50 protein-coding genes (2 of these 50 running past the window's edge) are annotated in these 56,716 nt (G+C 70.7%); 27 read left to right on the forward strand and 23 right to left on the reverse strand.

Annotated features, from left to right (window positions below; translation table 11 throughout):
- A protein-coding gene (locus OG453_RS16735; protein WP_266868664.1) for a glycosyltransferase family 39 protein crosses the window boundary here: on the reverse strand, positions 1 to 84 show its 5' portion. 1,077 nt of this gene lie to the left of the window's left edge; the window shows 84 of its 1,161 coding nt (coding positions 1–84); it begins with the start codon at positions 82 to 84; its stop codon lies beyond the left edge, outside the window.
- Positions 85 to 313: 229 nt separating this feature from the next.
- Between OG453_RS16735 and OG453_RS16740 the strand changes: the two genes are divergently transcribed.
- Both OG453_RS16740 and OG453_RS16745 read left to right on the forward strand, forming a co-directional pair.
- Positions 314 to 1,963 (forward strand): MFS transporter, encoded by a 1,650-nt coding sequence (locus OG453_RS16740; protein ID WP_266868666.1) that lies wholly within the window; start codon positions 314 to 316, stop codon positions 1,961 to 1,963.
- Positions 1,964 to 2,053: 90 nt separating this feature from the next.
- Entirely contained in the window at positions 2,054 to 3,247 is a 1,194-nt protein-coding gene (locus OG453_RS16745) for an acyl-CoA dehydrogenase family protein (RefSeq protein WP_266868668.1), read from the forward strand.
- Between the two features lie 13 nt (positions 3,248 to 3,260).
- On the opposite strand, the gene OG453_RS16750 is transcribed toward OG453_RS16745, so the two are convergent.
- Entirely contained in the window at positions 3,261 to 3,701 is a 441-nt protein-coding gene (locus OG453_RS16750) for a cell division protein SepF (protein WP_135331402.1), read from the reverse strand.
- 291 nt (positions 3,702 to 3,992) lie between these two features.
- On the opposite strand from OG453_RS16750, the gene OG453_RS16755 reads away from it, so the two are divergent.
- Positions 3,993 to 5,249, forward strand: coding sequence for a DUF5685 family protein (locus OG453_RS16755; protein WP_266868671.1), 1,257 nt, complete (start codon positions 3,993 to 3,995; stop codon positions 5,247 to 5,249).
- A gap of 74 nt (positions 5,250 to 5,323) precedes the next feature.
- Here OG453_RS16755 and OG453_RS16760 read toward each other — a convergent pair whose 3' ends face one another.
- Complete coding sequence (locus OG453_RS16760) at positions 5,324 to 6,298, reverse strand: ABC transporter substrate-binding protein (protein ID WP_266868672.1); 975 nt, start codon at positions 6,296 to 6,298, stop codon at positions 5,324 to 5,326.
- A 447-nt stretch (positions 6,299 to 6,745) separates the two neighbouring features.
- Here OG453_RS16760 and OG453_RS16765 point away from each other — a divergent pair, with 447 nt between their 5' ends.
- The 10 genes from OG453_RS16765 (at position 6,746) to OG453_RS16810 (ending at position 17,061) form a co-directional block, all read left to right on the forward strand.
- Positions 6,746 to 7,603: an amino acid ABC transporter permease gene (locus tag OG453_RS16765; protein WP_266868674.1), complete on the forward strand. Its 858-nt coding sequence runs from the start codon at positions 6,746 to 6,748 to the stop codon at positions 7,601 to 7,603.
- Positions 7,600 to 8,478 carry an amino acid ABC transporter permease gene (locus tag OG453_RS16770; RefSeq protein ID WP_266868676.1) on the forward strand — a complete coding sequence of 293 codons (879 nt, stop codon included), beginning with the start codon at positions 7,600 to 7,602 and terminating at the stop codon, positions 8,476 to 8,478. Before OG453_RS16765 ends, OG453_RS16770 begins: the two co-directional genes overlap by 4 nt.
- On the forward strand, positions 8,475 to 9,236 hold the full coding sequence (locus OG453_RS16775) for an amino acid ABC transporter ATP-binding protein (protein ID WP_323178637.1): 762 nt from the start codon (positions 8,475 to 8,477) through the stop codon (positions 9,234 to 9,236). Before OG453_RS16770 ends, OG453_RS16775 begins: the two co-directional genes overlap by 4 nt.
- Before the next feature lie 28 nt (positions 9,237 to 9,264).
- A complete protein-coding gene (locus OG453_RS16780; protein WP_266868677.1) occupies positions 9,265 to 10,236 on the forward strand; it encodes an ABC transporter substrate-binding protein in 972 nt (323 codons plus the stop codon).
- Positions 10,237 to 10,323: 87 nt separating this feature from the next.
- A complete protein-coding gene (locus tag OG453_RS16785) occupies positions 10,324 to 11,319 on the forward strand; it encodes an LLM class flavin-dependent oxidoreductase (RefSeq protein WP_266868679.1) in 996 nt (331 codons plus the stop codon).
- Positions 11,312 to 12,628 (forward strand): NtaA/DmoA family FMN-dependent monooxygenase, encoded by a 1,317-nt coding sequence (locus OG453_RS16790; protein ID WP_266868681.1) that lies wholly within the window; start codon positions 11,312 to 11,314, stop codon positions 12,626 to 12,628. The genes OG453_RS16785 and OG453_RS16790 overlap by 8 nt, the downstream gene beginning before the upstream one ends.
- Before the next feature lie 5 nt (positions 12,629 to 12,633).
- Positions 12,634 to 13,479, forward strand: a complete 846-nt coding sequence (locus OG453_RS16795) for a DUF1684 domain-containing protein (protein ID WP_266868682.1) — start codon at positions 12,634 to 12,636, stop codon at positions 13,477 to 13,479.
- 259 nt (positions 13,480 to 13,738) lie between these two features.
- On the forward strand, positions 13,739 to 14,635 hold the full coding sequence (locus tag OG453_RS16800) for a S1 family peptidase (RefSeq protein ID WP_266868684.1): 897 nt from the start codon (positions 13,739 to 13,741) through the stop codon (positions 14,633 to 14,635).
- A gap of 171 nt (positions 14,636 to 14,806) precedes the next feature.
- The gene (locus OG453_RS16805; protein WP_266868685.1) at positions 14,807 to 15,700 is read left to right on the forward strand and encodes a slipin family protein; all 894 of its coding nucleotides are present in this window, start codon (positions 14,807 to 14,809) and stop codon (positions 15,698 to 15,700) included.
- 275 nt (positions 15,701 to 15,975) lie between these two features.
- Positions 15,976 to 17,061, forward strand: coding sequence for a S1 family peptidase (locus tag OG453_RS16810; protein ID WP_266868686.1), 1,086 nt, complete (start codon positions 15,976 to 15,978; stop codon positions 17,059 to 17,061).
- Positions 17,062 to 17,229: 168 nt separating this feature from the next.
- On the opposite strand, the gene OG453_RS16815 is transcribed toward OG453_RS16810, so the two are convergent.
- Entirely contained in the window at positions 17,230 to 18,261 is a 1,032-nt protein-coding gene (locus OG453_RS16815; RefSeq protein WP_266868687.1) for a DUF3533 domain-containing protein, read from the reverse strand.
- Positions 18,262 to 18,424: 163 nt separating this feature from the next.
- Here OG453_RS16815 and OG453_RS16820 point away from each other — a divergent pair, with 163 nt between their 5' ends.
- A complete protein-coding gene (locus OG453_RS16820; RefSeq protein ID WP_266868688.1) occupies positions 18,425 to 21,877 on the forward strand; it encodes a DNA polymerase III subunit alpha in 3,453 nt (1,150 codons plus the stop codon).
- A complete protein-coding gene (locus tag OG453_RS16825) occupies positions 21,874 to 22,857 on the forward strand; it encodes a hypothetical protein (protein WP_266868690.1) in 984 nt (327 codons plus the stop codon). The genes OG453_RS16820 and OG453_RS16825 overlap by 4 nt, the downstream gene beginning before the upstream one ends.
- Positions 22,858 to 22,872: 15 nt before the next feature.
- Here the strand turns inward: OG453_RS16825 and OG453_RS16830 are convergent, their stop codons facing one another.
- Both OG453_RS16830 and OG453_RS16835 read right to left on the reverse strand, forming a co-directional pair.
- Positions 22,873 to 23,694, reverse strand: a complete 822-nt coding sequence (locus tag OG453_RS16830) for an ABC transporter permease (protein WP_266868691.1) — start codon at positions 23,692 to 23,694, stop codon at positions 22,873 to 22,875.
- Positions 23,691 to 24,599: an ABC transporter ATP-binding protein gene (locus tag OG453_RS16835; protein ID WP_266868692.1), complete on the reverse strand. Its 909-nt coding sequence runs from the start codon at positions 24,597 to 24,599 to the stop codon at positions 23,691 to 23,693. Before OG453_RS16835 ends, OG453_RS16830 begins: the two co-directional genes overlap by 4 nt.
- 133 nt (positions 24,600 to 24,732) lie before the next feature.
- On the opposite strand from OG453_RS16835, the gene OG453_RS16840 reads away from it, so the two are divergent.
- The 3 genes from OG453_RS16840 (at position 24,733) to OG453_RS16850 (ending at position 27,727) form a co-directional block, all read left to right on the forward strand.
- Positions 24,733 to 26,022: a sensor histidine kinase gene (locus tag OG453_RS16840; RefSeq protein ID WP_266868693.1), complete on the forward strand. Its 1,290-nt coding sequence runs from the start codon at positions 24,733 to 24,735 to the stop codon at positions 26,020 to 26,022.
- Positions 26,019 to 26,690, forward strand: coding sequence for a response regulator transcription factor (locus OG453_RS16845; RefSeq protein WP_266868695.1), 672 nt, complete (start codon positions 26,019 to 26,021; stop codon positions 26,688 to 26,690). Before OG453_RS16840 ends, OG453_RS16845 begins: the two co-directional genes overlap by 4 nt.
- Positions 26,691 to 26,866: 176 nt before the next feature.
- Positions 26,867 to 27,727: a triacylglycerol lipase gene (locus OG453_RS16850; protein WP_266868696.1), complete on the forward strand. Its 861-nt coding sequence runs from the start codon at positions 26,867 to 26,869 to the stop codon at positions 27,725 to 27,727.
- 64 nt (positions 27,728 to 27,791) lie between these two features.
- On the opposite strand, the gene OG453_RS16855 is transcribed toward OG453_RS16850, so the two are convergent.
- Together OG453_RS16855 and OG453_RS16860 are read right to left on the reverse strand one after the other, a co-directional pair.
- Entirely contained in the window at positions 27,792 to 28,769 is a 978-nt protein-coding gene (locus OG453_RS16855) for a lytic polysaccharide monooxygenase (protein ID WP_266868697.1), read from the reverse strand.
- A 299-nt stretch (positions 28,770 to 29,068) separates the two neighbouring features.
- Positions 29,069 to 29,755, reverse strand: coding sequence for a response regulator (locus OG453_RS16860; protein ID WP_266868698.1), 687 nt, complete (start codon positions 29,753 to 29,755; stop codon positions 29,069 to 29,071).
- Between the two features lie 197 nt (positions 29,756 to 29,952).
- Here OG453_RS16860 and OG453_RS16865 point away from each other — a divergent pair, with 197 nt between their 5' ends.
- The 4 genes from OG453_RS16865 to OG453_RS16880 are packed head-to-tail and all read left to right on the forward strand — an operon-like array spanning position 29,953 to position 33,440.
- Positions 29,953 to 30,936 carry a tripartite tricarboxylate transporter substrate binding protein gene (locus OG453_RS16865; protein ID WP_266869900.1) on the forward strand — a complete coding sequence of 328 codons (984 nt, stop codon included), beginning with the start codon at positions 29,953 to 29,955 and terminating at the stop codon, positions 30,934 to 30,936.
- A complete protein-coding gene (locus OG453_RS16870; RefSeq protein WP_266868700.1) occupies positions 30,933 to 31,484 on the forward strand; it encodes a tripartite tricarboxylate transporter TctB family protein in 552 nt (183 codons plus the stop codon). The genes OG453_RS16865 and OG453_RS16870 overlap by 4 nt, the downstream gene beginning before the upstream one ends.
- Position 31,485: 1 nt before the next feature.
- Entirely contained in the window at positions 31,486 to 32,994 is a 1,509-nt protein-coding gene (locus OG453_RS16875) for a tripartite tricarboxylate transporter permease (RefSeq protein ID WP_266868701.1), read from the forward strand.
- Entirely contained in the window at positions 32,991 to 33,440 is a 450-nt protein-coding gene (locus tag OG453_RS16880) for a GNAT family N-acetyltransferase (RefSeq protein ID WP_266868702.1), read from the forward strand. The genes OG453_RS16875 and OG453_RS16880 overlap by 4 nt, the downstream gene beginning before the upstream one ends.
- 34 nt (positions 33,441 to 33,474) lie before the next feature.
- Here OG453_RS16880 and OG453_RS16885 read toward each other — a convergent pair whose 3' ends face one another.
- On the reverse strand, positions 33,475 to 33,615 hold the full coding sequence (locus OG453_RS16885; RefSeq protein ID WP_266868703.1) for a hypothetical protein: 141 nt from the start codon (positions 33,613 to 33,615) through the stop codon (positions 33,475 to 33,477).
- 109 nt (positions 33,616 to 33,724) lie between these two features.
- On the opposite strand from OG453_RS16885, the gene OG453_RS16890 reads away from it, so the two are divergent.
- The gene (locus OG453_RS16890) at positions 33,725 to 34,840 is read left to right on the forward strand and encodes a methyltransferase domain-containing protein (RefSeq protein WP_266868704.1); all 1,116 of its coding nucleotides are present in this window, start codon (positions 33,725 to 33,727) and stop codon (positions 34,838 to 34,840) included.
- Here OG453_RS16890 and OG453_RS16895 read toward each other — a convergent pair.
- Complete coding sequence (locus tag OG453_RS16895) at positions 34,822 to 35,565, reverse strand: metallophosphoesterase (RefSeq protein WP_266868705.1); 744 nt, start codon at positions 35,563 to 35,565, stop codon at positions 34,822 to 34,824. The genes OG453_RS16890 and OG453_RS16895 overlap by 19 nt on opposite strands.
- Before the next feature lie 100 nt (positions 35,566 to 35,665).
- On the opposite strand from OG453_RS16895, the gene OG453_RS16900 reads away from it, so the two are divergent.
- On the forward strand, positions 35,666 to 36,274 hold the full coding sequence (locus OG453_RS16900) for an ABATE domain-containing protein (protein ID WP_266868706.1): 609 nt from the start codon (positions 35,666 to 35,668) through the stop codon (positions 36,272 to 36,274).
- On the opposite strand, the gene OG453_RS16905 is transcribed toward OG453_RS16900, so the two are convergent.
- Positions 36,244 to 36,762 (reverse strand): DUF402 domain-containing protein, encoded by a 519-nt coding sequence (locus OG453_RS16905; RefSeq protein ID WP_266868707.1) that lies wholly within the window; start codon positions 36,760 to 36,762, stop codon positions 36,244 to 36,246. The genes OG453_RS16900 and OG453_RS16905 overlap by 31 nt on opposite strands.
- Entirely contained in the window at positions 36,743 to 37,669 is a 927-nt protein-coding gene (locus tag OG453_RS16910; RefSeq protein WP_266868708.1) for a GNAT family N-acetyltransferase, read from the reverse strand. The genes OG453_RS16905 and OG453_RS16910 overlap by 20 nt, the downstream gene beginning before the upstream one ends.
- Positions 37,670 to 37,739: 70 nt before the next feature.
- Here OG453_RS16910 and OG453_RS16915 point away from each other — a divergent pair, with 70 nt between their 5' ends.
- Positions 37,740 to 38,135, forward strand: a complete 396-nt coding sequence (locus tag OG453_RS16915; protein ID WP_266868709.1) for a GntR family transcriptional regulator — start codon at positions 37,740 to 37,742, stop codon at positions 38,133 to 38,135.
- A gap of 182 nt (positions 38,136 to 38,317) precedes the next feature.
- On the opposite strand, the gene OG453_RS16920 is transcribed toward OG453_RS16915, so the two are convergent.
- Positions 38,318 to 39,412, reverse strand: coding sequence for a DUF5925 domain-containing protein (locus OG453_RS16920; RefSeq protein WP_266868710.1), 1,095 nt, complete (start codon positions 39,410 to 39,412; stop codon positions 38,318 to 38,320).
- Positions 39,413 to 39,554: 142 nt separating this feature from the next.
- On the opposite strand from OG453_RS16920, the gene OG453_RS16925 reads away from it, so the two are divergent.
- Entirely contained in the window at positions 39,555 to 40,979 is a 1,425-nt protein-coding gene (locus OG453_RS16925; protein ID WP_266868711.1) for a xylan 1,4-beta-xylosidase, read from the forward strand.
- A 45-nt stretch (positions 40,980 to 41,024) separates the two neighbouring features.
- Here the strand turns inward: OG453_RS16925 and OG453_RS16930 are convergent, their stop codons facing one another.
- From OG453_RS16930 to OG453_RS16955, 6 genes are all read right to left on the reverse strand, one after another.
- Positions 41,025 to 44,867, reverse strand: a complete 3,843-nt coding sequence (locus OG453_RS16930) for a lipopolysaccharide biosynthesis protein (protein WP_266869901.1) — start codon at positions 44,865 to 44,867, stop codon at positions 41,025 to 41,027.
- Between the two features lie 85 nt (positions 44,868 to 44,952).
- Positions 44,953 to 45,753: a polysaccharide deacetylase family protein gene (locus tag OG453_RS16935; protein WP_266868712.1), complete on the reverse strand. Its 801-nt coding sequence runs from the start codon at positions 45,751 to 45,753 to the stop codon at positions 44,953 to 44,955.
- Complete coding sequence (locus OG453_RS16940; RefSeq protein ID WP_266868713.1) at positions 45,750 to 46,787, reverse strand: glycosyltransferase family 2 protein; 1,038 nt, start codon at positions 46,785 to 46,787, stop codon at positions 45,750 to 45,752. Before OG453_RS16940 ends, OG453_RS16935 begins: the two co-directional genes overlap by 4 nt.
- Complete coding sequence (locus OG453_RS16945) at positions 46,784 to 47,617, reverse strand: glycosyltransferase family 2 protein (RefSeq protein ID WP_266868714.1); 834 nt, start codon at positions 47,615 to 47,617, stop codon at positions 46,784 to 46,786. The genes OG453_RS16940 and OG453_RS16945 overlap by 4 nt, the downstream gene beginning before the upstream one ends.
- Positions 47,618 to 47,996: 379 nt before the next feature.
- A complete protein-coding gene (locus OG453_RS16950) occupies positions 47,997 to 49,097 on the reverse strand; it encodes a GNAT family N-acetyltransferase (protein ID WP_266868715.1) in 1,101 nt (366 codons plus the stop codon).
- Position 49,098: 1 nt separating this feature from the next.
- Positions 49,099 to 49,431, reverse strand: coding sequence for a hypothetical protein (locus OG453_RS16955; protein WP_323178638.1), 333 nt, complete (start codon positions 49,429 to 49,431; stop codon positions 49,099 to 49,101).
- Positions 49,432 to 49,763: 332 nt separating this feature from the next.
- Between OG453_RS16955 and OG453_RS16960 the strand changes: the two genes are divergently transcribed.
- Positions 49,764 to 50,591 carry an SGNH/GDSL hydrolase family protein gene (locus OG453_RS16960; protein WP_266868717.1) on the forward strand — a complete coding sequence of 276 codons (828 nt, stop codon included), beginning with the start codon at positions 49,764 to 49,766 and terminating at the stop codon, positions 50,589 to 50,591.
- Between the two features lie 41 nt (positions 50,592 to 50,632).
- On the opposite strand, the gene OG453_RS16965 is transcribed toward OG453_RS16960, so the two are convergent.
- The 4 genes from OG453_RS16965 to OG453_RS16980 form a co-directional block, all read right to left on the reverse strand.
- Complete coding sequence (locus tag OG453_RS16965; RefSeq protein WP_266869902.1) at positions 50,633 to 52,255, reverse strand: serine/threonine-protein kinase; 1,623 nt, start codon at positions 52,253 to 52,255, stop codon at positions 50,633 to 50,635.
- Between the two features lie 110 nt (positions 52,256 to 52,365).
- Positions 52,366 to 53,754: a sulfite exporter TauE/SafE family protein gene (locus OG453_RS16970; RefSeq protein WP_266869903.1), complete on the reverse strand. Its 1,389-nt coding sequence runs from the start codon at positions 53,752 to 53,754 to the stop codon at positions 52,366 to 52,368.
- 41 nt (positions 53,755 to 53,795) lie between these two features.
- Positions 53,796 to 55,127 (reverse strand): lipopolysaccharide assembly protein LapB, encoded by a 1,332-nt coding sequence (locus OG453_RS16975; RefSeq protein ID WP_266868718.1) that lies wholly within the window; start codon positions 55,125 to 55,127, stop codon positions 53,796 to 53,798.
- A 202-nt stretch (positions 55,128 to 55,329) separates the two neighbouring features.
- A protein-coding gene (locus OG453_RS16980; protein WP_266868719.1) for a DUF4331 domain-containing protein crosses the window boundary here: on the reverse strand, positions 55,330 to 56,716 show its 3' portion. 173 nt of this gene lie beyond the right edge of the window; only the last 1,387 of its 1,560 coding nucleotides appear in the window; the start codon falls outside the window, past its right edge — the gene reads right to left on this strand; it ends in the stop codon at positions 55,330 to 55,332.

Below are 56,716 nucleotides of genomic sequence, written 5' to 3' on the forward strand. Positions count from 1 at the left end.
GATCGCGGGCGCGGCACGGCGCAGCGCGGTCCCCGCGCGGGGACCGTACGAGGGCCGCGGCAGGCATTGATCGAGGTCGGTCACGGGCTCGATTATCGGCGTACGCAGGAACCGCGCGGCGGCCCGGGTGCGTGGTCCATGGGTGGGCGGCGTGGCGTACGCCACACGGTCTGCGCACAACCATGAGAGGTCCGCCACGCGCCACAGCCGTGAACTCGCGTACTCTGACGGCTCACTCGCCTTTCGCCGCCGCCAGCTGGGAGATCGCGTCCCGCGGGCCGCCGATGCGAGGGATCACTGGGAGGTATCGCACATGTCGGGGACAACCACGGCCACTGCTCCCTCCGGCCGTCGGGTGCCCAGGTCGCAGGAGGGCGCCAACCGCTGGCTGGTGCTCGTCGTCCTCTGCGTCAGCCTGCTGCTCGTCGCCGTCGACGCCACGGTGCTGCATGTCGCGGTGCCCGCCGTCACGGAGGACCTGAAGCCCGGCGGCATCGAGCTGCTGTGGATCGTCGACGTCTATCCACTGGTGTGCGCCTCGCTGCTCATCCTCTTCGGCACCCTCGGTGACCGGGTGGGCCGGCGGCGTGTGCTGCTGCTCGGATACGCACTCTTCGGCGTGGCCTCGGCCGTCGCGGCCACGGCGGACAACGCCCAGGTCCTGATCGCGGCCCGCGCCCTGCTCGGCGTCGGCGGCGCGATGATCATGCCCGCGACCCTCTCGATCCTCCGGCAGGTCTTCCCCGACCGGCGCGAGCGCGCCGTCGCCATCGGCGTGTGGAGCGCGGTGGCCGGCATCGGCGCCGCGGGCGGGCCGCTGCTCGGCGGCTTCCTGCTCGAGCACTTCTGGTGGGGCTCGGTCTTCCTCATAAATATCCCGCTGATGCTGGTCAGCCTGCCCATCGGGCGCTGGCTGCTCCCCGAGTCGACGGGCGACCGCAACGGACCGTGGGACGTCGTCGGCGCGCTGATGGCGGCGGGCGGCCTCTTTGGTCTGGTCTTCGCGGTGAAGCGCGCGGGCGGCGGCGAGTCGCCGTTCGGCATGACGACCCTCCTCGCGTTCACCGTCGGCACGGCCCTCCTGATCGGCTTCGTGCGCAGGCAGCGACGGCGCAAGCACCCGCTCATCGACCTGTCGATGTTCGCGCGGCCCGCGTTCTCCACCTCGCTCGGCTGCATCGTGCTCGCGATGCTCGCCCTGGTGGGCCTGGAACTGGTCGCAGCGCAGTATCTGCAGCTGGTGCTCGGCCTCTCCCCGCTGGAGACCGGCATGCGGCTCGTGCCGCTCACCGTCGCCGCGATGGCCGCCGGCCTTGCCGGATCGAAGCTGCTGCACCGCTTCGGCCCGCGCACGATGGTCGCCTCCGGCTTCACCCTCACCGCGGTGGCCGTGCTGGTGCTCACCGGCATGGGCGACAAGCTCAACGACCCGCTGCTCCTGATCAGCTTCGTGCTGCTCGGCCTCGGCCTGCAGACCACCCTGTTCGGCTCGTACGAGTCGATGCTCAGCGAGGCGCCCCCGTCGCAGGCGGGCGGCGCGGCCGCCATCGGCGAGACCTCGTACCAGCTGGGCGCGGGCATCGGCATCGCGCTGCTCGGCAGCGTCATGAACGCGGCGTACGCGCCGGGTCTCTCCTCCGTGCCCGGCGTCCCCGCCAAGGACAGCGGCGCCGCGGGGCACTCGCTCGGCGAGGCGTACGAGGTCGCGTCGCGGCTCGGCGGCAACGCGGGGGCCGCGCTGCGCAATGCCGCGCGCGAGTCCTTCGTGCACGGGCTGCATGTGACGCTGCTGGTCAGTGCGGGGCTGCTGCTGCTCGGCGCGCTGATGGCGCTGCGCCTGCCGCGGACCATGGAGTGCGGCGCGGCGGAGCCCGAGCCCGAGACTCAGCCCGAGCCTCAGCCCGAGCCGGGGATACCGGCGCCCCGTGACGCGACGGCGGTCGCCGCGGAGTCGGTCCGCTGACCCGGTGGACGCGCGGGACACGGCGTCGTAGCGTCAGCGCGAGTCGTCAGTAGCTAACACTGCTAGTTTTTGCGCCGCCGGAGGCCCGTCATGTCCGCAAGCAGCCGCACCCTGCCGCCCTTCGACCCCACCGACCCGCTCGGCATCGACGACCTCCTCGACCCGGAGGACCTCGCGATCCGGGAGACCGTCCGCACCTGGGCGGCCGACCGCGTCCTGCCGCACATCGCCGAGTGGTACGAGAAGGGCGAGCTGCCCGGCATCCGCGATCTTGCCCGCGAGCTCGGCTCGATCGGCGCGCTCGGCATGTCCCTTCAGGGCTACGGCTGCGCCGGCGCGAGCGCCGTCCAGTACGGCCTCGCCTGCCTTGAGCTGGAGGCCGCCGACTCCGGCATCCGCTCGCTCGTCTCCGTGCAGGGCTCCCTCGCCATGTACGCCATCCACCGCTTCGGCTCCGAGGAGCAGAAGCAGTGCTGGCTGCCGGGGATGGCCGCGGGGGAGATCATCGGGTGCTTCGGGCTCACCGAGCCCGACCACGGCTCCGACCCGGCGTCCATGCGCACGTTCGCGAAGAAGGACGGCACCGACTGGGTGCTCACCGGCCGCAAGATGTGGATCACCAACGGATCCGTCGCGGGCGTCGCCGTCGTCTGGGCGCACACCGACGACGGGATCAGGGGATTCGTCGTGCCGACCGACGCCCCCGGCTTCTCGGCGCCCGAGATCAAGCACAAGTGGTCGCTGCGCGCGAGCGTCACCAGCGAGCTGGTGATGGACGAGGTGCGGCTGCCCGCCGACGCGGTGCTTCCCGAGGTCACCGGCCTCAAGGGCCCGCTGAGCTGCCTCTCCCACGCGCGCTACGGCATCGTCTGGGGAGCCATGGGCGCCGCCCGCTCCTCTTTCGAGGCAGCCGTCGCCTACTCCAAGACCCGCGAGCAGTTCGGCCGGCCCATCGGCGGCTTCCAGCTCACCCAGGCCAAGCTCGCCGACATGGCGGTCGAGCTGCACAAGGGCATCCTGCTCGCGCACCACCTCGGCCGGCGCATGGACGCGGGCCGGCTCCGCCCCGAGCAGGTCAGCTTCGGCAAGCTCAACAACGTACGAGAAGCGATCGAGATCTGCCGTACGTCACGGACGATCCTCGGCGCCAACGGGATCTCTCTCGAATACCCCGTGATGCGGCACGCGACGAACCTCGAGTCGGTCCTCACCTACGAGGGCACCGTCGAGATGCACCAGCTCGTCCTGGGCAAGGCGCTCACCGGCATCGACGCCTTCCGGTGAGCGGCCTCGCCCGCTAGCTCTGGTTGAAGAAACCGTCGACGGGGCGGCTCGCGGCCTCCCCGTTGACGATCTGTGTGTCGGCGGGCGTGAGCAGGAAGACCCGCGTGGCCACGCGCTCGATGGAGCCGCGCAGACCGAAGGTCAGGCCGGCCGCGAAGTCCACGACGCGCTTGGCGTCGCCGGGCTCCATCGAGGTGAGGTTCACGATGACCGGGACGCCGTCCCGGAACATCTCGCCGATGCCGCGCGCGTCCCGGAAGCTGTCCGGGGTCACGGTCCCGATCCGGCGGCCCTGCTCCTCGGCCGTCTCGCTCGCCACCCGCACCCGCGGGTCGGTGACCCAGGCATCGCCGGGTCCCTCGGCACCGTCATCGTCGTAGCCGTCGTAGTAACGCTCGTCATTGTTGTCGTCGACGAGGCCAAGCCAGGCACTCGCCTTGCGCACCGATCCCATGGACGCCTCCTCTCACAGCGGGCTTTCTGCTTTCCGCATCCCCATGTTCGTCCATGATGCGGATGGTGCGCCAAGTGGATAGTCGCCGCGCGGGGTTTTCGTGACGGTACTGGTGCAGAGTCAACGGCCCGAAGCACGTTATTCCTCAAGGGTCTTGCCGTATACGGTTGCTGACTGTGAGTGAAATATGATTTTCACGGCGTTTGGGTGACGGCCGGTGCGTCCGGGTGAACGGACCCCTGGATACGATGCCGGAGTTGATCGTTCGCCGGGCTTCTCGGGGGAGTCGTCTTGTTCGGAATCGTCAGGCCATGCAGCCACCGCCTCGGTGAGGGGCTGAAGACACAGTGGATGGCGCATCTGTGCGGGCTCTGCCTCGCGCTGCGCGGTGACCACGGGCAGTTCGCCCGCGTCGTGACCAACTACGACGGCCTGATCATCTCAGTTCTGACGGAGGCTCAGGCCGAGAAGTCGACCGGCTGGCGGCGCACCGCGGGGCCCTGTCCGCTGCGCGGCATGCGGACCGCCTCCGTCGCGCAGGGCGAGGGCGCGCGGCTCGCCGCCGCCGTCTCCCTGGTGCTCGCGTCCGCCAAGGTGCGCGACCACGTCGTCGACGGCGACGGGCTCTTGGCGCGCAGGCCGGTGGCCGCCGCCGCGCGGAAGGTCGCGCGGAGCTGGGACCGGGCGGGCGCGCGGACCGGCGCCGATGTGGGCTTCGACACGGCGGTCCTGGTCGACGCCGTCGAACGACAGGTCGGCATCGAGGGCTTGGCGGGCCCCGGCACCTCGCTTCTGACGGTCACCGAACCCACCGAGACGGCGACGGCGGCCGCCTTCGCGCACACCGCCGTCATAGCGGGCAGGCCCGGCAACGCCGAGCCGCTCGCCGAGGCCGGACGGCTCTTCGGCCGGCTCGCGCATCTCCTGGACGCCGTGGAGGACAAGGAAGCTGACGCCGCGTCGGGTGCGTGGAACCCCTTGACGGCCACGGGTACGGGCCTTGCCGATGCGCGGCGGCTTGCCGACGACGCCGTGCACGGCATCCGGCTCGCGCTGCGGGATGCCGAGTTCACGGACGGCAAGCTGGCGCACATGCTGCTGGCGCACGAGCTGAGCCGGTCGGTGGACCGGGCCTTCGGGACCGAGTCGTGCGGGCACAGCCATGAGGTGACGGCCCATCAGGGTGGTTCCTTCGGGCCGCCGCAGGGTGGCAATCCCTATGGGCAGCAGCCTCCGTACGGGGGTGGCAATCCGTACGGGGGCGGGGCGCCCGGGGCTCCGGGCGGTCACGGTGGTCCCGGCGGGCCCGGTGGCTTCGGAGGCGGCCCCGGATTCGAGCCGGTCCCGCCCCCGAAGCCGGGGAAGCGGGGCTTCTGGGCGGGGTGCGCGGTGGCCATCGGGCTCTGCTGCACCTGCAAGCTGTGCTGCGCGGACTCCTATGAGGGGCCGTGGTCCCGCAAGAAGCGGGAGGGCTGCTGCAACAACTGTGGTGACAGTGGGTGCTGCTCCTGCTGCGAGTGCTGCTCTTGTTGTGACTGCGGGTTGTAAGTACTCCGGGTGGCGCTGTTCGTCTGCGGGTTCGTTGTGGCTGGGCGCGCAGTTCCCCGCGCCCCTTCGGGGCGCTAGTCCTTGATCTCCGGTGGGGAGATCTGGGACTTTTCGATCGCTGAGTCCTGTGTGTCCCACTTCTTCAGGATGCGGGCATACGTGCCATCGGCGATCAGCTGATTTACCGCCGCCCGGAACGCGGGCGCGAGCCTCGTGCCCTTCTTGAAGGCGAAGCCGACGTCGAGGCGGTGGTACTCGCCCAGGAACTTCAGGCCCTCCTGGTGGGCGACCGCATAGCGCAGGCCGTTGATCGTGGACATCACCACATCGCTGCGGCCCTGCTGGAGCGAGCCCCAGATCGCGCTCTGCTCGGCGTACGTCTTCACGCTGTACGGCTTCTTGCCGGCGTCGTCGCAGACGTGCTTGTTGTCCTCCAGGGTGACCTCGAACGTGGTGCCCGCGCCGGTCGCCACGTTCAGGCCGCACAGCTGCTTGAAGTCGGTGACCTTCTTCAGCTTGCTGTCGTCACGGACGGCGAAGCCCTGGCCGTCATTGATGTACGTGACGAAGTCGATGGTCTTGCGCCGCTCCTCCGTCACGCCGAAGTTGCCGGTGCCCAGGTCGTACTTGCCGCTGTCCAGGGCGGGCAGGATCGCCTCGAAGCTCGCGGGCTCCCGCTTCAGCTTCAGGCCGAGTGTCCTGGCGACCGCCTCCGCGAAGTCGGCGTCCTGGCCGACGATCGTCTTGCCGTCCTCCAGGTAGGTGTTGCCCGGTGGGCTGCCGCCGACGGCGGTCGCGAGATTGAGGGTGCCCCGTTCGCGTACGTCCGAGGGGAGCAGCTCCGCCGCCGCCTCGTTCTTCTTGACCGAGGAGACCACGTCCGTGGTGGGGATCTTGTCGCTGCTGCCCGCGGGTGCCGCGCCGCCCGTGGTGTCGGCGGAGCCGCCCGAACCGCAGGCGGTGAGCGTGAGCGTGGCGGCGGTGATCAGGGCGAAGGCCGCAGGGATGCGGCGGGAGTGCTGGATGCGCGGATGCGCGGACTTGCTCATGGCGTGACGGTCTCCATCAGGCGGCAGGGCAGGGCGAAGCGGACGTGCGAGGGGAGGGGGTGCCGCTGCTCATGGCGGTGCAGCAGTGGCGTACGCGTGTGAAGGCGGGGTCAACGGCGCGCGGGCGCACGGGAGATGCAAGGCGGGAGAGACCCGGGAACAGCGAAGGGCTCAGCGCGCAGGGGGTCGGCTCAGAGAGTCGTCGAACACGACGCGGACCACACTCGACCGAAGTCGATGTGGGAGCGCGTGACCAGCCACTGCTGCGAATGCATGGGGCAAGTGGAGCAGGCATCCGTTTCCGCGTCAACTGCCGTGAGACGTAACGCTCATATCCTGGACAGCCTTGACAGCGGGCCGAACGGTCCCCGTACTCTCAAGGCGGATCGTGCTGAGGGGCTCGGTCCGTGTGAAGGCATCACCTCCCGTATCCACGGAGCCTTCGCCATGTCTTCCGACACGCTCGCCAAAGCCGCGACCGCCCCTCCGCAAGATCCCCCGCCCGATCTCCCGCGCATCGTGCCGCAGCGCCGAGCGGGGCAGTGGGTGGCAGCCGCCGTGGTCCTGGTGCTGCTCGGGCTCGCCGTCAACTCCGTCGTACGCAATGACGCGTTCCAGTGGGACGTGGTCGGCGACCACTTCACCTCCGCGTCCGTGCTGCGCGGCCTGTGGCTGACGCTCTGGCTGACCGCCGTCGTCATGGTGCTCGGCTTCGCGCTCGGCACACTGCTCGCGGCGGGGCGCCTGTCGGCCAACCCCGTGCTGCGGGGCGTCAGTTGGGGCTATGTCTGGCTCTTCAGGTCGATGCCGATCCTGGTGCAGCTGCTGTTCTGGTTCAACATCGGGGCGCTGTACCCGTACCTCTTCGGCGTGAAGACGGTGAACCTCCTCGGGCCGATCAGCATCGCCGTCATCGGGCTGACCCTGCACGAGGCCGCGTACGCCGCCGAGGTGGTGCGCGGCGGCATCCTCTCCGTCGACCGGGGGCAGATCGAGGCCGCGCAGGCGCTCGGGCTCGGCCGGTGGCGCAGATGGCGGCGGATCGTCCTGCCGCAGGCCATGCGCTCGATCGTGCCGCCGGCCGGGAACATGCTGATCGGCACGCTCAAGGGCACCTCGATCGTCAGCGTGATCGCGGTACAGGACCTGCTGTACTCCGTGCAGCTGGTCTACCACCGCACCTACCAGGTGATCCCGCTGCTCCTGGTCGCCACCATCTGGTACGTCGTGGTCACCTCGCTGCTGAGCGTCGGCCAGTACTACGTGGAGCGGCACTACGCGCGCGGTTCGGAGCGGACCCGATGAGCGTGACGGAGCGCCGTCCCACCGGCGACCTCGTGAAGGGCGACGACTACGGCGCGCTGAAAGTCGTTCCCGTGCGCCATCCCTGGCGTTGGGTGGCCGTCGCCGTGACGGCCGTCCTCGTGGCCCAGTTCGTGCACGGGCTCGCCACCAACTCCGGGTGGGAATGGGAGGTGTTCGCCGAGTTCTTCACCGCCGACGTGATCCTGGAGGCGGTCTGGGTCACCCTCCAGCTCACGTTCTACGGCACGGCGCTCGGCTTCGCGCTCGGCATTGTGATCGCCTTCATGCGGCTCTCCGCGAGCCCCTTCCTGAAGTCGGTGGCCTTCGCCTACATCTGGGCGTTCCGGTCGATCCCGCTCATCGTGCAGCTGCTCTTCTGGTTCAACCTGGCCTATCTCTACAAGGAGTTGCAGTTCGGCATCCCGTTCGGGCCCGGCTTCTTCTCCTTCGACACGATGGGGCTCGTCGGCGCGATGAGCGCGGCCGTCCTCGGGCTTGCACTGCACCAGGCCGCGTACGCCGCCGAGATCGTGCGGGCCGGCGTACTGGCCGTCGACAGCGGCCAGTTGGAGGCGGCGGCCGCGCTCGGCATCCCCAGGCTGCGGCAGATCCGCCGCATCGTGCTCCCGCAGGCGATGCGCTCGATCCTGCCCAACGCCGCCAACGAGATCATCTCCCTCTTCAAGGGCACCTCGATCGTCTCCGTGATGGCGATCGGCGAGCTCTTCTACCAAGTGCAGGTCATCTACGGCCGCAACGGCCGCGTCGTGCCGCTCCTGATGGTCGCCACCGCCTGGTACGTGCTGCTCACCACCGCCCTCTCCGTCCTCCAGCACTACGTCGAACGTCACTTCTCCAAGGGGGAATCGCGATGAGCGCGATGGTCGAACTCCGGTCCGTGCACAAGTCCTTCGGATCGCTTGACGTGCTGCGAGGCATCGATCTGGAGGTGCGGGCCGGCGAGGTCACCGTCGTCCTCGGCCCCTCCGGATCCGGCAAGTCCACGCTCCTGCGCGCCATCAACCACCTGGAGAAGGTGGACAAGGGCTGGATCAGCGTCGACGGCGCGCTCGTCGGCTACCGGCGCTCCGGCGACAAGCTGTACGAGCTGCGCGAGCGCGAGGTGCTCAAGCAGCGGACCCAGATCGGCTTCGTCTTCCAGAACTTCAACCTCTTCCCGCATCTGACCGTCCTGGAGAACATCGTCGAGGCGCCGGTCTCGGCGCTGAAGCGGCCCCGCAAGGAGGCCGTCGCGGACGCCGAGGCGCTGCTCGCCCGGGTCGGGCTCGCCGACAAGGCGGACGCCTACCCCAAGCAGCTCTCCGGCGGACAGCAGCAGCGCGTCGCCATCGCCCGCGCGCTCGCCGTCGAGCCGAAACTGCTGCTGTTCGACGAGCCGACGTCCGCGCTCGACCCCGAGCTGGTGGGCGAAGTTCTCGACGTCATCAAGGACTTGGCGAGCCAGGGCACCACGATGATCGTCGTCACCCATGAGATCGGCTTCGCGCGCGAGGTCGCCGACACGGTCGTCTTCATGGACGACGGACTCATCGTCGAGCAGGGCGCCCCCGGTGACGTACTCGACCGGCCGCGGCATGAACGTACCCGCGCGTTTCTTTCCAAGGTTCTCTAGCCCAGGTTCTTTCTCTAGGAGCTTCCGTATGTTTTCCCGACGCACCCTCTCCGCCTCCGTCGCCGCACTGGCCATCGCGCCGCTGCTCGGCGCCTGCGGCGGGGACAGCGACGCCGCGACCGGCGGCGGCAAACCCGGCACCAAGAAGGTCGGCGACATCAACATCGGGCCCGACCAGAACCGCGTACGCGGCAAGAAGGTCGACGCGATCGCCGAGCTCGTACCCGAAGAGGTGCGCGGGCGCGGCACATTGCGGCTCGGCGGCGGCGCCGACTCGACCGCACCGCTCGGGTTCTACGCCACCGACGACAAGACCCGCATCGGCTCCGAGGTCGACATCGCGATCCTGGTCGCCGACACGCTCGGACTGAAGCCGAAGTTCGAGCAGGTGTCCTGGGAGAACCTCTTCGTCGGCCTGGACAGCGGGAAGTTCGACGGGGTCTTCGGCAATGTCACGGTGACCGAGGAGCGCAAGCAGAAGTACGACTTCGCGACGTACCGCCTCGACAATATTGCCTTCGAGGCGCGTGAGGACGCCGACTGGACGGTGAAGAAGCCGGCGGACGTGGCGGGGAAGACCATCGCCGTCTCTTCTGGCACCAACCAGGAGAAGATCCTTGTCGACTGGAGCAAGGAGAACGAGAAGGCCGGGCGTGAGCCGGTGGACATCAAGTACTTCCAGAAGGACTCCGACTATTACCTGGCCCTCCAGTCGGGGCGCATCGACGCGTATCTCGGGCCCAATCCTTCGGCTGCTTATCACGTGGCTTCTGCTGGTCAGACGAAGATCGTCGGCACGGTTTCTGGCGGGGGCGCCTTGGTTCAGGGGGAGATTGCCGCCACTACCAAGCGGGGGAGTGGGCTTGTTGATGCCTATGCCGCGGCGCTCAATTACGTGATCAAGGACGGGAGTTATGGGGAGGTTTTGAAGCGGTGGGGGCTTTCGAGTGAGGCCGTGCGGAAGTCGCGGATCAATCCGCCGGGGTTGCCCAAGCCGTAGCCGTTTTCGGCTGCGGGTGCGTCGTGGTTGCTCGCGCAGTTCCCCGCGCCCCTTTCAGGGGCGTCATCCCACCGGAAAGGTTTATCAATGACCCTTCACCTCGCCGTCTCCATCGATCAACCGGGGGCCTACGAAGCCGCCCCCTATGCCGAGTCGGCTCTGCTCGCCGAGCGTGGGCTGCTCGACTTTGTGACGCTCGGGGACTCCTTCGGGCGGCCGGGGGCCGATGCGCTTGCCGTGCTTGCGCGGGTCGCGCCCGGCACCGCGCGGATCGGGCTCGTCCCCACGGTGACGACCACGCACACCGAGCCGTTCCATGTGCAGGCGGCCTTGGCGACCCTGGACTGGGTCAGCCACGGGCGGGCCGGCTGGGCGATCGACGTGTCGGAGAGCGAGGCGGAGGCCCGGCTCTTCGGGCGGCGGCATGCCGCGCCGGCCGGCGAGCTGTGGCGGGAAGCCGGTGAAGTCGCCGATGTGGCCCGGCGGTTGTGGGACAGCTGGGAGGACGACGCCGAGATACGGGACGTGGCCACCGGCCGCTTCATCGACCGGGACAAGCTGCACTACGTCGACTTCGAGGGGAGCGCCTTCTCCGTCCGGGGTCCCTCCATCGTGCCCCGGCCGCCGCAGGGCCACCCGGTGACCGTCGTCGACGCCACCGCCCCGCACGCCCGCGACACCGCGGCGCGGTACGCGGATGTCGCCCTTGTCCGTGTCGCCGGACTCCCCGGAGCGGAGGCCGCGCGTGCCGAACTGCGGGCGGCCGCCGCCGGGTTCGGACGCGACCCGGACGCGCTCAAGGTCCTCGCCGACCTCACCGTGGACCTCGGCGACGGCGAGGCCGTCGTCGACCTCGCCGAACTCATCGCCTCCTGGCACGCGTCCGGCGCCGTCGACGGATTCCACCTGCGGCCCGCCGAGCCGCGCCGCGACCTGGAGCGGCTGGTCAACGGCACCGTGGCGCTGCTGCAGCACCGCGGGTTGTTCCGCACGTTCTATCCGGGCAGCACCCTCCGGGAACACCTGGACCTCGCCCGGCCCGCCAACCGTTACGCCGCGCTCGCGGGGGACCGTCATGAGTGAACGTACGCATGCGTCGAAGAAGCGGCGGTTGCACCTCGCCGCGCATTTCCCCGGCGTCAACAACACCACCGTCTGGGCCGATCCGCGGTCCCGCTCGCAGATCGACTTCGCGTCGTTCGAGCATCTGGCCCGCACCGCCGAGCGCGGTCTCTTCGACTTCTTCTTCCTCGCGGAAGGACTTCGGCTGCGCGAGCACAAGGGGCGCATCCACGACCTGGACGTCGTCGGGCGGCCCGAGTCGCTCACCGTCCTGACCGCGCTCGCCGCCGTCACCGAACGCCTGGGCCTGGCCGGCACGGTCAACGCGACCTTCAACGAGCCCTACGAACTGGCCCGCAGGCTCAGCTCGTTGGACCACCTCAGCGCGGGCCGCGCCGCCTGGAACGTCGTCACCTCCTCCGATGCCTTCACCGGCGAGAACTTCCGGCGCGGCGGCTATCTCGACCGGGCGGACCGGTACACCCGCGCCGCCGAGTTCGTCAGGACCGCGCGCGAGCTGTGGGACTCCTGGACGCCGCAGGGCGAGCCGCGGCCCTTCGCGCACCAGGGGCAACACTTCGACATCGAAGGGGAGTTCACCCTGCCGCGCTCGCCGCAGGGGCATCCCGTCGTCATCCAGGCGGGGGACTCGCCCGAAGGGCGGGAGTTCGCCGCGTCCGCTGCCGACGTCGTCTTCACCCGGCACGGCACGCTGGAGGCGGGCCGTGACTTCTACGCCGATGTGAAGGGCCGTCTCGCCAAGTACGGCCGAGAGCCGGATGACCTGAAGATCATGCCCGGCGTCACCTTTGTCCTGGGCGACACCGCCGCCGACGCCCAGGAGCGGGCCGCCGAGATCCGCCGCCAGCAGGTCTCCCCGCAGAACGCGATTCTCGCCCTGGAGCAGGTCTGGGGCGTGGATCTCTCCTCGTACGATCCGGACGGGCCGTTGCCCGACATCGACCCGGACCCGGAATCGACGCTCGTCCAGGGCCGGGTGAAGATCACCAACGCCCTTGAGATCGCTGCGAAGTGGCGTGCGCTCTCCCGGGCCAAGGGGCTCTCCATCCGGCAGACCGTCATCGAGACGACGACCCGGCAGTCGTTCGTCGGCACACCGGAGGCCGTCGCCGCCGAACTGGAGGAATTCGTGGCGACCGGCGCCGCCGACGGATTCATCCTCGTCCCGCACCTCACCCCCGGCGGGCTCGACGACTTCGTCGACCGGGTGGTGCCGCTGCTCCAGGAGCGGGGCGTGTACCGCACGGAATACCGGGGCACGACGCTGCGCTCACACCTCGGGCTGCGCGAGCCCATATGGAAGGGTTGATCACCATGAGCACCGAAACGAGCGCCGAGAACAACGACAGCGCCGAGGACAACGACGCTGTACAGGACTGGAAGCACTGGCACGAGCAGCGGACGGAAACCGTCTCCGCGCCCTACGGCCCGCTCTCCCTCACCGGCACACACTGGCTCGCGGACTATCCGGAGGGTCAACTTCCGGACATCCCCGGGCGCTGGACCGACGCGGGCGACGAGCTCGTCCTGACCGCGGGTCCCGGCGACGGCCTCACCCTCGACGGGCAGCCCTTCAGCGGCGAGGCCCGCCTTGCCGCCGACCCCGGCCCTGTCGGCGCGGCCCGTGTCGCGCACGGCGAGCGGCGCTTCGTCGTGCTCCGGCGCGAAGGGCTCTGGGCGGTCCGGGACTTCGACCCGGAGTCCGCCACGCGCCGCGCCTTCCAGGGCATCGAGGCCACCGCGTACGACGAGCGCTGGGCGGTGCCGGGGCGCTTCACTCCGTACGACGCCGAAAGCACCGTCGACGGTGTACGCACCGTTCGCGTGGGCAACGCCGACGGGGTGGAGCGCGGGCTCGGTCTCGGCGGTGAGCTGGCCTTCAGCCTGGCCGGAAACCGGCACACGCTCCAGGTGTCGGTGGAGGGCGACGGCTCGTTGTGGGCGGTGTTCGCGGACACGAGCAGCGGGGTCTCCAGCTACCGTTTCCGCTTCCTGCGGCCCGCCGCGCCGGACGCGGAAGGGCGCACGACGGTCGACTTCAACCGGGCGCTTCTGCCGCCCTGCGCCTTCGCCGACCACTTCATCTGCCCCTTCCCGCCGCCCGGCAACACCCTCGCCGCCGAGATCGCCGCCGGAGAACGGAACCTTCTCGACCGGTGACACGTCTGACTGGGAGCCGATGACCCAGAGCCCCGGTGGCGTACGACAGGTACGACAGCCACCGGGGCCGGTCGACGTGTATCCGGCTGACGGCCGAAAGGCGCCCTTGTGCGGGCACGCCTCGGCCCGAATACTCCCGAGCAGCGCTTGTCAGGGGCACGGCGTATCCGGAATCCGGTCCGCCCTTTGTTTCTTGGCTGCGCCTCACGGGCTCCCAACCCACGCGGGCCCACTGACTTCCCCTCGGGAGGAACAACAAGTGAGGATCAAGCGCACCACCCCCCGCAGTGGCATAGCGAGACGCACTCGTCTGCTCGCGATCGCCACCGGACTCGTGGCCGCCGGCGCGCTCGCCGTACCCGCCGCGAACGCCAACGACGTCACCACCTTCAGCTCGGCGCAGCTCACCAAGGCGGGCGACGCGGTGCTCGACGCCGATGTCGCGGGCACCGCGTGGAGCGTCGACAAGGCGACCAACCGCCTTGTCGTCACCGCCGACAGCACCGTCTCCAAGGCCGAGATCGCCGAGATCAAGAAGGCGGCGGGCGGCAACGCGGGCGCCCTCAAGATCGAGCGCACCCCCGGCAAGTTCAACAAGCTGATCTCCGGCGGCGACGCCATCTACGCGTCCAGCTGGCGCTGTTCGCTCGGCTTCAACGTCCGCAGCGGCACCACCTACTACTTCCTGACCGCCGGGCACTGCACCGACGGTGCGGGCACCTGGTGGTCCAACTCCGGGCACACCACGACGATCGGGTCCACGACGGGCTCCAGCTTCCCGACCAACGACTACGGCATCGTCAAGTACTCCGGCTCGATCAGCCACCCCGGCACGGTCGGCAGCCAGGACATCACCAGCGCGGGCAACCCGACCGTGGGCCAGGCCGTCAAGCGGCGCGGCTCCACGACCGGCACCCACGGCGGCTCGGTCACCGGTCTCAACGCGACCGTCAACTACGGCGGCGGCGACATCGTCTACGGCATGATCAAGACCAATGTCTGCGCCGAGCCCGGCGACAGCGGCGGTCCGCTGTACGCGGGCACGAAGGCGCTCGGTCTCACATCGGGCGGCAGCGGGAACTGCTCCTCGGGCGGCACGACCTTCTTCCAGCCGGTCACCGAGGCGCTGAGCCGGTACGGCGTGAGCGTCTACTGATCGCGTACGCCTGATCCACGTACGAGCAAGACCGCAGCCAGCAGCAGGTGAACCCCCGCCCGGACGTCGGGCGGGGGTTCACCCTTGTCTCCCGTCTCCCTTTGTGCGCCGTGCGGGGTTACCTTCGAAGTACACGCCCAACACGCCCAATTCGGACCCTGGGGGGCCGGCATGGTCGAGGAGCTGGTGACGGCGGGAGTGGCCGTCGGGTCTGTCGGAGTGGTCTATCTCATGGCGGCGGCGCGTGTCGTCAAGCAGTACGAGCGGGGTGTGGTGCTCCGGCTCGGGCGGCTGCAGCGTTCGGTGCGCGGGCCGGGGTTCACGTTGATCGTCCCCGCGGTGGACCGGCTCCGTAAGGTGAACATGCAGATCGTGACGATGCCGGTGCCCGCGCAGGACGGGATCACGCGGGACAACGTGACGGTGCGCGTTGACGCCGTCATCTACTTCAAGGTGGTCGACGCGGCCGAGGCGGTCGTGCAGGTCGAGGACTACCGGTTCGCGGTCTCGCAGATGGCCCAGACGTCCCTGCGCTCGATCATCGGCAAGAGCGACCTGGACGATCTGCTCTCCAATCGGGAGAAGCTCAACCAGGGTCTTGAGCTGATGATCGATTCGCCCGCCATCGGGTGGGGTGTGCAGATCGACCGGGTCGAGATCAAGGACGTATCCCTTCCCGAGACGATGAAGCGGTCGATGGCGCGGCAGGCGGAGGCGGACCGTGAGCGTCGGGCCCGCGTGATCAACGCGGATGCCGAGCTGCAGGCGTCCAAGAAGCTCGCCGAGGCCGCCCACGAGATGTCGGAGGAGCCCGCGGCCCTCCAACTGCGGCTGCTGCAGACCGTCGTCGCGGTCGCCGCCGAGAAGAACTCCACCCTCGTCCTGCCCTTCCCCGTCGAGCTTCTGCGCTTCCTCGAACGGGCCCAGCCGGCCCAACCGCCGACTCCGCAGACACAGCAGGCGCCGTCCCCCGGGCCCGCCCCCGCACTCTCGGAATCCGGTGCGCAGGATTCGGAAGCCGGAGAGCCGGCGGCGCGCGGAGAGTCGAAAACAGGACTGGACTAGTCCTCACCCGCTGCCGAAGGGCCGATCGCACGCGGTGTTTGCAACGGGAACCGACGTGGCGAGACCGGGTTCGGTGAAGGGGCAGGGGGCGCACGGTGTTTGTCGCGTGCGCGTCCTGAAGTAGACCTTGTGTGCTACCGGACGGTCTCGGAATAGTGGGCCGCACCCTTTGGCATGGACGCGGCTTTCCCAGCGTGTGCGACTCCGTGCCGGTACGCCTTCAGGCCCCCAGGTCCCCACACCGAACGGGCCGACCCCCCACAGGAGGACGTGAGTTGAAGCACCGACGCATTCCCAAGGGACGCGCGGCCGCCGCAGGTGCGGGCGTTGTCGCGCTGATCGCCGCCGGAGTCACCTTCCAGACTGCGAACGCGAGTGAGAGTGCCCCGACCCCCACGCCGGACACCCTCACGGTCGCAAAGGCCGGAACGCTCGCCACGTCCATCGCCAAGGACCTCGGCGTGGACGCCGCGGGCACGTACTACGACGCCAAGGGCAAGAACCTCGTCGTGAACGTCCTCGACGAGACGGCGGCGGAGACGGCCGAGGCGGCCGGGGCCAAGGCGAGAATCGTCGAGCACTCCCTGGCCGAGCTGAAGAGCACCCGCTCGACGCTGAGCGACAAGGCGTCCATCCCCGGCACCTCGTGGGCGGTCGACCCGGCCACCAACAAGGTCGTCGTGACGGCGGACCGCACGGTCAAGGGCGCCGAGATGGACAAGCTCAGCGCCGTGGTGAAGAAGCTCGGATCGAAGGCCGAACTCCAGCACAGCAAGGGGGAGTTCAAGCCCTTCATCGCAAGTGGCGACGCCATCTGGGGCGACGGCGGGCGCTGCTCGCTCGGCTTCAACGTGGTCAAGGACGGCGCGCCGCACTTCCTGACCGCGGGCCACTGCACAGAGTCGATCAAGAGCTGGTCCGAGAAGCAGGGCGGCCCGGTCATCGGCGAGAACACCGACTCCAGCTTCCCCGACAACGACTACGGCCTGGTCAAGTACACGGGCGACACCCCCCACCCGAGCGAGGTGAACCTCTACAACGGCTCCACCCAGGCCATCGCCAAGGCGGGCGACGCGACCGTCGGTCAGAAGGTGCAGCGCAGTGGCTCGACCACGCAGCTGCACGACGGCACGGTCACCGGCCTGGACGCCACCGTGAACTACGGCAACGGCGACATCGTCAACGGACTCATCCAGACCGACGTCTGTGCCGAGCCCGGTGACAGCGGCGGCGCGCTCTTCGCGGGCGACACCGCGCTGGGCCTGACCTCGGGCGGCAGCGGTGACTGCTCCTCCGGAGGTGAGACCTTCTTCCAGCCGGTGCCGGAGGCGCTGAGCGCCCTCGGTGCGGAAATCGGCTGAGGCTGGTCGCTGATCCGCCGGTCGCTCCGCGGGGTTTGCGGAGTTTCTGGTCCCACCCCCGCTGTTATCAGTGGGGGTGGGGCCTTTTCGGTTCAAGTCTGCGGGTCGTATGTGGCTTGTCGCGCAGTTCCCCGCGCCCCTTATGGGGCGCGGCTCGCGGGGTGCGGCTTACGCGAAGGGCTTGCCTGCGAGGTCGAGCGAGCTGGTGTCCGCCCTGTGTCGGGCTGACATCGCCAGGGTGACGATGACTCCCACGGCCGCCCAGGCGGCGAGCACCAGCAGTGGTTCGGTGATCGCGTTGCCATCGAAGTACGCGATGGAGCGCGCCACCCAGGTGCCGGCGCCCGGTGGCAGCCAGGGGCCGATCGCCTCCCAGAAGGGCGGCAGCATCGGCAGCGGGAAGGCGCCGCCCGCGCTCGGGTTGCCCGCGATGACGACGATCAGGACGGCCAGGCCGATGCCCACGATGCCGGTGAGCGCCTGCAGGGCGAGCGTGATCATGCCGACCCCGAAGACAACCAGGGCGCCAAGGCCCCACAGGGCCAGGACGCTGCCGGGCAGGGCGCCCAGGATCGGCCCGATGATGATCGCGCCGCCCAGTCCGCCCGCGATCGAGTAGAGCGCCATGACGCCGGTCCTGATCAGCGCGCGCGAGAGGTTGGCGGCCCGGGACCCCGCGCTGATCGCCAGGATCGAGGCGCAGAGATAGCCGCCGACGCACCAGCCGACGACCAGATAGAAGGACGAGAGCCCGTCGAAGTCCTCGGGGGAGGCGGGCGCCACGTCCACGGTCCTGACCGTCCGGTTCTCCGCCGCTTCGAGCTGGGTGACGATCTTCTCCAGCGTGGTGGCGAGGACGGTGCCGCCGCCGGAGGCGACGAGGAGCGTGTCGGTGGTGGCCCGGGGGTTGATGATCAGGGCGCCGTCGATGTCACGGTTCATGATCTGCTTCCGGGCCGTGGCCTGGTCCTCGACCACGCGGGGGTCGAGCGGCTCATCGGGGAGTTTCCCGAGCCGGGCCGACGCCTGCTCGGCGGCGGGCCCCGGAGCGACCACGCCGAAGGGCACGTCCCTCGGCTTCGGATCGTGCAGCGCCCCCACGTAGGAGGCGATGAACAGCAGCTGCAGGGCGAGTACGCCGATGACCAGCAGGGCTGCTCGCGGGGTGACGGCGCTCTTCAACTCATCGGTGAAACTCATGCCCCCACGCTCGGGGGCCCCTGCCGTTCCCGCAGGTGGGCGGGGCCGAATGAGCGACGGCGATGGGCGCGTCGCACGCGGATCGCACGTACGTTCGAAACTTGGTCTATGGTGGAGGCGGGGGCTGTGAGGTCGGATCGGTTCAGGTTTTCGGGAGGTGCGTGTGCCAGGGTTCACGCATCTGCACACCGTCTCCGGGTTCTCCCTGCGGTACGGGGCCTCGCACCCGGAGCGGCTGGCCGAGCGCGCCGCCGAGCGGGGCATGGATGCCCTCGCGCTCACCGACCGGGACACCCTTGCGGGGGCGGTCCGGTTCGCCAAGGCCTGCGCGAAGGCGGGGGTGCGGCCGCTGTTCGGCACCGAGCTCGCGGTGGCCGAGCCCGCCCCGGTGCGGGGCGAGCGGCGGCGGACCCCGGTGCGCGGCGGTGCCTTCATCGACGAGTCGACCCCGCGGGTGACCTTCCTCGCCCGGGACGGCGCCACCGGCTGGGCCACGCTCTGCCGCCTGGTCACCGCCGCGCACCGGACCGGTGAGGGGCAGCCTGTCCTTCCGTGGGAGGAGAACCACGGCGACGGTCTGACCGTGCTGCTCGGCCCCGCGTCCGACGTGGGGCGCGCGCTCGCCGCGGGGCGCCCGGACCGGGCCGCCCGCCTGCTCGCCCCCTGGCGTGAGCGGTACGGTGACGCGCTGCGCCTGGAGTCCGTCTGGCACGGCCGCGAGGGCACCGGCCCCGGCTCGCTGCGGCTGGCCGCCCGCACCGTCGGCTTCGCCGCCGAGCAGGGCATCCGCCCCGTCCTGAGCAACGCCGTGCGCTACGCCGACGCGGGGCTCGGCCCGGTCGCCGATGTGCTCGACGCGGCCCGCCGTCTCGTCCCCGTCGACCCGACCAAGGAACTCGACGGCGGTGAGCGGTGGTTGAAGGGTGCGGGCGACATGCTGCACATCGCCGAGCGCGTCGTCGAGGCCGCCGGCTTCCGCCGCGACACCGCCCACCGTCTCGTCGAGCAGACCCAGACGGCCGCCGCCGAGTGTCTCGTCGACCCCGATGACGACATCGGCATCGGCTCCGTACGCTTCCCCGAACCGCACCTCGTCGGCGCGGGGCGCCGCACCGCGCAGCGCGTCCTGGCGTCGCGGGCGGCGGCGGGCATGGTGCTGCGCGGCTATGACGCGCGGCGCGTGTACTGGGAGCGGATGCACCACGAGCTGGACATCATCGCCTACCACGGCTTCGCCTCCTACTTCCTCACCGTGGCCCAAGTGGTCGACGACGTACGCGACTTGGGGATCCGGGTCGCGGCGCGCGGCTCCGGCGCCGGATCCCTGGTCAACCACCTCATCGGCATCGCGCACGCCGACCCCGTCGAGCACGGGCTGCTCATGGAGCGGTTCCTGTCCACGCGGCGGTTCGTCCTGCCGGACATCGACATCGACGTGGAGTCGGCCCGCCGCCTGGAGGTCTACCGCGCGATCATCGGCCGCTTCGGCACCGAGCGGGTCGCGACCGTCGCCATGCCCGAGACCTACCGGGTGCGGCACGCCGTACGCGATGTGGGCGCCGCCCTGTCCATGGACCCGGCCGAGATCGACAGGATCGCCAAGTCCTTCCCGCACATCCGCGCCCGCGACGCCCGCTCGGCGATGGCGGAGCTGCCCGAACTGCGGGAGGTGGCGAGGGAGCTTCAGCGGGGAGGGGCGCGGCACGGCAGGATGTGGGAGCTTGTCGAGGCGCTCGACGCGCTGCCCCGCGGCATCGCCATGCACCCGTGCGGGGTGCTGCTCTCCGACGCCTCGCTGCTCGCGCGTACGCCGGTCATGCCGACCAGCGGCGAGGGCTTCCCCATGTCCCAGTTCGACAAGGAGGACGTGGAGGACCTCGGGTTGCTCAAGCTGGACGTGCTCGGCGTGCGGATGCAGTCGGCGATGGCGCACGCCGTGGGGGAGATCGAGCGGGCCACGGGCTCCCGTGTCGACGTGGACGCGGTGCCGCCGGGGGACCCGGCGACGTATCAACTCATCAAGTCCGCCGAGACGTTGGGCTGCTTCCAGATCGAGTCGCCGGGCCAGCGTGACCTGGTCGGGCGCCTTCAGCCCGCGACCTTCCACGACCTGGTCGTCGACATCTCGCTGTTCCGTCCGGGACCCGTCGCCGCCGACATGGTGCGGCCCTTCATCGAGGCCCGGCACGGCCGCGCGCCCGTCCGCTATCCGCACCCGGATCTCAAGGGGCCGCTGAAGGAGACGTACGGAGTCGTCGTCTTCCACGAGCAGATCATCGAGATCGTCGACATCATGACCGGCTGCGGGCGCGACGAGGCGGACCGGGTGCGGCGCGGGCTCTCCGACCCCGAGTCGCAGGGGCGGATCCGGTTCTGGTTCGCGCAGCAGGCCGCGGCGAAGGGGTACGACGCCGAGACGATCGGCCGGACGTGGGAGATCATCGAGGCCTTCGGGTCGTACGGCTTCTGCAAGGCGCACGCGGTGGCCTTCGCCGTGCCGACGTATCAGTCGGCATGGCTGAAGGCCCATCACCCGGCCGCGTTCTACGCGGGGTTGCTCACGCACGACCCCGGGATGTACCCGAAGCGGCTGCTGCTCGCGGATGCGCGGCGGCGCGGGGTGCCGATCCTTCCGCTGGACGTGAACCGGTCCGCGGTCGCTCACCGTATCGAACTGGTGTCTGATAACCCGGGGGGCTCCCGGTGGGGGCTGCGGCTCGCGCTCTGTGACGTGCACGGCATCAGCGAGGCCGAGGCCGCCCGGATCGCCGACGCGCAGCCCTACGCCTCGCTCGTGGACTTCTGGGAGCGGGCCAGGCCGTCGAAACCGGTCGCGCAGCGGCTCGCCCAGGTCGGCGCGCTCGACGCGTTCGGCGCCAACCGCCGCGATCTGCAGCTGCACCTGGCCGAGCTGCGGCGCGGCGCGCGCGGCTCGTCAGGAGCCTTCGGGGCCCAACTCCCCTTGTCCGGCGGGCGGAAGACGGCGCCCGCCGGGCTTCCCGACCTGGACGACGCGGAACGCCTCAGCGCCGAACTCGGCGTCCTCGGCATGGACTCCTCGCGCCATCTCATGGGTGATCACGCGGAGTTCCTCAAGGAGCTCGGCGTGCTGACGGCCCGTCGGCTCCGGGAGGCAGAACACGGCGCGACCGTGCTGGTCGCGGGCGCCAAGGCGGCCACCCAGACCCCGCCGATCCGCTCCGGCAAGCGCGTCATCTTCACGACCCTGGACGACGGCACCGGCCTGGTCGACCTGGCCTTCTTCGACGATGCCCACGAACGGTGCGCGCACACCGTCTTCCACTCCTGGCTGCTGCTCGTCCGCGGTGTCGTGCAGCGCCGCGGGCCGCGCAGCCTCAGCGTGGTCGGCGCGGCCGCCTGGAACCTGGCCGAACTGGTGGAGCTGCGCCAGGAAGGAGGCCTCGACGCGGTGGCCGAGCGGCTGACCGAGCAGCCGCCGGAGCCGGAGCCCGCAGCGGCCCCGGCGGACGGCGGCCGGCGCATCCGGATGTCCACGGGGTACGAGATGCACCCCTGGGCCGACCTGCAGCCGCCCGGTGAACGGGCGGCCACGGGGCGGAAGTTGTGGCACCAGAGCCCGGGGAGCGCGGGATGAGCACTCTCTGTATACGTTTCCTGCTGCCGCCCATGTACGAGGCGGCCCTGCCCCGGCTGATCGCACTGGTCGGCGAGTTCAGCCCGGTCGTGGAGGCCCTGCCGCCCGACGGTGTGCTCGTCGACGTACGGGGAGCCATGCGCTACTTCGGGCGGGACGCCGTCGAGCTCGCCGCGGTGATCCGGGTGCGGGCGCTCGCCCTGTACGGGGTGGACTGCGTGATCGGCGCCGGGCCCGGGCCGATGCTGGCGCGGATGGCCGTGCGCGCCGCCGTGCCGGGAGTGACCCGCGTCGTGGGCCGGGAACCGGAAGCCGTCGCGGAGTTCCTCGGCCCGAAGCCGGTCGCCGAGCTGCCCGGGGTCGGCCGCGCCACCGCCCGCACCCTGTGCGAGTACGGGCTCGACTCCGTCGGCAAGGTGGCCGCCGCGCCGCTGTCCACGCTGCAGCGGCTCATCGGCGCCCGCGCCGGCCGCGAGCTGCACGAGAAGGCGCACGGCGTCGACCGCGCACGGGTCGTGCCGAACGCGGCCGCCCGTTCGCTCGCCGCCGAACGGCCCTTCCCCCGCGACGAGTTGGACCCCACCCGGCACCGGCGCGCACTGCTCTCGATCACCGAGGAGCTCGGCGTCAGAATGCGCGGCGATGACCAGGTGTGCCGCTCCCTGACGCTCACCGTGCGGTACGCGGACCGCACCGGTTATTCGACGACCACCCGCACCCGCGCTCTGCCCGAGCCGACCGCCCACTCCTCCGCGCTGACCGCGACCGCGTACCGGATGTACGAGGCGCTCGGCCTGCAACGCGCCCGGGTGCGCGGCATCTCCCTGCGCGCCGAAGGGCTCGGCCCCGCCGAACAGGCCGCCCACCAGCTGATGTTCGACCCGGCGGACGACAGGGCGCGCCGCATCGAGGAGGTCGCCGACCGGGCACGGGCGAAGTTCGGCCCCGGCGCGATCGTGCCGGGGACGCTGGCGGCGTAGGCCCCAGACGTGGGCTCAGACGTCGCGGCGGTGCACGGCCACCACCGTGACGGCCACCGCGAGCAGCGGCCACGCCCCGAACACGAGCCACGCCTCGGCGACCGACACCGGGTACGTGTCCGGCGGGAAGCCGATCGCCGGGTTCTCGACCAGCGCCTGCCAGGCGGAGAGCGGCATCGCGTTGCCGATCTCCTTGACCCACCGATGGGTCTCGCCCTGGAACAGCGCGGGCAGCAGGATCAGCGTCACGAGCGTCGTGACGACGGTGCCCGTCGCGTGCCGGACGAGCGCCCCGACGGCCATGCCCACCAGCGCGCACAACGGCGCGAGCAGCGCGGACGCCACGACCGCCCGCAGCGCGCCCGGATCGCCGGCCGAAAGGCCGCCGTGGTCCCGCAGGACCGCCTGCGTCGCCCCGAACGAGACCGCGGCGACGACCGCGCCGAGCACCAGCATCACCGCCGTCATGACGGCCGCCTTCGCCGCCACCACCGCACGCCGGTCCGGGACGGCCGTGAACGTCGTACGGACCAGGCCGCTGGTGTACTCGCCGAAGACCGCGATGGCGCCGACACTGCCCGCGACGACCATGAGGATCTGCCAGGCGGGATCGACGAAGGCGGTGTGCAGCGGATCGAACCGCATGTGCGGTTCCAGGCCGTCCGGGGGCGGCGGCAGATGGGCGAGGCGGTCGGCGTTGGACTGCGCGGAGTTCACATTGATCCCGATGACGACCAGCGCGCCGACTCCGAGCACCCAGTAGGTCGAGCGCAGTGACCAGAGTTTGATCCACTCGGCGGCGATGAGGTCACGGAAGCGGGCGGGGGCCGCGGTCATCGGGGTTCTCCTGCGAGGTATTCGGCGCTGTCGGCGGTGATTTCCAGGAAGGCGTCTTCCAGGGATGCGGTACGGGTGGTGAGTTCGTGCAGCAACACCCGGTGCTGGAAGGCGAGTTCGCCGATGCGGGGGGCGGGTAGGCCGGTGACGGTGAGCAGATTGCCCTGGGGGTGGACCGAGGCGCCTTCGGCGGTCAGTACGGCTGCCAGGGCCGTGGTGTCGGGAGTGCGGACGGTCACGCTGGAGCGGGTGCCGCGTGCGGCGAAGTCGGTGAGGCTCTCCGCGGCGATCAGCTCGCCGCGGCCGATGACGATGAGCTGGTCGGCGGTGTTCTCCATCTCGGTCATGAGGTGGCTGGAGACGAGGACGGTGCGGTCCTCGGCTGCCAGGCGGCGGAAGAGGCCGCGTACCCACAACACGCCTTCTGGATCAAGGCCGTTGAGCGGCTCGTCGAACAACAGCGCCGGCGGGTCGCCCAGCAGGGCGGTGGCGATGCCCAGGCGCTGTTTCATGCCGAGGGAGAAGCCGCTCAGGCGTCGGTGTGCGGCGTCGGTGAGGCCGACCTCGTGCAGGACCTGGGTCACCCGGCTGCGGGGGATGTGGTTGCTGCGGGCCAGGGCGCGCAGGTGGGCGTGGGCGGTGCGGCCGCCGTGGACGTCGCCGGCGTCGAGGAGTGCGCCGACGTGGCGCAGGCCGCGCGGGCGTTCGCGGAAGGGGCGGCCGTCGATGACGGCGGTGCCGCCGGTGGGGGCGACCAGGCCGAGCAGCATCCGCAGGGTCGTGGTCTTGCCCGCGCCGTTGGGGCCGAGGAACCCGGTGACCTTGCCGGGGCGGACGGTGAAGCCGAGGTTCTTCACGGCCGTCCTGTCGCCGTACACCTTTGTCAGTTCATTGACTTCGATCATCCGGCCACGGTCCCGTGGGCCGAGGGCACCCGGCATCGGGCCGTCGGCCACCCACGCGGCGGGCTCCGGTAGCCCATGGGCGTACGACCGTGGGCCAATACCCCTGCGCGGGATGGGCACATACGATCGGTGCATGGACATCGAGGCAGGTCAGGCGGCGCCCGAGCAGGGCAGGGGCCCGCGTGTGGCCGGGCGGCTGTGGCCGCCCGTGCGCACCGGTCTCGCCTGGAGCGGGGCGGTCGTCTACCCCTGCGTCACCTACGTCACGTTCGACCACGGGCAGCAGGGCTTCGACGCCCTGATGGTCCTCGCGTCGATCGCGCTCACGGCCGTGGTCGTCTCGCTGCTCCGGCGCCGGCCGCTGCCCGCCCTGGTCTTCCTGCTCCTGGGCGCGGTGACGGCGACGATGGAGATGCGGAAGACGGAAGTCAGCTATCTGCAGATCTTCGTCGGGGTCTGCGCCGTCGGCTATCTCGCCGCCACCCGCCCGCGCCGTACGTCGGTCGCCGCCGCCCTCATGGCGTTCACGGCACAGCTGCTCAGCCTCTTCGCCTTCCCGCCCGACGGCGGTTGCGATCCCACCGCGGGCGCTCCTCCCCAGGGCATGGTGAACGGCTGCGCACCCTCCGGGTGGGTGAGCAACAACGGCGAGACCGTCGCGTTCATCGCCGTCGCCCTGATCGCCGCCTGGATGGTGGGCAGTTCGTCCCGTGAGCGCCGGGCACACGCGGAGGCGCTGCGGAGCCAGGCCACGGCCCGCGCCATCACCGCCGAACGCCTGCGCATCGCCCGTGAGTTGCACGACATGATCGCGCACAGCATCGGCGTCATCGCCATCCAGGCGGGCGTGGGCAGCCGCGTCATCGAGACCCAGCCGGCCGAGGCCCGCAACGCGCTCACCACCATCGAGAACACCAGCAGGGAGACGCTCGCGGGTCTGCGCCGGACACTGGTCGCCCTGCGGAAGCCGGAGTCAGATGATGCTATGGATGCCGAACTCGCCTCCGATCGCGATGACTTGACGCCCCGCGAGCCGACGCCAGGCCTCGCCGACATCGACCGCCTCGTCACGTCCGCGCTGGACGCCGGGGTCCGCGTGGAGGTGCGGTGGCCGGGCGAGCGCGGGCCGCTGCCCGCCGACATCGACCTGGCCGCGTTCCGCATCCTGCAGGAGGCGCTGACCAATGTCGTACGGCACGCGGGAACGGACACCTGCCGGGTGAAGGTCGACCGTCGGGCCGCCGAGCTGTCCATCGAGATCGAGGACGGCGGGCGCGGCGGGCTGCCCGCGGGCACCGGCTTCGGCCTGGTCGGCATGCGGGAGCGAGTCGCCCTGCTGCACGGCCGGTTCACCGCGGGGCCGCGCCCCGAGGGCGGCTTCCGGGTGGCGGCGCTGCTGCCCGTGCCGGAGGAGGGGCGGTGACGGACCGCGTGGTGCGCGTCGTACTGGCCGACGACCAGCCACTGGTCCGCGCGGGCCTGCGGGTCCTTATGGCCGACAACCCCGAACTCGACGTCGTGGGCGAGGCGGGGACGGGCGCCGACGCCGTCCGGCTCGCCAGGGACGTACGCCCCGATGTCGTCGTGATGGACATCCGCATGCCCGGCATGGACGGCATCGAGGCCACCCGGCTGATCACGGCGGAGACCGACGCGACCCGCGTCCTGGTCCTGACGACGTTCGACGACGACGATTACGTGTACGGGGCGCTGCGCGCAGGCGCGAGCGGGTTCCTCGTCAAGGACATGGCGCTCGACGACATCCTCGCGGCGATCCAGGTGGTGGCCTCGGGGGACGGCCTGATCGCGCCGAGCGTCACCCGCCGCCTCATCGAGGAATTCGCGGCGCGGCCGGAGCCCGCGACGGTGGCCCGGCGGACGGTCGACGGCATCACTGACCGTGAGTGTGAGGTGCTGACGCTGGTCGGGCGGGGGTTGTCCAACGCGGAGATCGCGGCCGAGCTGTTCATCACCGTGGCTACGGTGAAGGCTCATGTAGCGCGGCTGTTCACGAAGCTGGGGTCCCGTGACCGGGTCCAACTGGTCATCATCGCGTACGAGTTGGGGCTCGTCGCGCCGCCGCGTCGTTAGCCCTCAGAGAGGCGACCGCGCCAGTGATCGCTGGAAGTTTTACCGACGCGTAACTTCACACTTTTACTACTCGCCCGTAATTTGGCGTGTGCACAGCATCCTCGTGATCCGGATCACAGGGCTCGCTCATCGTCACTGCCTTGAGCAACTCCCTTGAGCCGCAAGGAGATCACCCGATGCTGCCCTGGAGACGAGCGCTCGGAGCGCTTGCCGCCGCCCTGCTCATGACGGGCGCACTCACCCTGACCCCCGCCGCGCACGCGGCCCCGGACGCTTCGTCTGCTTCGTCGAGCGGCTGGAACGACTACAACTGCAAGCCGTCCGCCGCCCACCCGCGCCCCGTCGTCCTCGTCCACGGCACCTTCGGCAACTCCGTGGACAACTGGCTCGTCCTGGCGCCCTACTTGGTGAGGCGCGGCTACTGCGTCTACTCCCTCGACTACGGCCAGCTGCCCGGAGTGCCGTTCTTCAACGGGCTCGGCCCGATCGACAAGTCGGCCGAACAGCTCGACGCCTTCGTCGACAAGGTGCTCGCCTCCACGGGCGCCGCGAAGGCGGACCTCGTCGGCCACTCGCAGGGCGGCATGATGCCCCGCCACTACCTGAAGTTCCTCGGCGGCGCGGCGAAGGTGAACGCCCTGATCGGCCTCGCGCCCGACAACCACGGCACCACCCTGCTCGGCCTGACCAAGCTGCTGCCCTACTTCCCGGGCATCGAGGACCTGCTCACCACCAAGACGCCGAGCCTCGCCGACCAGGTGGCGGGATCGCCGTTCCTCACCAAGCTCAACGCGGGCGGCGACACCGTGCCCGGCGTGCGCTACACCGTCATCGCCACCAAGTACGACGAGGTGGTCACCCCGTACCGCACGCAGTTCCTCGAAGGGCCCAACGTACGCAATGTGACCGTCCAGGACCTGTGCCCCGTCGACCTCTCCGAGCACGTGGCGATCGGGATCCTCGACCGGGTCGCCCACCACGAGGTCGCCAACGCGCTGGATCCGCAGCACGCGACACCGAGTACGTGCCTGTCCTGACCGGCATGCCATGAACAGCGGGCCGCTGCACGATTCGGCAGCGGCCCGCTCTGTTCGGGATGACTCAGCGGCCGTGACGCGCCGTCCGGCGGCGGGCCGTGGCGAACATGGCCGCCGCGCCCAGGGCGAGGGCGCCGGCGCCACCGATCGCGATGTACGGGGTGGTGCTGTCGCCGCCGGTCTCGGCGAGGTTCTCGTTGGTGGCAGCGGGCTTCGCAGCGGCGCCGTTCACCTCGGGCTCGTTGGCGGGGGTGTCCTGCGCCGGGGCCGCCTCGGAGGCCTCGGCGCCCGTCTTGGCGTCGCTGTCGCCGTGGCCGTGGTGCTCGACGGTCGACTTCTCGGAGCCGGCCTCGATGTCCTTCTCGGAGGGCGCGGAGGCCGTCGGGGCGGGGGCCGTGCCGCCGCCGCTGTCCTTGCCGAAGACGACGTCGGAGCAGGTGTAGAAGGCCTCGGGGGAGTCCGAGCGCTGCCAGATCGAGTAGATCAGGTGGCGGCCCGACTTGGCCGGGACCTTGCCGTCGAAGACGTAGTCACCGTTCTCCATCTTCGGGTCGGTGACCTTGACGAAGGGCTTCTTCTCCAAGTCCGACCACTTCAGCGGCTTGGTCGGGTCGTACGAGTCCTTCGTGACGTACAGCTCGAAGGAGCCCTTGTGCGGGGCGGTGCCCTTGTAGTGGAACGTGTGGTTGCCGGCGGCGAGCTTGCTGGACGGCCAGTCGGCGCGCGGCAGGTCGAGGCCCTTGTACTTGTCGTTGCCCGCGCTGCACAGCTTGCCGTCGGGGATGATCTCCTTCGACTTGCCTGCGGCGTTGGCGATGTTCACGCCGTTCCAGTCGTAGAAGGCCTGCGCGCCACTGGCCGCGACAGCCGCCTTGCAGGCAGCCGACTTCGGGGCCTCCGGACCCTCCTGGAAGCAGGCGGACACCCGGCTCACCGGGTCCGTCATCGAACCGTGCGCGGCGGCGGGCGCGGCGGACAGGACGGTCAGGGCGAGCGGGGCGACACCGGCGGCGAGTGCGGCGACCTTGCGGCGAGCATTCATGGGGTGGTTCTCCTCAGCGGCGGTTCTGGGGGGGGTGGGGGACACGAGACGGTTGCGAACGGCCGGTGCCGCCCCCCGAATACGTGCGGCGCCGACGGTTCGTAACCGGCCCGGCGACGAGAAAGCTAGCCGCTGAGATCCCCGAATTCGCCTGCTGAGGGCGGGTGATGGCGATCTTTATGGTGGGGTTAAGGGAGGGCTAACCGGGGGCTCAGGCTGCGCCCCGGAAGGGGCGCGGGGAACTGCGCGATCAGCCCCCACCGGCCCGCGGGTTCATCACCGCACCTCCAGTGAAACGCTCACCGCACCCACCGATACCGCCGCTCCGGCCGCCCCGTCCCCCCGTACCGCAGCGTCACCTCCGCCCTCCCCGTGTCCGCGAAGAACTCCAGGTACCGTCGCGCGCTGACCCGCGAGAGTGCTCCCTCCTGGGCGCACTCCGTCGCGGAGAGGCCGTCGGGGTGGCGGCGCAGGGTCTGTTCGACCAGGTCGGCGGTGTGCGCCGCGAGGCCCTTCGGGAGTTCGCGGGAGCCGGGCGGGCGGGTGCCGAAGAGCTGGTCGACGTCCTCCTGGCGGGCCTCGTCCAGACCGTCGAGGCGGGCCCGCAACGCCGCCACGTGCAGCAACTGCTCCCGCAGCGCGGCCTGGTTGAACGGCTTGATGAGGTAGTGCAGTGCTCCCGCCCGCAGCGCCGCCCGCACGATCTCCGCGTCCCGCGCCGCCGTGATGAACAGCGCGTCCACCGGCTGCCGGTCCCGGTCGCGCTCCTCGACGGCACGCAACTCCCGTAGCACCGCGATGCCGTCCATATCGGGCAGATAGACGTCAAGGAGTACGAGATCGGGGCGGAGGCGTTCCGCCGCCTCCAGTGCCTGCGCACCGCTGTGCGCCACCCCCACCACCGAGAATCCGTCCATCGCGGACACATAACGGCTGTGCAGTTTGGCGACCATGAAGTCGTCGTCCACGACCAGCACCCTTGTCATCGCCGCAGGCTATGGGCGCGACCACAACGACCACAACGTCCGTTGATTCCGGAAGAGAGACAGCTTCTTAACGCGCAGGCAACATGTGGGCCACCTCACAGGAATCCCCGTCCCCGCGGATGGCGGCCGGGTTCCCGCCCCCCCCCACCGGGAACCCGGCCCCACCAACTCCTACGTACCGACAGGTGGTGGCACACGTGCGTCTGCGCACACCTCTTGCCCTGCTCGGGGCCGCGCTGCTCGTGCTCGCAGGGCCGCCGCTGCTCTCGACGGGCAGCGGCTCCGAGACCGGCACACAGATCCCCGGCCTGCGCTTCATGGTCCCCAACACACCGGGCGGCGGCTACGACATCACCGCCCGCACCGCGGCGAAGAACGCCGAGGACGCCGAGCTCACCCACAACATCGAGGTGTTCAACCTGCCCGGCGCCGGCGGCACCGTGGGCCTGAGCCGCCTCGTCGGCGAGCACGGCAACGGCAAGCTCGCGATGTCCATGGGGCTCGGAGTCGTGGGCGCCGCACGCTCCAACCACGCGCCCAAGACCCTCGCCGACACCACCCCGATCGCCCGCCTCACCGAGGAGCCGGACGTCGTGGTGGTCGCCAAGGACTCGCCGTACAAGGACATCAAGCAGCTGATCACCGCCTGGAAGAAGAACCCGGGCAAGCTCCCCGTCGGCGGCGGCTCGTCCCCCGGCGGCCCCGACCACCTCGCCCCGATGCTGATGGCGCGCGCCTCGGGGATCGCCCCCAAGAAGGTCAACTACGTCCCCTTCGACGGCGGCGGCGAACTCCTCGCCTCGATCCTCGGCAAGAAGGTCGCCTTCGGCGTCTCCGGCGTCGGCGAGTACCTCGACCAGATCAAGTCCGGCGAGCTGCGGCTGCTCGCGGTCACCGGACCCGAGCGCGTCGACGGCCTGGAGGGACCCACCCTCAAGGAGTCCGGCTACGACGTCGACTTCACCAACTGGCGCGGCATCGTCGCCCCGCCCGGCCTCTCCGAAGCCGAGCGCGACAAGCTCACCGGCCTCGTCAGGAAGCTCCACGACTCCCCTCAGTGGCGCAAGTCCCTCAAGACCAACGGCTGGGACGACGCCTTCCTGACCGGCGACAAGTTCGGCGACTTCCTGGACGCCCAGGACAAGCGCGTGGTGTCCGTGCTGAAGGAGCTCGGGCTGTGACGACGACAACTACAGAAAACCCGCCGACCCCGCCCGAGGAGTCCGGGAACAGCCGCCGCACCTGGCTGCGCGAGCACTCCGAACTCGGCGTGTGCGTCATGCTGTTGGCCCTCGGCGCGCTCGTCCTCACCGACGCGCTCACCATGGACGTCGACATCGCCCAGCGCGGCCCGATCGGCCCCAAGACGGTCCCGATCGTGGTCGGCATCGGACTCCTGGTCGTCGCCGTGCTCCTCGCGGTCGACGTCCTGCGCGGCGGCCGCGGCGAGGCCGAGGGCGGCGAGGACATCGACCTGTCCGAACCCGCCGACTGGCGCACCGTCCTGCTGCTCGCCGGGGTCTTCCTCGGCGCCGCCGTCCTCATCGAACCGCTCGGCTTCCCCATCGCGGGCGCCCTGCTGTTCTGGGGCGCCGCATACGCGCTCGGCAGCCGGCACCTGGACCGCGACCCGCTCATCGCGGCAGGCCTCTCCCTGATCACGTACGTCGTCTTCAACAACCTGCTCGGAGTCCCGCTCCCCGGCGGCCCGCTGATGGGAGTGCTCTGACATGAACGCCTTCAACTCCCTGATGGACGGCTTCGGCACGGCCCTCACCCCGCTGAACCTGCTCTGGGCCGCGGTCGGAGTGCTCCTGGGTACCGCGATCGGCGTGCTGCCCGGCATCGGCCCCGCGATGGCGGTGGCGCTGCTGCTGCCCGTGACGTACGGCCTGGAACCGACCGGCGCGTTCATCATGTTCGCCGGCATCTACTACGGGGCGATGTTCGGCGGCTCGACGACCTCCATCCTCCTCAACACACCCGGCGAGAGCGCCGCCGTCGTGGCCGCCATGGAAGGCAACCCGATGGCCAAGGCGGGGCGCGGCGCACAGGCGCTCGCGGCCGCCGCCATCGGCCACTTCGCGGGCGGCATGATCGGCACCATGCTCCTTGTGGCGCTCGCGCCGACGGTCGCCGACCTCGCCGTCGACATCGGGGCGCCCGACTACTTCGCCATCATGGTCCTGGCGTTCATCGCCGTGACGTCGGTCCTCGGCTCGTCCCGCATCCGCGGCCTCGCTTCCCTTCTGATCGGCCTCACGATCGGCCTGGTCGGCCTCGACCAGATGACCGGGCAGCAGCGGCTGACGTTCGGCTCGCTCCAACTCGCCGACGGCATCGACGTGGTGATCGTCGCGGTGGGCCTCTTCGCGATCGGCGAGGCGCTGTGGGTCGCGGCCCATCTGCGCCGCACCAGCGGCGAGGCGATACCGGTGGGCCGCCCCTGGCTGGGCAAGGCGGATGTGAAGCGCACCTGGAAGTCCTGGCTGCGCGGTCCGCTCATCGGCTTCCCGTTCGGCGCGATCCCGGCCGGCGGCGCCGAGATCCCCACTTTCCTCTCGTACGTCACCGAGAAGCGCCTGTCCAAGAACAAGGAGGAGTGGGGCAAGGGCGCGATCGAGGGAGTGGCGGGCCCCGAGTCGGCGTCATCGGCATCGGCGGCGGGCACGCTGGTCTCGATGCTGACGCTCGGCCTGCCCACGACGGCCGTGGCCGCGGTGATGCTCGCCGCCTTCCAGCAGTACGGGATCCAGCCCGGCCCCCTGCTCTTCGAGCGCGAACCGGACCTGGTCTGGGGCCTGATCGCGTCCCTCTTCGTGGGAATGGTGCTCCTGCTCGCCCTGAACCTGCCGCTGGCCCCGGTCTGGGCGAAGCTGCTCCGCATCCCGAGGCCCTACCTCTACGCGGGCATTCTCTTCTTCGCGGCGGTGGGCGCGTACGCGGTCGGCGGTGAGGCGCTCGACCTGGTGATCCTCCTGGTCATCGGCCTGATCGGCTTCGGCATGCGACGCTACGGACTGCCGGTCCTGCCCGCCGTCATCGGCGTCATCCTCGGCCCGAACGCCGAGCAGCAGCTGCGCCGCGCCCTGCAGATCAGCGACGGCAGCGTCAGCGGCCTGTTCGACACGCCCTTCTCCATCACGGTGTACGCGATCATCGCGCTGATCGTGCTGTGGCCGCTGCTGAAGAAGGCGGTGGTGCGGGGGCGCGCCCGTGGCGTAGACGTAGACGCATGACAGCCGACATCCGCCCCGCCACCACCGCCGACGTCCCCGCAGTGAAGGCGGTGACGGACGCCGCGTACCGCCACTACATCGAGCGCATCGGTGTAGTGCCCGCCCCCCTGGAGGCGGACCACGCGGCGGAGGTGGCGGCGGGGCGGGTGTATGTCACCGGGGATCCGGTCGTGGGCGTCCTGGTCCTCGTCCCGCACAAGGACGAGGACCATCTCTTCCTGGACAGCATCGCGGTCCACCCCGAGGCGGCGGGCCGGGGCATGGGCGGCCGCCTGCTGGCGTTCGTGGACGCACGCGCGCGTGCCCTCGGGCTTCCCGAGGTCCGTCTCTACACGAACGCGATGATGTGGGAGAACCAGAAGATCTATCCGCGGTACGGATACGAGCTGGTGGAGCGCAGGGTCGACGGCCCCTACGACCGCTTCCACTACCGCAAGAGCCTCTAGCCCTTCTGGTTCTCCTGGCCGCGGCCGGGCGGTCTCACCCGTCCGGCCACCAGGTCCGCTGGACGTCCTTGCGGACCTCGGGTCGTTCACGGGGCCGGTCCTCGGCCTCGTACTTCTCGCGGATCTGTCGGGTGGTGGGCTTACCGACGGTCTTGTGCACGGTCACACGGCGCATGGCTGCCTCCCTGTACCTACCGATGTCCAAGGCGGTACGGCTGTAGACCTCTGCGGGGAGGGTTTCTCATCCAAGGCCGATTGTCAGTGGCGGGTGTCACGATCGGGGCATGACGATCGACTGGGACGCGGAGGCGGCCACCTTTGACGACGAGCCGGACCACGGGCTGCGGGACGCGGTGGTGCGGGACGCCTGGGCGGGGCGGCTGCGGGACTGGCTGCCGGAAACCGCGGGGGACGTGCTCGACCTGGGGTGCGGCACGGGCAGCCTGTCACTGATCGCTGCCGAGTACGGACACCGTGTGACCGCGGTGGACCTGTCGCCGAGGATGGTGGAGCGGGCACGCGAGAAGCTGGCCGGGCACGGGACGGAGGTCCTGCTCGGAGACGCGGCCGTGCCCCCGGTCGAGGGCCGGCTCTTCGACACGATCCTGGCCCGCCACGTCCTGTGGACGCTGCCGGACCTCGATGAGGTGCTGCGGCACTGGCGCTCACTCCTGCGCCCCGGCGGCCGTCTCGTCCTGATCGAGGGCGTATGGGGGACGACCGATCCCGCCGGTATCCCTGCCACCCGCCTGATCGAGGCACTGACGCCCTTGGTGGGCCGACTGCACTCGGAGCGCCTGTCGGGTGACCCACGCCTGTGGGGCAAGGAGGTGGAGGACGAGCGGTACGCGGTGGTGGGCGTCCTGCCGGCCACCCCGCCCCGCCACAAGGAGGTGGTCGATGTCCACCTCATCCTCCGCCGCGGCGACGAGGTCCTCCTGGCCCGACGCGCCAACACGGGTTACGGAGACGGCCTGTTGAACGTACCGTCGGGTCACGTGGAGCCAGGCGAGGACGTCCGCGAGGCCGTGCTCCGTGAGGCCCGCGAGGAGATCGGCCTCACCCTCACCCCGGCAGACGTCCGAGCCGCGGTGGTCCTCCAACACCGGGGCCCCGGCGGCAATCCCCGCATCGGCTGGTTCTTCGAGGCGGACCACGGCAGGGGCGGCATCCCCTTCAACGCGGAGCCCGAAAAGTGCGAGGAACTCACGTGGCACGCGATCGACGCCCTGCCGGACGACATGGTGGCGTACTGCAGGGCGGGCCTGGAGGCATGGCGGGCGGGGGAGCGGTTCCTGCTGCACTGGCAGGAGGACGCTGACGCGGTGGGGCATGACGCGGCAGGCGCGCGGCGGGCGGTTCCGCTCGCGCCTGGCCAGGGTCAGAGGACCACGCGGTAATGGGTCGTCAGGCGGTTGGTGTCGTCCAGGATGTGGAAGGCGAGGGCGGGGGGCTGGGTGCGGTCGGCGGGGGCTTCGCCTTCCCAGGGGAGGCGGAGGGTCCAGGTGATCGCCGGGCCGACGATCAGGGGGCGGTCGGCGAAGGTTGAGGCTGCGGCTGTGTGGGCGTGGCCTGTGATGACTGCCGTGACCTGGGGATAGTCGGCGAGGAGTGCGGCGAGCTGCTCCGGCTGTTCGAGGCGGTGTGCGTCCGGGAGCGGGTGGTGGAGCTCGACCGGTGGCTGGTGGAAGGCGATCAGTGCCGGGGTGTCGGCGGGCAGGGCGTCGAGGGTCCGGGTGAGCCAGTCGTAGGTCTCGGCGTCCAGGCGGCCCTCGTCCCGGCCGGGGATCGTGGAGTCGCACATGAGGACCGCCGCCCTGCCGACGCGGTGCACCCGGTTGATGGGGCCTTCGGCCGGCGCCTCGCCGAGCAGGGCCTTGCGGTAGGCCGTCCGGACGTCGTGATTCCCGGGGCAGGTCAGCACGGGGAAGGGGGCGGCGAGGATGCGGGCGGCCTCCTCGTACTCGGCGGGGTCGCCGTGGTCGGCGATGTCGCCGGTGACGAGGAGCGCGTCGACCGGCTGTGGAAGCGCCCTGAGGTAGTTCATGACGCGGGTGGCGCGTTCCGTCGCCCGCTCGCTGCCGTCCAAGTGCAGATCGCTGATCTGGGCCAGCAGGATCGTCATCGTCGAGTCCCTCCCCGATTCCCTAATGGCAAACAGTTCTTATTCCGTTAGGGACTGTAGGGTGTGGGCGTTGACATGATCAAGAGGGAAGGGGGAACTCGTGGTGCGACACCTGGCGTTGGAGCTGGCGAGCACGATCAGGCACGACGGGGAGGGCGGTGTCGCCGATGACCTGGAGTCTGTGGAAGGGGTGGCACGTTGGATCCGGGCGCAGGCCGAGCTCCTGCCCGACGACGGCATCCCGGAGTTCCGCGCCGACGACGAACTCCGGGGTGAGGTGGTCGCCCTGCGGCAGGCGGTTCGGGCGCTGTTCGCGCAGGCGGTGAGCCCCGCTCCCGCGAGCTCCGCGGACGCGCACTGTCTGATCACCACGGACCAGGCCCTGGCGCGGCTCAACGCCGCCGCCGCGGCGGAGCCGGTCACCCCGCAACTGGCCTGGCCGCACGGCGAATTCCCGGCGGCCTCGCTGCGGCCCGCCGCGGAGCGCGAGCCCCGGGTGCGGCTCACCGCCGCACTGGCCCGCGCCGCCATCGACTTCCTGGCGGGCCCGGAGCGCGAGCGCCTACGCTCCTGCGCCGCGCCCCGGTGTGTGCGCTACTTCGTCAAGCGGCACGGCCGGCAGGAGTGGTGCAAGCCTTCCTGCGGCAACCGGGCCAGGGTCGCCCGCCACTACCGGCGTCAGCGCGAAGCGCCCGCGGAATCCTCATAGCGGGGCAGCGACCCGGCACGCGCCAGGTCCTCCAGGACGTCCAACGCCCAGACCGCCGCGGCCGCCGCCTCCGGGTCCTGCTCGGCCAGGCCGCTCTCCGCGAACTCGTCCTCGTCCAGCCGGACGATCGTCGCGCCGTCCGCCGAACACCACAGGTCGAGATCCAGGTCCTCGACCACCAGCGCGGCGCCGTCCCGCACCGCGGGCCGTGTCACGTCGCAGTACCAGCCCTTCAGGACCCCATCCGACGTACGGACCTCCTTCACGGCGTACCAGCGGTCACGCCAGAAGTGCTCCGTGAAGACATCACCCGGCTCGAAGCGTACGAAGCCGAAGTCCCGTACCCCGTCCGCCGCCCACGGCGCGCGCACCGTCACCTGGTTGCCGTCGTCCGCCACGACCTCCGCCGGGTAGCGGATCTTGACGCGGCCCGCCTTCACCAGGGTCACCTCCACGGTCGTCGGGCTCTCAACCGAGCTCGCGGACATGCCGTACCTCCGTCGCACAGATCTCATAGCCGAACCACTTGTTGATGGCCAGCATCGGTTCGTTGCCGGCGTCGTTGCCGGTGAACGCCTCCGTGAAGCCGGCGGCACGCGCCCGGCGCAGGGAGTCGTTCTTGGCCAGCTTCGCCAGGCCCCGGCCGCGGAAGGCGCGCCCGGTGCCGGTCATGCCGCTCGCGTAACGGGACGCGTCGTCCGTACGGGCCAGGCTGAAGGCCGCCGGGCGGCCGTCCACCACGGCCACGGACGTCAGCTCGCGATTGACCAGGGGGTGGTTCCACGTCTCGGCAAGCCAGTGCTCGTAGTCCGTGAACTCCGCCGCCACATCGCTCGGTTCGTCCGCCACCGTCTCCGCGTCGAGCTCGAAGAGCGCGCGCGGGTCGTCCCCGAACTCCGCTCCCGTACGCAACTCCACGCCGGCGGGCGGCTCCTGGCGGGGCGGCAGGCCCGCGGTCAGGTCGAGACGGAGGAAGTGGGCCGAGCGGCTCGCGCGGTAGCCGCGCTTGGCGGCGAAGGCGCGGTTCGCGGGCTCGTCGAGCACCCAGGAGAAGAACGTCGTGGCACCGCCGTTCGCCAGATGCTCCTCCGCCGTACGCAGGATCAGCGAACCGGCGCCGAGGCCGCGCCGTTCGGGCAGTACGTAGACGTTGGCGAAGCCCTGGCCGGGCTCGGGGCTGTCGTAGGCGATGCCCACCTGGGCCGTGCCGATGATCTCTCCGTCGATCTCGGCGGCCAACTGCCGGTACAGGGCGTCGGGATGGGCGTGCGCCAGGTCGAACGCGACCGAACCGGCCGTGGAGAGCATCGCCGGGACACAGGCACGCCGGACGGCGGCGAAGGCTTCGGCGTCCGGTGTGTTGCCGGGGCGCAGGGCGCGTACCAGGAGAGTCATGGAGACGCACGTTACGCGCGGGGCGCGTCGGGGTGCCTCCTATTTTCCGCGGGTGCGGGACAATCACTCCGTGACTTTGAAGATCGAGATCGGCGGGGGCGCTGACGCCGCTGCGAGTGACGCGCCGCCCTATGAGCAGGTGCGGGCCCAGATCGCCGAGCAGGCGCGGGGCGGGGTGCTGCCGGTGGGGTACAAGCTGCCCACCGTGCGGGGGCTCGCCCAGGAGCTGGGGCTCGCCGCGAATACCGTCGCCAAGGCGTATCGGGCGCTTGAGGCGGACGGGGTGATTGAGACTCGGGGGCGGCATGGGACGTTCGTGGCCGCCGCGGGGGATGCGGCGGAGAGGGAGGCTTCGGCCGCCGCCCAGGCCTTTGCTGAACGGGTTCAGCGGCTGGGCCTCTCCGAGGGGGCGGCGCTGGCTGCTGCACGGGATGCGTTGCGCGCGGCTTACGGGGACTCGGGGTGAGCGACGCCTAGCTGAATCGGTGCCCGGCAGCTGGGCGTTGTGCCCACCCTTCCCCAAGCTCTCGGCTTCGCTCGAGCAGGGGAGACCCCACTCGCCGTGCGGAACGCCTGCCCACAACGAGGGCGGCCGACTGCCGGGCAATCGGGTGGGTGGGCGGGAAAAGTAGTTGGGCGGCCGCCGGGCTACAGATACAGCCCCGAGTCCGCCCCCTCCCGGGGATCCGGGACCGACGTAGGCGACGTCCCGCGACGCAAGGCGTAGAGCTCGGCCAGGGTCGCGCCCTCGCGGGAGACGCCCTCGGCGGTGCCGAGCCAGGACACCGCTTCGGGGAGGGTCAGCGAACCCACCTCGATGCGGGCCAGGCACCGCCCCGGCCGCACGACCGCCGGATGCAACCGCTCCAGGTCCTCGTTGGTCGTCACCCCCACAAGGACATTGCGCCCCTGCCCCAGCAGTCCGTCCGTCAAGTTCAGCAACCGCGACAACGCCTGCCCCGCCGTGTGCTTCGCCTCGCCCCGGATCAGCTCGTCGCAGTCCTCCAGGAGCAGCAGCCGCCAGCGGCCCTTCGCCGTGCCGTCGTCCTCGCCGATCGCGATGTCCATCAAGTAGCCCACATCGCTGAAAAGACGCTCCGGGTCAAGGACGCAGTCCACCTGGCACCAGTCGCGCCAGGACCGCGCGAGCGTCCGCAGCGCCGAGGTCTTGCCCGTGCCGGGCGGGCCGTGCAGCAGCAGGAGCCGGCCCGAGATGTCCTCCGGGCCCGTCTTCATCAGGGAGTCCATGGCCTCGGCGACCGGCGCCGTGTAGTTCTCGCGCACCTCCTCCCACGTACCGGCGGAGATCTGCCGCGTGGTGCGGTGCGGGCCGCGCCTCGGCGACACGTACCAGAACCCCATGGTCACGTTGTCCGGCTGCGGTTCCGGCTCGTCCTGCGCGCCGTCCGTCGCCTGCTTCAGGACCTTCTCCGCGAGATCGGCGCTCGTCGCCGTCACGGTGACATCCGCGCCGCGGTTCCAGCGCGAGACGAGCAGTGTCCAGCCGTCGCCCTCGGCGAGTGTCGCGCTGCGGTCGTCGTCGCGGGCGGCCCGCAGGACGGCCGCGCCCGGCGGAAGCAGCGTGGAACCCGACTTGACGCGGTCGATGTTGGCGCTGTGGGAGAACGGCTGCTCGCCGGTGGCGAAGCGGCCGAGGAAGAGGGCGTCCACGACATCCGACGGGGAGTCGCTGTCGTCGACGTTGAGCCGGATCGGCAGGGCGTCCTGAGGGTTCGCAGACATGCCGCCATGATCCGGCACGCATACGCCCTTGTGCATCCCGGTTTACGTACTCCGTTCATATGACGTCACGTGGTATGCCCGTTACAGAGCTGTGGTACGGAACCTGTCCTACCGCCAACTCGCGCCGTTACTCTTGCCCCTGATGGAACGTCATGGGTGGAATTCGGGGGCACTGCGGTGGCGGCTCACCGCACTGCTCGGCGTTGGTGTGGCCGCACTGGCCCTGATCCTGACCGTCATCACCACGCTTCCCGATGACGGCTCGGGCACCAAGGGCACCACGCGCGACGGGGACAAGGTGCACGGCACCCCCGCCGTCCCGCCCGGCGATGCGAAGCCAGCCGTGGGCTGGGGCTTCACGCACACGCAGTACAGCGCGGACGAGGGCGAGACGGCCTCTGTGGAGCGCGCCGAGGAGCTGCTCGCGGGAAAGCCGAGCCCGCTGCCGCAGATCCAGCACATCATGGGCTGGGGCGCGGGCAACCCCGAGCCGGTCAAGGGACGTTACGACTTCAGCGAGATGGACCGGCGGATGGACTTCATCCGCGCCACCGACGGCACGCCGGTCGTCACCCTGTGCTGCTCCCCGGACTGGATGAAGGGCGGCGAGTCCGGCGCGGACAAGACCAATTGGAGCCAGGCCGCCCTGGAGACCGCACCGGACCGCGCCCACTACAAGGACTTCGCCAAGCTCGCCGCGACCGTAGCCAAGCGCTATCCGGACGTACGCCACTTCATCGTCTGGAACGAGTTCAAGGGCTTCTGGAACAACGAGCAGGCCCGCTGGGACTACGAGGGCTACACCGAGCTCTACAACCTGGTCTACAAGGAGCTCAAGAAGGTCAACAAGGACATCATGGTCGGCGGCCCCTACCTGGTCATGGACAGCGTCGACCCGCGCCAGACCGAGGACGCGTCGACGAAGGTCAAGGGCGCCTGGGGCCGCATGGACCAGCGGGTCCTCGACGCCTTCGACTACTGGAACAAGAACAAGACGGGCGCGGACTTCGTCGTCGTCGACGGCTCCAGCTACACCACCGACGACGAGATGCTCCCCGACGAGTTCAAGGCCACACAGAAGCTGACCGCGGTCAGCAAGTGGGTGCGCGAGCGCACCGGTGACCTGCCGCTGTGGTGGGCCGAGTACTACGTGGAGCCCGGCGACAGCAACGACGACCGCGACGACTGGTCCGAGGCGCACCGCGTCGCCGTCCAGGCCACCGGTCTGATGGCGATGGCACGCGGCGGCGCGAGCAGCGGCTTCTACTGGAACCCGCAGAACAAGGGCGCCAGTTGCGCCGGCTGCCTGTGGCGCTCCACCCGGCTCGGCGACGGCGGCACGGAACTGCCGATGCTGAAGATGCTCGCCCGGTTCAACGACGCGTTCCCGCCCGGGACGGAGTACGAGAAGGTCTCCGTCGCCGCCGACGACGTACCGAACGTCACCGTGCTCGCCGACGACAAGACGCTGCTCGTCGTGAACACCCTGGACCGGACGATCAGCGCGAAGGTCGACGGCGAGCGCTTCGAGATGAAGGGGTACGAGGTGAAGTGGCTGAAGCGGTAGCCCACTTCAGCCGACCCCGACCCCGACCCCGGCCTCGGACCCGTCTCACGCCATCGTCAGGAACCGCTGGATCAGCGCGGCGAGCAGCACCGCGAGCAGCGGCAGCGAGAACCAGAAGCTGCCCTGCAGCCACTGCAGTTGGCGCACACTCGGCGCCATCGCCACCCGCACGACCTCACGCGTGGCGAGCAGCAGGACCAGCGCCACGGCCGCGAGTGCGCCGATCACCGACCAGGGCGTCCATGTCACCTGCGGCCCGATCGGACCCGGCGCGGCCTTCTCGACCTTCCCCTCCGGCTGCTTGCGCAGCGTGTAGAGGGTCGCGTCGTCGTTGGTGAGGACCTTCTTCAGCTCCTGGCGGTTGTCCAGGTTCTTGATCAGCCGGGTGTCCCAGGTCTCCGAGTAGCCGACGTCCATCTGGAGATAGACCGTCTGGCTCTTGTTGATCATCAGATACGAGTTGGGGCCCGCGTCCTTGAGCGCCTTGACGAGGCTGGAGACCAGGACCGGGTCGGCGGGCGCCAGGGTGGGCACGTACTGGACCTTCTCCATGTCGCGGGTGCCCCACGGCATGGCGGGCGTCACGTTGTTGACCGTGTCGTCGCTCATCCACAGCAGCCGGACGGTCGGCTCGTCGTGCTCGTACACGTAGTCCATCGCGGCGACTTCACCCACCCGGGTCCGCTCGAACGGCTCGTTGCCCCAGCGCGCCACCAGGAAGCCGCCCATCAGGACGAGTCCCGCCATCAGCGCGGCGAGCGGCGCAAGGCTCACCCGGTCGCGGTCCCGCTCCTTCGCGGTGATGCCCGCGCGCGGGAACAGAGCGAGACCGGCCAGGAGCGCGGCACCCGGCAGCGCGAACATGAAGACGCGCAGGGCCATTTCGCCGCCGTACGACTGCATGCCGAAGCCCAGGAACGGCACGAACGTCAGCACGAGCAGCGAGCGTTCCGTGTACTTGTGGTCGCGCCTCCGCCACCAGCCCCAGCAGGCGAACGCCATGACGCTGCCCGCCAGCGCGACCCGCGCGTAGAGGACGAGTTGGTGGGTCGAACTGCCGCCCTCGATGCGCCCGGACACCGATGACGACACATTGCCGCCGACGCCGCCGATCCCGCCGAACAGCTCGTCGAAGTGCCCCGACCAGTACGGCTCGGCGAGGAAGCCGATCCAGACGAGGACCATGACGGCGAAGAGGATCGGCAGGCCGCGCAGCTCCGAGCGGCCCACCAGGACGAGCGCGGCGAGCACGCCGAGCATCACGAACGGCGTGAGCTGGTGCGCCGGCACCGTCGCCGCGAACAGCGCGACCAGGACCAGGAGCAGCACCGCGCGCTGGCGCCGGTCGGCGGGCTCGACCTCGAGCTCGCCGGGCCGCCGCTTGCCCCACAGCACGTGCGGCGCGCGGAACCAGACGAGGAGCACCGCCACGAACACCAGATACAGCAGATAGGTGAAGCCCTGCGGGGAGAAGTAGTCCTGACCGACCCAGCCGCTCAGCGCGAAGATCCACAGCCCCGCCCAGCGGGCCCGCCAGGCGGCCCGCATGGAGCGGGTGAGCAGGAACATCGGTGCCAGATAGAGCAGTTGCATGGCCAGCGGCCACCAGCGGATCACCTCGGTCATGTCCGAGACGCCGCAGGCCTTCGCGACGAACGTGGCCGCGGCGAAGAAGCCCGGCCAGCTCCAGCGCGCGTCCAGGTCCGGCACCGCGGACCCGGTTCTGTCGATGTACTCCATGAAGCCCAGGTGCTGCCAGGCCGTCGCGAACCTCGGCTCGTCCTCCAGGGCGGCGGGCAGCGCGTGCAGGCACACCACCGTGGCGATCAGGGTCACCAGGAGCAGCACCCGGTGCGGGCGGTCCATCCAGAGCAGCGAGGCGAAGACGACGATGAGCAGCGCGGCCCCGAGCAGTGTCGGCGCGGGCAGGATCGAGATGAGCCCGAGCCCGCCCATGTCGTCCAGGTCCGCCTCGCCGATGCCTGTGAGAGGCAGCCAGTAGAGGCCGAGTGCGAGGGTCAGGAGCAGCGCCATCACGGCGATGCGCAGGCGCGGGAACGGCTCGGGGGCGTCGACGGGTTCGGGCGGGTCGAGCGGCCTCGGCGGCGCTTCGGGCAGGTCCGGGACGTGTACGCCGGTGCCCCGCTCCTCGGCCTCCGACGTGCGGTGGGAGGCCGAGGAGGGGACCGGGGGAGCCGTGGTGGATTCGGGGGAGCCCGTCGGCGGCTCCGGGTATGCCGTCGGTGGTTCCGGGGCGGCCGTGGGCGGTTCCGGCGACTTCAGGGGGGATCTCAGCGCCCAGGTCGGCCGGTGATCCATGGCATCCCCCTTGTCGCCCTTGTCGCCCTTGCCGGCGCCGGCCGTCCGGCCCTTCGTCGCCGGTGTCCCGGACGCGGGTGTTCCAGGCCCCGGCCGCACGTCGGGCCTGCGCTCCGGATGCTCGAAGTCGAGCTGTACGGAGAGATGCAGCGTGTCCGAGTCGAGCGTCTCGCGCAGCGCCCAGGCGGGCCCGCGCCGATCCTTGCCCGCGTCCTCGACCGCCGGCGATGGCGGCGCCTCCGGCGTCCCCAGGTCGGCCAGGTCGCCGTCCGGTGCCGCGGCCTCGGCCGGTGTGGACGAGGGAGCCGCCCGCACCACGCGATACAGCTTCGGCGCCGCGATCGCCACGATCACCGCGAGGCTGGAGATCTCCGCGACGCCCGCGCCCGTGAGCCCCATCCGCGGCAGCAGAAGCAGCGTCAGACCCAGTACGAGGACGCACAGCAGGCCCTGCATCCAGGCGATCCCCGACGTACGGCTCTGCGCGCGCTGCACCGCGAAGTACGTCTCCATGACGACCCGCAGCGCCGCGCCCACCGCGAACCAGCGAAGCAGCGGCGTCGCCGCGTCCGCGTACGCCTGGCCGAAGACGCTCAGGATGAGCGGCGCGCCGATGAAGAGCAGACCGCACACCGGCAGCATGATCCGCGTCATGCGGCGCAGCGCGGCCCGGGTGTTCGCGGCGAGCCGCGCCGGGTCGTGCGCGCCCTCGACGGTCAGCGACGCACCCATGTTGATGGCGAGCAGGTTGACCGTGCCGCCGATCGTGGTGGTGATGTAGAAGTACGCGTTGTCGACCGAGCTGACCTGCGAGGCGACGATCACCGGTACGAGATAGACCACGGCGAGCGAGAAGAGCGAGCCCGTGTAGTCGCCGGCCAGGAAGCGGCCCATCTCGCGCAGGCTCGGCGGCTGTGCCTTGTCCTGGGTCGCCTTCACATGCCGTGGCACGAGCCGCCGGAACACCAGCCAGCCGAGCGGGACGACCGACAGGGCGATGGCGGCGACCCACGACACGAACACGCCCGCCGTCGGGATCGCCGCGGCGAACGCGATGAGCAGCCCCAGCTTGACGACCGAGAAGATCGTGTTGCCGACCGGCACCCACAGCGCGCTGCGCAGCCCCGTGAGCACCCCGTCCTGCAGGGTCAGCAGCGACCAGGCGACGACCGCGGCGATGAAGCCGATGCCGGTCAGCGGGCCGTGCAGGAATCTGTACGAGGGCCCCCACAGGTCGAGCGTGAACAGGAAGATCAGCGCGGCGAACGCGACGACCACCGAACTGCCCGCGTACGTACGGAAGATGAGCTTTCCCGTGGCGCGTCCCGAGATGGGGATGAAGCGGGCGAGAGCCCCCGTCAGGGTGAGCGCGGTGAGCCCCGCGAGGAGCTTCATGGCGGCGATCGCCGCCGAACCCTGGCCGACCGCCGACTCGGAGTAGTACCGGGCGGCGGCCAGCCAGAAGCCGACGCCGAGCACGCCGGATATGCCGGTGTTCAGCATCAGCGCGTAAGCGTTGCGGAACAAGGGACTCCCGCCGCCGGAGCCGCCCCTGCCGGGCAGGCGCATTCTGCGCGGCCTGCCCGGCTTGCCGGACTGCGGCTGCTGTTCGGTACCGGGAGTCCCAGAGACGTCTGCCTGGGCGGTCGTCGTGTCAGACACGGGTACGGATTGCCTTCCGGCGGGCCTGTCGGGCTCTGCGGACCACGGCGTACCCCTTGGTCAGGGCGCAGTCCTTTGCGAAGTTGCGGGTGATCGCACGGCCCTCGACGAGCCGCTCGAACTCCTCGATGCCGGTGGAACGGCGCACGGTCACCCGCTTCAGGGCGTACGGCCCCTGAGTGCGCCGCGCGAGGCCGTTGTTGACCGCGAGCGACTGGGCGAACCCGGCGCCGCGCACCGTGCGGCGCACCCGGCGGCTCGAGTAGCCGTACGGGTAGGCGAAGGAGAGCGGCCGGGTGCCGAGTTCGTCGGCGATGATGTCCTTGCAGCGAAGCAGCTCGAACCAGAGGTCTTCGTCGTCCAGCTGGTCGAGCTCCGGGTGCGTGTGGCTGTGCCCGCCGATCTCCGTGCCCGCCGCGGCCAGTTCGCGCACCTGGTCCCAGTCGAGCATCAGGTCGAGGCCGCCCCCGGTGTCGTACGACCCGCGCAGCCAGCCCGTGGAGACGAAGAGCGTCGAGGCGAAGCCGTGCTTGGCGAGCACGGGCAGCGCGTGCCGGTGCACGCCCTCGTAGCCGTCGTCGAAGGTGATCAGGACGGGCCTGGCCGGCAGCGTCCGGCCGGGAGTGCGCCAGATCGCGGCGAGCCCGGCCGTGCTGAGCGGCGTGAACCCCCGCTCGCCGAGCAGCTCGAGCTGGTCGGCGAACGCCCCTGGCGACACGGACAACTCCCGTGTCGCCTCGGTCGGTTCATGGGCGATCGAGTGGTACATGAGGATCGGAACGGCGGCGCTCATCTCGGTCCCCCCTGAGCTGCGTCCCGCTCGATCTCCACGACCGAGAAGGTGGCGCCCGCCCTGCGCGCGCGAACGCTCCCGACTACGTACCCCCCGGCCGCCGTGACCACTCCCGCGACGATGGCGCCCGCCCGGCCCGCGCCACCGGGGCGGGCGAGCAGCGCGTCGCGCAGACCGCGGCCCACACCGGCGGGCAGCACCCGCGTGGTGTACCTGCGCTCCGACTCAAGTCCCTTCTCGGCGCCCACACTTCGGGCCACCAGCGCCTTGGAGAGGCCTTCCGCGTACGTCCGCGTACGGAAGTAGTGGAAGCGCTCCCGTGCTGCGGGGACGCGGTGGTGGATCACCGCACGGTCGTCGATGAGGAGCACCGCGTCGGGTCTGGCCCGCGCGAGGCGGATGCACAGCTCCGTCTCCTCGCCGCCCAGCGGCCGCTTGTCGCCGTCACGGCCGATGCCGGTCGCGAAGCCGCCCGCCGTGTCGAAGGCACTGCGGCGGAAGGAGGCGTTGCCGCCAAGGACGTTGCGCACCCGCACGCGCCCCTCGGGCAGCCCCTTGTACGTACAGCCGACGACCCAGTCGAACTCCTCGGGGAACCAGGCGGGCCTGCGCCGGGACTCCCAGACGGGCATGGTGCGCCCGCCCACCGCGAAGACCTTCGGGTCCGCGTACCCCTCGGCGAAGTGGCGCAGCCAGTCCCGCTCGGCGACGGCGTCGTCGTCAAGGAACGCGATGAACTCGCCGCCGGCCGCGGCGATGCCGGTGTTGCGGCCCGCGGAGAGGCCGCGGGGGCCCGCGTTGGCGAGCACCCGCACCCCTTCGGTCTCCTTGTACTCCTTGGCGAGCCGGTCGAGGAGCGAGGCGTTGTGGTCCACCACGAGCAGTGTTTCGAGGGCCGTCAGGGACTGCGCCCGCACCGAGGCGACCGCCGCAAGGATGTCCTCCCAGCGGTCCTCGGTGTAGGCGCAGATGACGACCGAGAAGCCGACGAGGCCCGCGACCGTGCTTCCCCCGTGGTGGTCGGGACCGCTCAAGACACCTCTCCCTGACGCGTGCGGAAGGGAACACCACGGGTGCGGCGGCGCTGCTGCCCACGGCGGTTGGAGCGCTCCGTGAGGATCACCTTCAGGACCCGCAGGCCGTCGCGGACGGCGCTGAGATTGCTGGCGCCGTGGATGCGCAGATACTCGTGGCTGGGGATCTCCTGCACCTTGAGCCCGGCCTTGACCACCCGGATGTTCATCAGGGTCTCCACCTCGAAGCCGGTGCAGTCGAGGTCGATCTTGTCGAGGCAGTGCTTCCAGAAGGCGTTGTAGCCGTAGCACAGGTCGGTGTAGCGGGCGCCGAACTTGGCGTTCACGACGGAGCACAGGACGTGGTTGCCGAGCTTGCGGATCGGCGTCATGTCGTCCGTGGCACCGCCGTTGGCGAACCGTGATCCCTTGGCGAAGTCCGCGCCCGAGACGAGGGCGGAGACATAGCTGACGATCTCGTGACCGTCGGCCGAGCCGTCCGCGTCGACCATCACGATGATGTCGCCGGTGCACGCCTCGAATCCGGTGATCAGGGCGTCGCCCTTGCCCTTGCCGAGCTGCCGGACGACCTTGACATCCGGCCACAGCTCCCGTGCGACGGACACCGTGTCGTCGGTGGAATTGCCGTCCACGAGCACGACCTCGTGGACCCAGTCGGGCAGCGTCTTGAAGACGTAGGGAAGATTCTCCGCTTCGTTCATCGCGGGAATCACGACGCTCACCGGCGGTGTGATCGCCAAGTGCGTTGATATCGGCCGGTAGTTACCGGACGCAATCGGCTTGTCTAACGGATCTTGGCCCGGCTCGGCCGGGCGCACAAAAGAACTCATGAGTCTGATCCCTCTCGTCCGGTGGACCGCCCACCCCCGGGCGGTCCGGCTATGTATCCGGTTCGAAAGGGGGGTTCTCACTTGCGCATGACGAAATAGATCTCCGTGCATGCCGAGTGAGCTGGCATCGCGCGGGACGTGACTCGGCACCATTGCAGTCGCCGAGCACGGCACCCCCCTACCGCGCCCCGCGCCGGAACCACCGCGATCTTGAGCCCTCCCCTAGATCGCATTGCGTGATGGACCGATGCGGGTGGATGTACGACGGTATTGATGATTGAGGCCGTATGGCAAGACCTGGAACGTGGCCTCACGTTTTTGATGATTTGGCCAGTCTTGGTGGGCACATATGGAGCGCCCTCTTCCTTCCTTCTCCCTCTTATTCCTTCTTTCTTGATCGGAATTCACCGATGCGTTTCAGCAGCTTGTCGGCCGGTTCAAAGAGTTCCGGCCGGGACAAGACGGTGTTGCGCAGCGCCCGGACCGGAGCGCGCCGCGCCCGGTATCCGATCGCTGCCGGATGGCGCAGCGCCACCCACCCCTCGGACACGGTGAGTTCGCGTGTCTTCAGGGAGTCCTTGTACTGCTTCTGGCCCCGCCCCAGATCCATGTACGCGATGCCGTCGGCGGCGGCCGCCTCGGCCATCCGCAGATGCAGGATCAGGCCGGGCGAGTACTTCGCGAACGCCGGGTCGTAGGCCGGGAACCACTGGGCGAAGATCCGCTCGGAGCGCAGCCCGAAGTGCGCCGCGACCGGCACGTCGTCGACGTACAGCACGGAGAGCAGGCCGGCGAACTGTGCGGACCCGGTGTGGAAGAGCTGCCGCACGAGCTGGTTGATCCAGGCCTGCGCGAAGCGGTCGCTGCGGCCGGTCCTGCGGTACTGGGCCGACTTCCACCCCGTCAGGGTGCGCAGGACTGCCGGGTCGCGCTCGTCGTGCACATAGCGAACGGTGCCGTGGTCGCGCGCGAGCCTGCGCTCCTTGGCGAGTGTCGTACGGGTGAACTTCGGTGATTTCGCCCGGAGTTGGCCGAGATAGGCCTCGTACCCCTGGTCCAGATCCATGACGGGCGATGCGAAGGAGCCGGAGGCGCCCGCCTCGAACGGCCCCTGGCCGCCGGCCAGATGGTCGAACTCCCACATCGCGAGCCCGCAGGCCCGCAGCAGCTCCCGTGCGTCCCAGGTGAAGCCGGGCCGGTGCACCAGGCCCTGGCAGTCGGAGACGCCGAGGCCGATGGCCCGGCCGACGCCGGTGATGGATCTCTGGTACGGGAAGAACGCCGCGGGCTCACCGGCTTCCCGGACGACCGCGATCCGCACCCCGCGCCGCCAGTGGCCCACCGCGAGGGTGAACTCCGGGGAGAGGAACGGATTGGCCAGCTCGGGCGAGCCGTTGAGGTGGGCCTTGGACTGCAGCGCCGTCCAGGCCACCCGGTCGGCGGCGGTGAGTTCTCCGGGGCGGTGCACGGTGATGTCCACGTCAGGAGGTCCGCCTTCTCGGGGTACGGCCACGCAGTCGCCGTACCAGTACCAGCAGGAAGATGAGCGAGCCGATCACGGTGACGGCCGCGACCCCGCCGCGCACCGACCACATGTGCAGGGCCAGCATGGCCTGGGCCACCAACAGGTTGACCGCGACGGCCCCGGAAACGGAAGCCACGATCCGGCCCCATGGTTCAAGTCCGCGCAGCGCGGCGCCGATTGTTCCCCCCGGCGCCGCGAGCAGGAAGAAGAGCGTGAACGGTGCGCGCAGCGGTGAGTCGATGTCCGTGAGCGCGAGCATGGCACCGACGGCGCCGACCGCCACAGCCATGCCCCCGAGCAACGGAAGCAGATCTCCGTGACGGCTCGGGCGCTGCTCCGCGCCCGGCCCGGTGTCTGATGACGGTGCCTTGATCCCGATGGTCTGCATTGGCGACTTTGCCCCCCGAAGCGCCGGATGCCGGGCTTCAATGTCGCGCAGTCCGTGGCGGCCCGTCAAGATGCGGAGGGAGTGTGGAGATGTCCGATGCCGCCCCTTGAACTGGTGGGGAACTCCCTTGGTGCGCAAGGGAATTACGGGCGAACTTGTTGACATGAGCACTACCGGCGGCGGGTGGGAGGTGCTACCACAGTCGTGGCAGAAATCCTGCTAAGGGAGGTTCCATGAGATTGTCCCGAATCACGGCAAACATGTCCTCACTCCTCCTCGCCGTCGCCTTCGCCCTCACCGGGGCCACAGCGGCTCAAGCAGCAGACCAGCAGACCGGCCAACAGGCCGCGGCCACCGGCTATGTGGCACTCGGCGACTCCTACTCGTCCGGTGTCGGAGCCGGCGGATACGACAGCGGAAGCGGCGACTGCAAGCGCACTCCACGCGCGTACCCCGCGCTGTGGGCCGCCGCCAACTCACCCTCCAGCTTCAACTTCACGGCTTGTTCCGGTGCCCGTACGGGTGACGTCGTGGCCAACCAGCTCGGCCCGCTCGGCTCGGGGACGGGCCTCGTCAGCATCTCCGTCGGGGGCAATGACGCCGGGTTCGCCGACGTCATGACGACCTGTGTGCTCCAGTCCGAGAGCAGCTGCCTCGCGCGCATCGCCACGGCGCGTACGTACGTCCAGAACACGCTCCCCGGCAAGCTCGACCAGGTCTACTCGGCGATCAGCGGCAAGGCACCCGCCGCCCAGGTCGTCGTCATGGGCTACCCGCGCTTCTACAAGCTCGGCGGCAGCTGCCTCGCCGGTCTCTCCGAGGCGGAGCGCGCCGCCATCAACGACGCCGCGAACCTCCTCAACTCCACGACCGCCAAACGGGCCGCCGACCACGGCTTCACCTTCGGCGATGTGACCAGCACCTTCACCGGGCACGAGATCTGCTCCGGCGACGCGTGGCTGCACAGCGTGAAGTGGACCAACATCGGCGAGTCCTACCACCCCACGTCCGCCGGTCAGAGCGGCGGCTACCTTCCCGTGTTCAGGGCCGCGGCCTCCTAACGGGCCGAGTTCGACGCGCAGTTCGACGCCTGCTTTGACGTCTAGTGCGCCGTGTAGGGGGAGACTCCGTCCGTCGGGGTCTCCTTCTCACACGTCACCGAGTACGCGACGGAATTGGAGGTCGCCCCCACCGGGCTGCGCACCTCCACACTGATCTCGTTCTGATGCGTCTCGCCGGGCTCGACGTCCACGGTCTCCGTGTGATGCACCTGCTTGCTCTTGCCCCCGCCGGACGCGAACGTGAGCGTCTTCCAGCCGGGATCGCTCGGCTCGCCGGACTTCGTGACCCAGCGGTAGTCGACGGAGGCCGGAACCCGGCCCACCGTGAACGTCGCCGTGAAGGACGGTGCCTGACCGGCCGGCACCGGGCAGGCCCCGCTGTACTCCGTGCGCACCCCGGAGACGGTCACCTTGACGGACTGCGGCGGGCGCGTGGTCGTGCCGCCGTTGCCGCCGCCGTTCGTGGAGCCGCCGGTCGAGCCGTTGCCGGTCGAACCGCCGTCACTGCCGCCGCCGTTCGTCGAGCCGCCGTCGGAACCCGCTGTCGTACTGCTGCCGCCGTTCTGGCCACCGTTCTTGCCGCCGCCGGAACCACTGCCGCCGCTTCCGCCGGTGTCACCGCCGCCGTTGCCTCCGCCGGTGGAGCCGCCGCTGCTTCCGCCGCCCCCGTCGTCCCGGTTGACGAGGGCGTACGTGAGTCCGCCGAGGGCCAGCGCGAGCGCCGTCAGGCCGGCCGTGAGGACGAGGACGGAGCGGCGCGAGCGGCTCGGAGCGGTCGTCGTCGTGGTCCCGCCGCCGTAGGTGACCGGTGGCGGCTCGGGCTGAGGCTGGGGCGGTGGCTGCGGCGCCTGTTGCTGCTGCTGTGAGGTGACCGTGGGCTGGTACGGAACGGCGGGGTCCGCGCGCGGGGTGCCGCCCGCCGCGACGAGCCGCAGATCGCGCTCGGCGTCGGCAGGGGAGATCCGCTCGGCGGGATCCTTGCGCAACAGCCCTTCGAGTATGGGCGTCAGCGCTCCCGCGTTGCGCGCCGGCGGCAGCGCCTCGTCCACCACCGCACGCAATGTGCTGAGCGGGGTGTCCTGCCGGAACGGCGAACTGCCCTCGACGGCCGCGTAGAGCAGCACGCCGAGGGACCACAGATCGGACTCGGGGCCCGGCCGCTGCCCCAACGCCCGCTCCGGGGCGAGGAATTCGGGCGACCCGATCACTTCCCCCGTCATGGTGAGGGCCGAACTCCCCTCCACCATGGCGATCCCGAAATCGGTCAGGACGACCCGCCCGTCATTGCCGATCAGTACGTTGCCGGGCTTCACGTCACGGTGCAGGACCCCCGCCTCGTGCGCGGCACGCAGGGCGGCGAGCACCTCCGCGCCGATGTGCGCGGCTCGCTGCGGAGGCATCGGCCCTTCCGTGTCGAGCACATCGGACAGCGAGAGGCCCCGCACGATCTCCATGACGATCCACGGGCGCCCGTCCTGACTCGCCACGTCGTAGACCGTCACCACATTGCGGTGCGGGATACGGGCGGCGGCCCAGGCCTCGCGCTCCAGGCGGGCGTACAGCCGGTCGACGTCACTGGCCGGGAGCCCTGCCGGGGCGCGCACCTCCTTGACCGCGACCTCGCGCCCCAGGACCTCGTCACGGGCGCGCCAGACCGTGCCCATGCCGCCCTCGCCCAAGGGGGCAAGGAGGCGGTAGCGCCCCGCGATCACACGCTCGTCGTCGGTCACGGGCGTCCCCCATCGGCAGCCGTGCGATTCTCCACAAAACTACCTCAACCGAGCGCCGTTGCCGCCCCTTTGAACACCAATCCGCACCCGAGGGCGACCACGACACAGGCGGAGCCGACGGGCAGGAACCGGTGCGTGGCGCGGTGCAGCGCGCGGGGGCCGCGCAGTCGCCGTCCGGCGGCGGAACCGACCCGCACCACGAGGAACCCGGCGGCGGTCAGCGTCACGGCGAGCCCCATCCCGTACGCGAGCACAAGGAGCAGCCCGAACCAGGCCTCGCCGAGTGCGGCGGCGCCGACCAGGACGACCACGGCGGAGGGGCTGGGCACGAGGCCGCCGGCGAAGCCGAGGAAGAGGGCGCCGCGGAGCCGGGGCGGCGCATCGTGACTGTGCTGATGGCCGTGGCTGTGGCTGTGGCTGTGTTCGTGCCCGTGGTGCTTGCGGCGGTGCCACGCCCGCCGCAGAAGCAGGGCCCCCGCGCCGGTCACCAGGACGCCGCTGGCGATGCCGAGCCAGGCGATGACGGAGGGCGCCGCCGCGGAGCCGCCCGCGACGAGCAGCCCGAGGGCCGCCACTCCGAGGGTGTGCGTGACGGTCACCGATGCGGCGAGCGGGAGGACGTCCCGCAGGGAGGCGCGGCCGCGGGCGGCGGCGGTCGCGGCCATCAGCGTCTTGCCGTGCCCCGGCGCGATGGCGTGCAGGGCGCCGAGCAACAGGGCGATGCCCAGGGCGAGTACGGCAAAGCCGAAGCTGAGGTCGTGCCGGGCGACGAGCCCGGTGAGCGCCTGCGTCCAGCGGTCGGCGCCGCGGGGCAGCGGGCTCGCGGCGGGGGCCTCGGCGCCGGGCCGCTCGGCGAGGGCGGGGCCGCCGGGGGTGATGCGCAGCGCCGCCGATTCGTCGCGCGGCGGCGAGGAGAGGAGCCGCTCCGGGTAGCGGGTGAGCCGCCGCGACACGGACGCCTCCGGCACGTCGGCATCCTGCACCGTCATGCGATCCCCCTGGGCGGTGATCTCCCGCCAGCCGGGACCGGGTTGGCCCGCGGCCTCGAACCGGAGGGTGAGCTCGGTGTCCCGGGGGAGCGGGGCACCGAGCTCACACCGCACGCGCAACGTGCGCAGGCCCGCCTGGCCGTCGCGCGCGGTGGCGCCGGCGCGCGCCACGCTGAGGGGTACGGTCTCGCCGCCGACCCGCAGCCGACTGCCGCGGGCGGCCTGCCCGCACCGTTCCTCGGCCCAGGCGGCCATGCCGGCCTCCTTGACGCGGGGCATGGCCTGCGCGGCCGGAATCTCGGCGAGGTCTTCCACGTGGTCGACGGTGAGGCGTCCCGGGGTGGCGACGATCCCGTCGTACCGATTGACGGTGAAGTTGCCCAGTGGGTGCGCCGCGGCCTGCCCCGCGGGCAACAGGGCGAGCAGGGCCGCGCCGCCGACCACCCCGAGGCCAGTGAGCCGCCGCCACTTCGGCCGAAGCCTCCTCACGACCCTCCACCCCCGGCCAGCTTCCGTGCCTCCCGTGCCCCCGTAGGGGAGAAGCCCGGGTTGAGGTCCAGTGCCCTGGTTGCCCAGCGGCGGCCCGCCGCCGGGGAGTTCGTCGCCGTCTCGATCGCGGCTCGGTGGTACATGAAGGACGCCTCCCGGAATCCGGTGTCTGTCGCCATGCGGGTGTAGGGAAGGGCCTCGCGGGAGCGGCCGTTGAGGTGGAGGGTCCAGGCCAGGGCGTCTGCCGTGTGGAGCGTGTGGCGGCGTTTCCACTCCGCCTGCGCCGCCCGCAGGGCATCCCGCCGGTCCCCGTGGTCCGCCAGAGCGATGGCCGATTCGAGGTCCGCGTTCACGCCGTTGGCCCGCGCGAGCGACACCCCCACGGAGAGCAGCTCGTACTGCCTGCGCGCCTTCGCCCGCTCGCCCCGCGCCTCGTACAGCTCGCCGAGGGCCAGCAGCGGCCCCGGCAGCGGAGCCTGGGCGACCACCTCCCGCAGCGCCCGTATCGCCCGCCCCGTCTCGCCACGCCCGGCCCAGGCCCGGGCCCGGCACTCCAGCGCGGGCAGGTAGGAGGCGTCGGCCCGCAGCGCCCTGCCGCACTGGCGCAGCGCCTCGCCGTACTGGCCCTGGCGCCAGGCCAGTTGGCCCAGAGCCGTGGCGACGTAGGCCACGTCGCCGGGTGCGGAGGCCGTGACCGAGCCGACCGCCCGCGAGAGCGCCCGGCGGGCCCCCGCGACATCCCCGCGCAGCTCGCGCACGTACGCGTACCGGGTGAAGACGGGAACGCCGGGCCGCCGGGCGTCCGCCTCGTCGGCGGCCCGCGCGGCCGCGGGGTAGCGGCCGAGCTCGACCAGGGCGTCGATCCGTGAGGCCAACGCCCCCTCGTTGTACGGGTTCACGGCGAGCGCGGAATCCGCGTGCCGCAGGGCGCCCTTGAAGTCGTGCCGGGCGGCGGCCAGGGCCGCACGCCCGGCCAGGGCGGCGTCGTTGCGGGGCCGGAGCTCCAGGGACCGGCCGATGGCGCGGTCCGCCTCGCGGTACCGGGAGGAGTCGCCTCGGGTGCGGGCCTGCTCGACGTAGGCGGTGCCCAGCGTCGCCCAGGAGCCGAAGTCCCTTGGCTGGGCCCGCAGATGGGCCTGCAGCGCCTCCACGCCACGGTCCAGATCACCGCCCCGGAGCCCGTCGAGGGAGGCGCCCGGCGCGGCGATCGAGGACGGCTGCCGGTCCCGGCCGTCGTCACCGCCGGCGACGACGGCTCCGCCGGTGATCGCGAGCGTCAGCACGACGGCGGCGACGACGGACCGCCCGGCGGGACGTGGCAGAGCCATGGCAGCAGACCTTTCGTCAGAGGAATGAGCTGGGAGAAGGCGCGGCCCGCAGGGGGATGAGATGCGGGCCGCGCCGGCTTGGGAGGGGACTTGGAAGGGATCTGGAAGGGAATTGCCCCGCGGGGGGCTCTCCCTGCGGGACGGAGACCCCGCCGCCCGCAGAGGGCCCACCCCCGCGGGGCTCACCCCCGGGGGAACGGCCTCACCCCGAGGTCCCGGGCGCGCCCCGCCTGCGCCACCAGAGGAGCCCGAGGCCCACCAGCAGCACCCCGGCCGTCCCCGCGGCTCCGGAGGCGATCAGCACGGCGTCGGTCTCGTCACCGCCACCGGCCCCCGAACGCCCGGGCACGGCACCGCCGCTCAGCGCGTCACGTGCCGAGCTGTCACCGGAACCGCCGCCCTTGGCCAGCGGCCCACGGGACCCGGACGTGGGCAGTGCCACGTAGGGGAAGGCGCCGCCGAACTTCTGCTCGTTGGCGTCCACCGCGTCGCCCAAGTCGTTCTTGTTGCCGACGAGTTCGCCCTCGACGGCCTGCAGCTCGATGTCGATGACGTCATCGGCGAGCCGCCGCCCGTTGGGGAACCCGGCGTTGTCGCCGTCGAGCACACCGAGCCGCTTCGGATCGGCGGCGGGCTTGATCGACGTGTTGAGCCGCAGCGTCTCGGCCGGCCGCACACCCGGCGGCTGGTTGAGGTCCTTCACGCCGCTCAGGAAGACCGACACGAGGTCGTTGCGCGGCTCCGCCGGAGCCTTCAGGCCGTAGATCTTCTCCAGGACCTTGGGCAGTTCGGGGTTGGTGACGTACTTGAGGAACTGCTTGTCGTCCCAGGGCGAGGACGCGTTGAACTTGTCCTTGTCCTTCCTCGGTACGACGACCTCGTTCACCAGCGGGTTGCCCATCCGCGAGACCTGCGCCCACTTGCCGCTCGCGTTCTTGCGCTGGGTCGTCGACCAGACGCCGACGACGGGCTGCTTCTCCGACTGCCGGAGCTCCGCGGTCGGCACCTGAAGGGCGATGGTGTTCACGTTGTAGCCCTTGAGCGTGTCCCGCCCGACCTCGGAGAGATTGCCCCCGTACGCCATGTCGAAGACCCGGAGGTCCGCGAAGAACGGGTCGTCGGCCTGCCCGGCGAACGTCGAACCGCCGCCCTTGATGTCGCGCACGGCCTGGTCGCGCAGCTTCTTGTAGTTCGGCATCGACGCCTTGCCGACGTGCGAGGGCGCCGCGGGCACGTCGTCGGCGAGCTTCGTCGTCGACGTGACCTTCTGGTCCTTCAGCTTGATCAGGTCCAGGTCGTAGGTCTGCGTGACGTTCAGATCGGGGTCGTCGAGGCTCGTCACGGGACCGGTGTTGTAGAGGAACGTGTCGCCGCTCTTGGTCTGCGTGTCGAACGTCCACCGGTACAGCAGATCGCCCTGCGCGTCCCCGTCGCTGTCCACGTGGACGTCGTACTGCGCGTCGTCGGCGAACGGATAGAAGGTGGGACCGCCCGCGGGCTCCTCGAAGGGGAGCCAGTTCGCCACGATCGTCGTCGTGTCGGGCCGGTCGGGGCTGACGAACGCGTACACGTCCGTGTTGTCGTACTGG

This window comes from Streptomyces sp. NBC_01381, assembly GCF_026340305.1.
Taxonomy (GTDB): domain Bacteria; phylum Actinomycetota; class Actinomycetes; order Streptomycetales; family Streptomycetaceae; genus Streptomyces.

What these genes read in the sequence shown, in the direction of transcription:
- OG453_RS16945 (WP_266868714.1), bottom strand. Translation starts at nt 47,617, where the DNA reads ATGAGTTCTTTTGTGCGCCCGGCCGAGCCGGGCCAAGATCCGTTAGAC.
- OG453_RS16920 (WP_266868710.1), bottom strand. Translation starts at nt 39,412, where the DNA reads ATGTCTGCGAACCCTCAGGACGCCCTGCCGATCCGGCTCAACGTCGAC.
- OG453_RS16885 (WP_266868703.1), bottom strand. Translation starts at nt 33,615, where the DNA reads ATGCGCCGTGTGACCGTGCACAAGACCGTCGGTAAGCCCACCACCCGA.
- OG453_RS16905 (WP_266868707.1), bottom strand. Translation starts at nt 36,762, where the DNA reads ATGTCCGCGAGCTCGGTTGAGAGCCCGACGACCGTGGAGGTGACCCTG.
- OG453_RS16880 (WP_266868702.1), top strand. Translation starts at nt 32,991, where the DNA reads ATGACAGCCGACATCCGCCCCGCCACCACCGCCGACGTCCCCGCAGTG.
- OG453_RS16790 (WP_266868681.1), top strand. Translation starts at nt 11,312, where the DNA reads ATGAGTGAACGTACGCATGCGTCGAAGAAGCGGCGGTTGCACCTCGCC.
- OG453_RS16890 (WP_266868704.1), top strand. Translation starts at nt 33,725, where the DNA reads ATGACGATCGACTGGGACGCGGAGGCGGCCACCTTTGACGACGAGCCG.
- OG453_RS16860 (WP_266868698.1), bottom strand. Translation starts at nt 29,755, where the DNA reads ATGACAAGGGTGCTGGTCGTGGACGACGACTTCATGGTCGCCAAACTG.
- OG453_RS16910 (WP_266868708.1), bottom strand. Translation starts at nt 37,669, where the DNA reads ATGACTCTCCTGGTACGCGCCCTGCGCCCCGGCAACACACCGGACGCC.
- OG453_RS16930 (WP_266869901.1), bottom strand. Translation starts at nt 44,867, where the DNA reads ATGCGCCTGCCCGGCAGGGGCGGCTCCGGCGGCGGGAGTCCCTTGTTC.
- OG453_RS16775 (WP_323178637.1), top strand. Translation starts at nt 8,475, where the DNA reads ATGAGCGCGATGGTCGAACTCCGGTCCGTGCACAAGTCCTTCGGATCG.
- OG453_RS16745 (WP_266868668.1), top strand. Translation starts at nt 2,054, where the DNA reads ATGTCCGCAAGCAGCCGCACCCTGCCGCCCTTCGACCCCACCGACCCG.
- OG453_RS16805 (WP_266868685.1), top strand. Translation starts at nt 14,807, where the DNA reads ATGGTCGAGGAGCTGGTGACGGCGGGAGTGGCCGTCGGGTCTGTCGGA.
- OG453_RS16825 (WP_266868690.1), top strand. Translation starts at nt 21,874, where the DNA reads ATGAGCACTCTCTGTATACGTTTCCTGCTGCCGCCCATGTACGAGGCG.
- OG453_RS16975 (WP_266868718.1), bottom strand. Translation starts at nt 55,127, where the DNA reads ATGGCTCTGCCACGTCCCGCCGGGCGGTCCGTCGTCGCCGCCGTCGTG.
- OG453_RS16875 (WP_266868701.1), top strand. Translation starts at nt 31,486, where the DNA reads ATGAACGCCTTCAACTCCCTGATGGACGGCTTCGGCACGGCCCTCACC.
- OG453_RS16740 (WP_266868666.1), top strand. Translation starts at nt 314, where the DNA reads ATGTCGGGGACAACCACGGCCACTGCTCCCTCCGGCCGTCGGGTGCCC.
- OG453_RS16750 (WP_135331402.1), bottom strand. Translation starts at nt 3,701, where the DNA reads ATGGGATCGGTGCGCAAGGCGAGTGCCTGGCTTGGCCTCGTCGACGAC.
- OG453_RS16935 (WP_266868712.1), bottom strand. Translation starts at nt 45,753, where the DNA reads ATGAGCGCCGCCGTTCCGATCCTCATGTACCACTCGATCGCCCATGAA.
- OG453_RS16835 (WP_266868692.1), bottom strand. Translation starts at nt 24,599, where the DNA reads ATGATCGAAGTCAATGAACTGACAAAGGTGTACGGCGACAGGACGGCC.
- OG453_RS16955 (WP_323178638.1), bottom strand. Translation starts at nt 49,431, where the DNA reads ATGGCTGTGGCGGTCGGCGCCGTCGGTGCCATGCTCGCGCTCACGGAC.
- OG453_RS16960 (WP_266868717.1), top strand. Translation starts at nt 49,764, where the DNA reads ATGAGATTGTCCCGAATCACGGCAAACATGTCCTCACTCCTCCTCGCC.
- OG453_RS16965 (WP_266869902.1), bottom strand. Translation starts at nt 52,255, where the DNA reads ATGGGCACGGTCTGGCGCGCCCGTGACGAGGTCCTGGGGCGCGAGGTC.
- OG453_RS16780 (WP_266868677.1), top strand. Translation starts at nt 9,265, where the DNA reads ATGTTTTCCCGACGCACCCTCTCCGCCTCCGTCGCCGCACTGGCCATC.
- OG453_RS16830 (WP_266868691.1), bottom strand. Translation starts at nt 23,694, where the DNA reads ATGACCGCGGCCCCCGCCCGCTTCCGTGACCTCATCGCCGCCGAGTGG.
- OG453_RS16785 (WP_266868679.1), top strand. Translation starts at nt 10,324, where the DNA reads ATGACCCTTCACCTCGCCGTCTCCATCGATCAACCGGGGGCCTACGAA.
- OG453_RS16840 (WP_266868693.1), top strand. Translation starts at nt 24,733, where the DNA reads ATGGACATCGAGGCAGGTCAGGCGGCGCCCGAGCAGGGCAGGGGCCCG.
- OG453_RS16855 (WP_266868697.1), bottom strand. Translation starts at nt 28,769, where the DNA reads ATGAATGCTCGCCGCAAGGTCGCCGCACTCGCCGCCGGTGTCGCCCCG.
- OG453_RS16760 (WP_266868672.1), bottom strand. Translation starts at nt 6,298, where the DNA reads ATGAGCAAGTCCGCGCATCCGCGCATCCAGCACTCCCGCCGCATCCCT.
- OG453_RS16770 (WP_266868676.1), top strand. Translation starts at nt 7,600, where the DNA reads ATGAGCGTGACGGAGCGCCGTCCCACCGGCGACCTCGTGAAGGGCGAC.
- OG453_RS16815 (WP_266868687.1), bottom strand. Translation starts at nt 18,261, where the DNA reads ATGAGTTTCACCGATGAGTTGAAGAGCGCCGTCACCCCGCGAGCAGCC.
- OG453_RS16850 (WP_266868696.1), top strand. Translation starts at nt 26,867, where the DNA reads ATGCTGCCCTGGAGACGAGCGCTCGGAGCGCTTGCCGCCGCCCTGCTC.
- OG453_RS16765 (WP_266868674.1), top strand. Translation starts at nt 6,746, where the DNA reads ATGTCTTCCGACACGCTCGCCAAAGCCGCGACCGCCCCTCCGCAAGAT.
- OG453_RS16925 (WP_266868711.1), top strand. Translation starts at nt 39,555, where the DNA reads ATGGAACGTCATGGGTGGAATTCGGGGGCACTGCGGTGGCGGCTCACC.
- OG453_RS16795 (WP_266868682.1), top strand. Translation starts at nt 12,634, where the DNA reads ATGAGCACCGAAACGAGCGCCGAGAACAACGACAGCGCCGAGGACAAC.
- OG453_RS16895 (WP_266868705.1), bottom strand. Translation starts at nt 35,565, where the DNA reads ATGACGATCCTGCTGGCCCAGATCAGCGATCTGCACTTGGACGGCAGC.